46 protein-coding genes and 1 pseudogene are annotated in these 57,671 nt (G+C 69.7%); 24 read left to right on the top strand and 23 right to left on the bottom strand.

Annotated elements, in window-relative coordinates:
- Positions 1–40: 40 nt before the first annotated feature.
- The 3 genes from ACGFW5_RS20210 to ACGFW5_RS20220 all read right to left on the bottom strand — a co-directional run bounded on the left by ACGFW5_RS20210 (position 41) and on the right by ACGFW5_RS20220 (position 3,304).
- Positions 41–1,321 (bottom strand): cytochrome P450, encoded by a 1,281-nt coding sequence (locus ACGFW5_RS20210; RefSeq protein WP_393835630.1) that lies wholly within the window; start codon positions 1,319–1,321, stop codon positions 41–43.
- Positions 1,322–1,404: 83 nt separating this feature from the next.
- Positions 1,405–2,388: a DUF1702 family protein gene (locus tag ACGFW5_RS20215; RefSeq protein ID WP_393835631.1), complete on the bottom strand. Its 984-nt coding sequence runs from the start codon at positions 2,386–2,388 to the stop codon at positions 1,405–1,407.
- 103 nt (positions 2,389–2,491) lie between these two features.
- Entirely contained in the window at positions 2,492–3,304 is an 813-nt protein-coding gene (locus ACGFW5_RS20220) for a helix-turn-helix transcriptional regulator (protein ID WP_393835632.1), read from the bottom strand.
- A 552-nt stretch (positions 3,305–3,856) separates the two neighbouring features.
- On the opposite strand from ACGFW5_RS20220, the gene ACGFW5_RS20225 reads away from it, so the two are divergent.
- Positions 3,857–4,153 (top strand): CbrC family protein, encoded by a 297-nt coding sequence (locus ACGFW5_RS20225; protein ID WP_393835633.1) that lies wholly within the window; start codon positions 3,857–3,859, stop codon positions 4,151–4,153.
- A gap of 18 nt (positions 4,154–4,171) precedes the next feature.
- Here the strand turns inward: ACGFW5_RS20225 and ACGFW5_RS20230 are convergent, their stop codons facing one another.
- Complete coding sequence (locus tag ACGFW5_RS20230; protein WP_393835634.1) at positions 4,172–4,729, bottom strand: TetR/AcrR family transcriptional regulator; 558 nt, start codon at positions 4,727–4,729, stop codon at positions 4,172–4,174.
- A gap of 72 nt (positions 4,730–4,801) precedes the next feature.
- On the opposite strand from ACGFW5_RS20230, the gene ACGFW5_RS20235 reads away from it, so the two are divergent.
- Positions 4,802–5,959 carry an FAD-dependent monooxygenase gene (locus ACGFW5_RS20235; protein WP_393835635.1) on the top strand — a complete coding sequence of 386 codons (1,158 nt, stop codon included), beginning with the start codon at positions 4,802–4,804 and terminating at the stop codon, positions 5,957–5,959.
- Positions 5,960–6,147: 188 nt separating this feature from the next.
- On the opposite strand, the gene ACGFW5_RS20240 is transcribed toward ACGFW5_RS20235, so the two are convergent.
- Entirely contained in the window at positions 6,148–6,621 is a 474-nt protein-coding gene (locus tag ACGFW5_RS20240) for a VOC family protein (protein ID WP_393835636.1), read from the bottom strand.
- A gap of 170 nt (positions 6,622–6,791) precedes the next feature.
- Positions 6,792–7,406, bottom strand: coding sequence for a TetR/AcrR family transcriptional regulator (locus ACGFW5_RS20245; RefSeq protein ID WP_393835637.1), 615 nt, complete (start codon positions 7,404–7,406; stop codon positions 6,792–6,794).
- A 96-nt stretch (positions 7,407–7,502) separates the two neighbouring features.
- On the opposite strand from ACGFW5_RS20245, the gene ACGFW5_RS20250 reads away from it, so the two are divergent.
- Together ACGFW5_RS20250 and ACGFW5_RS20255 are read left to right on the top strand one after the other, a co-directional pair.
- Positions 7,503–8,843 (top strand): carotenoid oxygenase family protein, encoded by a 1,341-nt coding sequence (locus ACGFW5_RS20250; RefSeq protein WP_393835638.1) that lies wholly within the window; start codon positions 7,503–7,505, stop codon positions 8,841–8,843.
- 112 nt (positions 8,844–8,955) lie between these two features.
- The gene (locus ACGFW5_RS20255; protein ID WP_393835639.1) at positions 8,956–10,584 is read left to right on the top strand and encodes an MFS transporter; all 1,629 of its coding nucleotides are present in this window, start codon (positions 8,956–8,958) and stop codon (positions 10,582–10,584) included.
- 85 nt (positions 10,585–10,669) lie between these two features.
- Here the strand turns inward: ACGFW5_RS20255 and ACGFW5_RS20260 are convergent, their stop codons facing one another.
- Positions 10,670–11,632 (bottom strand): hypothetical protein, encoded by a 963-nt coding sequence (locus tag ACGFW5_RS20260; protein WP_393835640.1) that lies wholly within the window; start codon positions 11,630–11,632, stop codon positions 10,670–10,672.
- Between the two features lie 269 nt (positions 11,633–11,901).
- Between ACGFW5_RS20260 and ACGFW5_RS20265 the strand changes: the two genes are divergently transcribed.
- The 6 genes from ACGFW5_RS20265 (at position 11,902) to ACGFW5_RS20290 (ending at position 23,807) form a co-directional block, all read left to right on the top strand.
- Entirely contained in the window at positions 11,902–13,761 is a 1,860-nt protein-coding gene (locus ACGFW5_RS20265; RefSeq protein WP_393835641.1) for an NAD(P)/FAD-dependent oxidoreductase, read from the top strand.
- A 151-nt stretch (positions 13,762–13,912) separates the two neighbouring features.
- A complete protein-coding gene (locus ACGFW5_RS20270) occupies positions 13,913–15,895 on the top strand; it encodes an ASPIC/UnbV domain-containing protein (RefSeq protein WP_393835642.1) in 1,983 nt (660 codons plus the stop codon).
- A complete protein-coding gene (locus ACGFW5_RS20275; RefSeq protein ID WP_393835643.1) occupies positions 15,892–16,914 on the top strand; it encodes an enediyne biosynthesis protein in 1,023 nt (340 codons plus the stop codon). Before ACGFW5_RS20270 ends, ACGFW5_RS20275 begins: the two co-directional genes overlap by 4 nt.
- Positions 16,911–22,745 carry an SDR family NAD(P)-dependent oxidoreductase gene (locus ACGFW5_RS20280; protein ID WP_393835644.1) on the top strand — a complete coding sequence of 1,945 codons (5,835 nt, stop codon included), beginning with the start codon at positions 16,911–16,913 and terminating at the stop codon, positions 22,743–22,745. Before ACGFW5_RS20275 ends, ACGFW5_RS20280 begins: the two co-directional genes overlap by 4 nt.
- On the top strand, positions 22,742–23,224 hold the full coding sequence (locus tag ACGFW5_RS20285) for an acyl-CoA thioesterase (protein ID WP_393835645.1): 483 nt from the start codon (positions 22,742–22,744) through the stop codon (positions 23,222–23,224). The genes ACGFW5_RS20280 and ACGFW5_RS20285 overlap by 4 nt, the downstream gene beginning before the upstream one ends.
- Before the next feature lie 106 nt (positions 23,225–23,330).
- Positions 23,331–23,807, top strand: coding sequence for a flavin reductase family protein (locus ACGFW5_RS20290; protein WP_393835708.1), 477 nt, complete (start codon positions 23,331–23,333; stop codon positions 23,805–23,807).
- 80 nt (positions 23,808–23,887) lie between these two features.
- Here the strand turns inward: ACGFW5_RS20290 and ACGFW5_RS20295 are convergent, their stop codons facing one another.
- The 3 genes from ACGFW5_RS20295 to ACGFW5_RS20305 form a co-directional block, all read right to left on the bottom strand.
- Positions 23,888–24,880, bottom strand: a complete 993-nt coding sequence (locus ACGFW5_RS20295) for a zinc-binding dehydrogenase (RefSeq protein WP_393835646.1) — start codon at positions 24,878–24,880, stop codon at positions 23,888–23,890.
- 254 nt (positions 24,881–25,134) lie between these two features.
- Complete coding sequence (locus ACGFW5_RS20300) at positions 25,135–26,493, bottom strand: cation:proton antiporter (protein ID WP_393835647.1); 1,359 nt, start codon at positions 26,491–26,493, stop codon at positions 25,135–25,137.
- 390 nt (positions 26,494–26,883) lie between these two features.
- Complete coding sequence (locus ACGFW5_RS20305; protein ID WP_393835648.1) at positions 26,884–27,096, bottom strand: hypothetical protein; 213 nt, start codon at positions 27,094–27,096, stop codon at positions 26,884–26,886.
- Positions 27,097–27,373: 277 nt separating this feature from the next.
- Here ACGFW5_RS20305 and ACGFW5_RS20310 point away from each other — a divergent pair, with 277 nt between their 5' ends.
- The 3 genes from ACGFW5_RS20310 to ACGFW5_RS20320 all read left to right on the top strand — a co-directional run bounded on the left by ACGFW5_RS20310 (position 27,374) and on the right by ACGFW5_RS20320 (position 31,288).
- Complete coding sequence (locus ACGFW5_RS20310) at positions 27,374–28,096, top strand: SDR family NAD(P)-dependent oxidoreductase (protein ID WP_393835649.1); 723 nt, start codon at positions 27,374–27,376, stop codon at positions 28,094–28,096.
- A 527-nt stretch (positions 28,097–28,623) separates the two neighbouring features.
- Positions 28,624–30,291, top strand: a complete 1,668-nt coding sequence (locus ACGFW5_RS20315) for a PQQ-binding-like beta-propeller repeat protein (protein ID WP_393835650.1) — start codon at positions 28,624–28,626, stop codon at positions 30,289–30,291.
- Positions 30,292–30,658: 367 nt separating this feature from the next.
- Positions 30,659–31,288 carry a TetR/AcrR family transcriptional regulator gene (locus ACGFW5_RS20320; RefSeq protein ID WP_393835651.1) on the top strand — a complete coding sequence of 210 codons (630 nt, stop codon included), beginning with the start codon at positions 30,659–30,661 and terminating at the stop codon, positions 31,286–31,288.
- An 85-nt stretch (positions 31,289–31,373) separates the two neighbouring features.
- Here the strand turns inward: ACGFW5_RS20320 and ACGFW5_RS20325 are convergent, their stop codons facing one another.
- Positions 31,374–31,742, bottom strand: a complete 369-nt coding sequence (locus tag ACGFW5_RS20325) for a hypothetical protein (protein ID WP_393835709.1) — start codon at positions 31,740–31,742, stop codon at positions 31,374–31,376.
- Between the two features lie 114 nt (positions 31,743–31,856).
- Complete coding sequence (locus ACGFW5_RS20330; RefSeq protein WP_393835652.1) at positions 31,857–33,527, bottom strand: PucR family transcriptional regulator; 1,671 nt, start codon at positions 33,525–33,527, stop codon at positions 31,857–31,859.
- A 304-nt stretch (positions 33,528–33,831) separates the two neighbouring features.
- On the opposite strand from ACGFW5_RS20330, the pseudogene ACGFW5_RS20335 reads away from it, so the two are divergent.
- Positions 33,832–33,991 (top strand): annotated as a pseudogene (locus ACGFW5_RS20335) (FAD binding domain-containing protein); the annotation flags it as partial.
- A 344-nt stretch (positions 33,992–34,335) separates the two neighbouring features.
- Positions 34,336–36,720: a xanthine dehydrogenase family protein molybdopterin-binding subunit gene (locus ACGFW5_RS20340; RefSeq protein WP_393835653.1), complete on the top strand. Its 2,385-nt coding sequence runs from the start codon at positions 34,336–34,338 to the stop codon at positions 36,718–36,720.
- Between the two features lie 201 nt (positions 36,721–36,921).
- Here ACGFW5_RS20340 and ACGFW5_RS20345 read toward each other — a convergent pair whose 3' ends face one another.
- On the bottom strand, positions 36,922–37,446 hold the full coding sequence (locus tag ACGFW5_RS20345) for an ATP-binding protein (RefSeq protein ID WP_393835654.1): 525 nt from the start codon (positions 37,444–37,446) through the stop codon (positions 36,922–36,924).
- Positions 37,447–37,679: 233 nt separating this feature from the next.
- On the bottom strand, positions 37,680–38,645 hold the full coding sequence (locus ACGFW5_RS20350; RefSeq protein WP_393835655.1) for an Lrp/AsnC family transcriptional regulator: 966 nt from the start codon (positions 38,643–38,645) through the stop codon (positions 37,680–37,682).
- Positions 38,646–38,760: 115 nt separating this feature from the next.
- Between ACGFW5_RS20350 and ACGFW5_RS20355 the strand changes: the two genes are divergently transcribed.
- On the top strand, positions 38,761–40,191 hold the full coding sequence (locus ACGFW5_RS20355; protein WP_393835656.1) for an FAD-dependent monooxygenase: 1,431 nt from the start codon (positions 38,761–38,763) through the stop codon (positions 40,189–40,191).
- Between the two features lie 54 nt (positions 40,192–40,245).
- Here the strand turns inward: ACGFW5_RS20355 and ACGFW5_RS20360 are convergent, their stop codons facing one another.
- The gene (locus ACGFW5_RS20360; RefSeq protein WP_393835657.1) at positions 40,246–40,386 is read right to left on the bottom strand and encodes a hypothetical protein; all 141 of its coding nucleotides are present in this window, start codon (positions 40,384–40,386) and stop codon (positions 40,246–40,248) included.
- A gap of 302 nt (positions 40,387–40,688) precedes the next feature.
- Here ACGFW5_RS20360 and ACGFW5_RS20365 point away from each other — a divergent pair, with 302 nt between their 5' ends.
- From ACGFW5_RS20365 to ACGFW5_RS20380, 4 genes are all read left to right on the top strand, one after another.
- The gene (locus ACGFW5_RS20365) at positions 40,689–41,456 is read left to right on the top strand and encodes an endonuclease/exonuclease/phosphatase family protein (RefSeq protein ID WP_393835658.1); all 768 of its coding nucleotides are present in this window, start codon (positions 40,689–40,691) and stop codon (positions 41,454–41,456) included.
- Positions 41,457–41,586: 130 nt separating this feature from the next.
- Positions 41,587–42,615 carry an SDR family NAD(P)-dependent oxidoreductase gene (locus tag ACGFW5_RS20370; RefSeq protein WP_393835659.1) on the top strand — a complete coding sequence of 343 codons (1,029 nt, stop codon included), beginning with the start codon at positions 41,587–41,589 and terminating at the stop codon, positions 42,613–42,615.
- 189 nt (positions 42,616–42,804) lie between these two features.
- The gene (locus tag ACGFW5_RS20375; protein ID WP_393835660.1) at positions 42,805–43,845 is read left to right on the top strand and encodes a terpene cyclase; all 1,041 of its coding nucleotides are present in this window, start codon (positions 42,805–42,807) and stop codon (positions 43,843–43,845) included.
- Positions 43,846–43,956: 111 nt separating this feature from the next.
- Positions 43,957–44,355, top strand: coding sequence for a hypothetical protein (locus ACGFW5_RS20380; RefSeq protein ID WP_393835661.1), 399 nt, complete (start codon positions 43,957–43,959; stop codon positions 44,353–44,355).
- A 449-nt stretch (positions 44,356–44,804) separates the two neighbouring features.
- Here ACGFW5_RS20380 and ACGFW5_RS20385 read toward each other — a convergent pair whose 3' ends face one another.
- Together ACGFW5_RS20385 and ACGFW5_RS20390 are read right to left on the bottom strand one after the other, a co-directional pair.
- Complete coding sequence (locus ACGFW5_RS20385) at positions 44,805–45,638, bottom strand: PIG-L family deacetylase (protein ID WP_393835662.1); 834 nt, start codon at positions 45,636–45,638, stop codon at positions 44,805–44,807.
- Positions 45,639–45,970: 332 nt separating this feature from the next.
- Positions 45,971–46,192, bottom strand: coding sequence for a hypothetical protein (locus ACGFW5_RS20390; protein WP_393835663.1), 222 nt, complete (start codon positions 46,190–46,192; stop codon positions 45,971–45,973).
- A 149-nt stretch (positions 46,193–46,341) separates the two neighbouring features.
- Here ACGFW5_RS20390 and ACGFW5_RS20395 point away from each other — a divergent pair, with 149 nt between their 5' ends.
- Both ACGFW5_RS20395 and glgX read left to right on the top strand, forming a co-directional pair.
- Positions 46,342–46,809, top strand: coding sequence for a PPOX class F420-dependent oxidoreductase (locus tag ACGFW5_RS20395; protein WP_393835664.1), 468 nt, complete (start codon positions 46,342–46,344; stop codon positions 46,807–46,809).
- Positions 46,810–46,940: 131 nt separating this feature from the next.
- Positions 46,941–49,058: a glycogen debranching protein GlgX gene (gene glgX / locus ACGFW5_RS20400; RefSeq protein WP_393835665.1), complete on the top strand. Its 2,118-nt coding sequence runs from the start codon at positions 46,941–46,943 to the stop codon at positions 49,056–49,058.
- Between the two features lie 87 nt (positions 49,059–49,145).
- On the opposite strand, the gene ACGFW5_RS20405 is transcribed toward glgX, so the two are convergent.
- The 5 genes from ACGFW5_RS20405 to ACGFW5_RS20425 all read right to left on the bottom strand — a co-directional run bounded on the left by ACGFW5_RS20405 (position 49,146) and on the right by ACGFW5_RS20425 (position 54,712).
- The gene (locus ACGFW5_RS20405; RefSeq protein ID WP_393835666.1) at positions 49,146–49,871 is read right to left on the bottom strand and encodes a hypothetical protein; all 726 of its coding nucleotides are present in this window, start codon (positions 49,869–49,871) and stop codon (positions 49,146–49,148) included.
- 195 nt (positions 49,872–50,066) lie between these two features.
- Entirely contained in the window at positions 50,067–50,555 is a 489-nt protein-coding gene (locus ACGFW5_RS20410) for a hypothetical protein (RefSeq protein WP_393835667.1), read from the bottom strand.
- A 178-nt stretch (positions 50,556–50,733) separates the two neighbouring features.
- Complete coding sequence (locus ACGFW5_RS20415) at positions 50,734–51,291, bottom strand: hypothetical protein (protein ID WP_393835668.1); 558 nt, start codon at positions 51,289–51,291, stop codon at positions 50,734–50,736.
- Positions 51,292–51,703: 412 nt separating this feature from the next.
- Positions 51,704–54,265, bottom strand: a complete 2,562-nt coding sequence (locus tag ACGFW5_RS20420) for a DUF4157 domain-containing protein (RefSeq protein WP_393835669.1) — start codon at positions 54,263–54,265, stop codon at positions 51,704–51,706.
- Positions 54,266–54,442: 177 nt separating this feature from the next.
- The gene (locus ACGFW5_RS20425) at positions 54,443–54,712 is read right to left on the bottom strand and encodes a hypothetical protein (RefSeq protein ID WP_393835670.1); all 270 of its coding nucleotides are present in this window, start codon (positions 54,710–54,712) and stop codon (positions 54,443–54,445) included.
- A gap of 122 nt (positions 54,713–54,834) precedes the next feature.
- Between ACGFW5_RS20425 and ACGFW5_RS20430 the strand changes: the two genes are divergently transcribed.
- Positions 54,835–55,518: a hypothetical protein gene (locus ACGFW5_RS20430; RefSeq protein ID WP_393835671.1), complete on the top strand. Its 684-nt coding sequence runs from the start codon at positions 54,835–54,837 to the stop codon at positions 55,516–55,518.
- A 167-nt stretch (positions 55,519–55,685) separates the two neighbouring features.
- Here ACGFW5_RS20430 and ACGFW5_RS20435 read toward each other — a convergent pair whose 3' ends face one another.
- On the bottom strand, positions 55,686–56,816 hold the full coding sequence (locus ACGFW5_RS20435) for an NADH:flavin oxidoreductase (RefSeq protein ID WP_393835710.1): 1,131 nt from the start codon (positions 56,814–56,816) through the stop codon (positions 55,686–55,688).
- A 271-nt stretch (positions 56,817–57,087) separates the two neighbouring features.
- On the opposite strand from ACGFW5_RS20435, the gene ACGFW5_RS20440 reads away from it, so the two are divergent.
- Complete coding sequence (locus tag ACGFW5_RS20440) at positions 57,088–57,591, top strand: MarR family winged helix-turn-helix transcriptional regulator (RefSeq protein ID WP_393835711.1); 504 nt, start codon at positions 57,088–57,090, stop codon at positions 57,589–57,591.
- The last annotated feature ends 80 nt before the right edge of the window (positions 57,592–57,671 follow it).

A 57,671-nucleotide genomic window follows, 5' to 3' on the forward strand; every position in this document is an offset into this window, starting at 1 on the left:
GGGGGAGCACCCCGGCCGGTTTCGTGTGCGCGCGAGGACGTCAGGTCATCTGACGTACCGTCATCGGCAGGCCGCCGCGGATGCGCAGCGTCAGCATCGCCTCGCCGGTCACCTCGTACCCGGGCACCTTCGTCAGCCGCAGCTCGCGTGCGACCGTGGCGAGAACGACGGTGGCCTCCATCATGCCGAGGCTGTTGCCGACGCAGAACCGGGGCCCCGCACCGAACGGGATGTACGCGTAACGGTTTCTTCCCGCCGCCGCGCCAGGGGCGAACCGCTCCGGATCGAAGCGCTCGGGCGCCGTCCAGAACGCCGGGTGCCGGTGCAGCAGATAGGGGCAGAGCAGCACGTCGGCGCCGCCGGCGACGGGAAATCCGCCGATCTCGTCCTGCGCGCGGGCGATGCGCGGCAGCAGCCAGACCGGGGGATAGAGGCGGATGACCTCGTTCAGAACCTGTGTCGTGTACGTGAGTTCATGCAGGCTCTCGATGGTCAGCGGACCGCGCCCGAACACCTTCACGGCCTCGTCGTGCAGCCGTCGCCACACCTCGGGGTGCGCGTCGAGCAGATGGAAGGCCCAGCTCAAGGTGCTGGCGGTGGTCTCGTGGCCGGCGAGCAGCAAGGTCACCAGCTCGTCGCGCATGCGGACCCGTCCCGCGCGCTGGTCGCCTCCGTGGCGGACCGACTCGATGAGCCGCGAGACGATGTCGTCGCCGGCCGGACCGGCGGCGCGATCGGCGGCCAGTTGGTCGACGATGCGCTGAAGGTCCCGCCGGGCCCGCCGAAAGCGTGTTTGCAGGGGCAGCGGAAGCCACAGCGGAACCGCACCGAGGGTGATGGCGTCGAACATCGCCTGGTCCTGGACGGCTTCGAAGGAGTCACCGAGCGATGCGAACGTACCGAGGTCGGCGTCGACCAGTGTGCGCCCGAGGACGCCCAGCGTGAACGCGGTCATCTCGGCGCGCATGTCCACCGGGCCCTTGCCCGCCAACGAGCGCAGGCGGGCGGCCAGTTGCTCGGCCTCGTCACAGACGGCGCCGAGCTGCCGGGCGATCCGTTTCGGCTGGAAGACCGGCTGGATCACCTTGCGTTGTCTGCGCCACACCTCGCCGTCGCTGGTGAGCAGGCCGTCTCCGAGGGCGCGCCGGGCGTGGATCATGCCGAGGCCCTTGGTGTAGTTCTCGGCGTTGTCCGCCAGGATGTGTCTGGCGTGGTCGGGGTGGTTGAAGAAGTGGAGCGTCTTGGGACCGAGCGGCAGCCGGACGGCGTCGCCGTATGCGGCCGCGGCCCAGACCATGACGTCGAGACGGCTTCGCACCATCCTGGCGAGGACGGGAAGGGTGAAGACACGCGACGGGCCCGGCATCCGGCGGCGTTGCCGGCCGGCCGGAGAACGCGTGGTGGTCACGGAATGGCCCGTCGGAGTTCGTCGAGCCCCGAGGAGATGCGTTGCCGCCAGAGCTCGTAGGGGGGAACGCCGGAGCCGTCCAGGGGCTCGGTGCGGCTCTTGTCGGCGAGGTCGGCGGCCTGAGCGGGAGTGATGCCGCAGAGCAACTGGGTTGCCAGCGTGGTGTGTTCCGTCACGAGCCCGGTCTGGAACCGGGCCGTCGCGGCAAAGACCGCGCCTTGTGCGACCTGCGGCAGGTGGTTTCCGGCGCGCCGCATAAACGTCCCCAGTTCCTGCTGGTCGGCGGCGCCCGCGTACGTGGTGGCCAGACCGGCGCCGCTGTACAGATCGGCGCGCCGGGACGTGTCGAACGCCTCGATGAGATCGGCGGCCCGCTCCGGGTCGGCTCCGGCGACGAACCAGATCGCTCGCCCGATGCCCTGGTCGATCACCCGGCTCGCGTACGACGCGGGTCCGTCGGCCGGCCAGGGGAAGTTCGGCTCCTGGTACTGCCGGTGTACGTACTGCTCGGTGTGGAAGTAGGCCTGGTGGAACCCGTAGCCGTCCAGGACGAGCCAGCGCAGCAGCGGATCGGCAGCGGCGGCGGAGGCCTTCGCCCACCGCATGCGCGGCAGCCGGGCCATGGCCCAGCCCATCCCGACGTAGACCATGTAGATGTGGTCCTTGGCCCTGCCTTCGAGGAACCGGCTCACGTGGCGGCCGCCGAACGGAAGGCCGTCGCGTATCGCGAAGCCCATGCCGGCGCCCTCGTAGGCGAAACCGCGGAACTGCCACGGCACCGACTCAAGACGTTCTTCGGCGTCCTGCGGCACACGGGCTTCGGCCGCGTAGGCGTACCCGGCGAGGAAGGTCTCGCCCACCGTCTCCAACAGCTCCCGCGCGGCAGCGCTCTTCACATGGAAACCGCGCACGGAAAGGTTCGCCTGTGACGTGCTCGGCGTCAGAACGCGGCGCCTGAGTGCTCGCCAACCACTGGTCATGCCTGTCTCCTCTCGGCGGACCTCCTGCTGTTCGAAGATCCGAGGCGGGGCGTGCCTGCCTGCCGGCCGACACGCCTGCTCTCGATGCTGACGCATCGTCAGGTCAAAGCGAGGCGAGCTGCGGGGTCCGTAGCGGAGCTCGCGTCGGCTCGGGAAGGAGCCGGTTGTCCAGTTCCGGCAGGGCCAGCAAGATCGGCAGATCGGTCCGGTCCACGGTGCGCATGGGGATGCGGAGCTCAACGTCGTGGTCGGCGCGCATCACGACGGGCTTGCCTGCGCCCAGTAAGAGGGGATGGCGCGCCCAGGGCCGCGGATCCACGTCGGCCCAACGGACCGCGACCGCGGCGGCGCGTACGTACCATTCGCCGACAGGTACCGCGCTCAGCCGGTACTCCAGGACACGGCAGGCTTCGGCGGTGCACTCCAGGATGTCGCAGGAGACCGGCATCCCTTCGACGATGGGGCTGCCGAACGCGCCGACGTAGACGCGCAGCGGCGTGCTGCTCGGTGGCAGGACCACCGTGCCGTGCACCGTGCCGGTGCCGCGACCGGTGCCTCGGTCGAAGCGCGGCAGCGGCGGCAGACCGCTCTGGGACAGCGACCGGAACCGGGTCGGCGAGGCGCCGACGCTCCGGGTGAACCGGGTCGTGAACGTTCCCAGACTGTTGTAGCCCACCTGATAGGCGATGTCGGTGACGCTCAGCGACGTCTCCAGCAGCAGGTTCTTCGCGCTGTACAGGCGGATCGCGGTCAGGAAACGACCGGGCGATGTGCCAGTGACGTTGCGGAAGACCCGCGAGAAGTAGAACTTGCTCAGTACTGCGGTGTCCGCAATCTCGTCTAAGGACAATGGCTCACTGTAGTGATCCCACATCGTCGTTATGGCGCGCTCCACCGCGAGCTTCGATACCTCCACAGGACCCCCGTCGTCAGATGCGGCCAGCCCATGATCGGCTGCCGATTCGCTTCACCAGCCGCTGAGATGCGGTTCGATGATGCGCATGCTCCCATCTCCCGCACTTCTTTGAAGTTGCCTGTATCGGATTTGCATCTGTCAGTTTCCATGGGGTGCGTGGGAACAAACGGGCCAGGGTGTCCGGTGTGCCTGCTGATCGCCCGCCGGTCCGGGCCGAGTCGGCGCCTTGGCCGACTGATCTCGGCGTCTCTCCGAAATACGGGATCGCATCGGCGACGCGGCGGGCTTCACGCGGGCTTCCGTCGGCCCGCGTCAATGAATCACGAAGGGTGAGTACGCGGCCGCCAACCAATTCGACCACCGTAAAGGGCAAAGCGATGTGTAAATTCCGAATCTGTGCGTCGGCTGTTCCTGCGGCGGTCTCCTGGCGGCCTGCGGTGATCACTTACTCGCGCACGCGTGCGGGCGCGAGGGGGTCAACGAAACAATTCGATCACGCTGAAAACGCAGTCGGCCGCGCAACAGAATCGGTGATTCCGCTCCCGTGCTCGTATGGCTCGACCAGTCACGGATGGTGACGATCTGGGGTCCCCCGAGGCGTCCCGGCGCGGGAATTCGTCTTCAGCGGTGCGGGCCGGTGGCTCATGTCGGCCGTTGCGGAACTGCCGAACTCGCGGTTCACCCCGAGCCGTTGGGGATGCTCCGTCAGGAGGCGGTGGCTGGGGCCAGTCGGCGGCCCAGGTCCAGCACGTCCTCAACTCCCTGGCTGCGGAGAGCGAGTCGAGCGCGTATCTCTTCCGGTGCCGGCGCTGCGCTGCCCATCTCGCGTATACGGATTTCGCGAACTGAGCCCCTGGGCAGCCGGTTCTAGCGCAGTGCGGCGATGACCAAGCCGTCAAGGGCATCGCGCCGCACCTCGGTGCCGTGTACCAGGGCGTCGAAGATCAGCCCGTCGATGCAGGTCAGCAGCGTGTCCGTCCGGCTCTCGACGTCCTTGACGCCCTGCACGGCGAGAAACTGCCGGACGGCCTCGCGGCCCGCGTTCTCGCGGGGCACCAGGATCGCGCGCAACTCCGGGTCGCGCACGCTCTCCACGGTGCAGGAGAGTCGGGCCAGCGAACGCCGGCGACCCGCGCCGGTAAGTCGCTGACGGGCGAGCAACACCATGCCGTCCACCAGCTCCTCGGCCGTGCGCAGCGCCGGGAACGCCTCGGCCGTCGCCTGGAGTTCGGCCTGATCGAGCTCGACCAGGCGGTTCACGAGTCCACTCAGCAGTGCGGCACGGGTGCGGAAGTAGGCCGAGGTGGTCCCTGGGGGCAAGGCGGACTTCCGGTCGACCGCGCGGTGGGTCAGACCGCGCATTCCGTCGTCGACAAGGACGTCGAGAGCGGAGTCCGCCAGGAGGGTGCGTCGGTCCGTAGCCATGGCCCCTTTCTACACCCGTAGAGGTTCGGGATAGGCTGGCTTCTACAGCTGTAGAAAGAGGGGGGCTTCGGCATGGGGAACACGGCAGTGGTGGTCGGAGGGGGCATCGGCGGGCTCGCCGCCGCGATCGGTCTGCGCCGCATCGGATGGGACGTGACGGTCCTCGAACGCGCGTCCGCGCTCGCGGACATGGGGGCCGGTATCTCGCTGGCGGCCAACGGGCTGCGGGCGCTGGACGAACTCGGTGTCGGCGGGGCGGTTCGTGCCGCGTCGCGAGGCCAGTACAGCGGCGGCACCCGGACGCCCTGGGGCGCCTGGCTGGCCCGGATGGACGGCTCGGCTCTGGAAAAGGCGGTGGGTGCCCCGATCATGGGCATCCGCCGTTCCACCCTGCACCGACTGCTGCGCGAGGCGCTGCCTGCCGGATCACTGCTCATGGGCTCCGAGGCGGCCACGGTCGAAGAGGCCGGCGCGGGGACGGTTCACGTCGGCTACGGTGCCTCGGCCCTGGAGGCCGACCTGGTCGTGGCGGCCGACGGCATCGGCAGCACGATCCGCGGCCACCTCTTCCCGGACCACCCTGGCCCGGTCCACAGCGGCTCGACCGTGCTGCGCGCGATCACAGAGCATGCGGTCGATCTGCGTACCGACTTCGAGTTGACCTGGGGACGGGGCGCGGAGTTCGGGCACATTGCCTTCCTGGACGGAAAGGCCGAGTGGCACGCCGTCCTCGGTCTGCCCGTGGGAACGCGGTTCGCCGACCCACTGACCGAACTCCGTCGGCGGTTCCACACCTGGCACGACCCGATCCCCGCGCTGCTCGACGCGACTCGGCCGGAGGCCGTGCTGCAGCACGATGTGAACGAGCTCCGTACCCCGCTCCCCTCGTACGCTGCCGGTCGGATCGTCCTGCTCGGCGACGCGGCCCACGCGATGACGCCCAACCTCGGGCAAGGCGCCTGCCAGGCATTGGAGGACGCGGTTACTCTGGCCGCCGCCCTCGGCGCCGAGTCCACCGTCGAGGCCGCCCTGGCCCGCTACGACGCCGAGCGCCGACCGCGCAGCCAAGCCGTCGCGCGGGCTGCGCGGCAGGCCGGAAGAATGGGACAGCAGCTGTCCCACCCGCTGGCCGTCGCCCTGCGCGACACGGCGATGCGACTGACACCGTCCCGGGTCGCCACCCGCATGATCCTGCGCCACCATGCGTGGTCCCCGCCGTCGCTGCACTGATCCGGTTCGCGCCCGCCTGCCACCGCAGGACACCCGCTGAGCCAAGTCGAGTCCCGGGGCCGCCTGATGGGGCCCGTCGGGCAAGGCGTCGTACCCGCGAAGTCGTCCGGCCGCCAGATGCGGGGGCGACGGCCGAGCCCACCTGCCCCCGCTCTCGCAGAGTGGCGCGCCGCAGAGCTCGCGCGCTGTCACCTCGGCGGGCCGGACGCACTCGCGGATGCCTCGTCGATGGCGGCCATCGGCTTCCCGTCCGGATGCCACGCGTTCAGGAATCCCACCTGCCTGCCGATGTCGACGAGTTCGATCCGGGCGCCGATGCTGTCCACCTGGTGGTAGGCGAACGGCCGGCCATAGGGGCAGCCGGAGAAGTCGACGGGCAGGCCCTGTTCTTCCAGGCGCCGAGAACCGCGCCGCACATCGGTGGTCCAGAAGCCGATGTGATCGAACCTGGCTCCCGCGGACGCGTCCCATGGGCTGCCTGATGGTCCCTCGATGAGCTCGATGAAAGGCGGCCCGCCCGCGGTGAAGGCGATGCGGTAGTCCCACCCGCCCAGCCGGTCGGACGCAGGATCACTCCACTCGACTCCGGCCGCACGCCAAAGGTCCCGCATCGCCTGCTCGATGTCCGGGACCACGAAGCACACATGGTAGAAGGCAGTCATGTCCCCATGATCGAGCACGTCGTCCCCGAGGCCCAGAGCTTTACGGAGAACCGGAGCACGTGACTCTTCCGCTCCCTCCCGCGCTCCGGGCCGATCGGGCGGCGGATGGGCCACGCTCGCCGGTCGCGCCAACTCACCTCGATGCGCCGCGAGTTCCACCGCGGTGCCCGCTACTTCTGGCGCGACAGGGCGGTGTCCATCGCCGTCGCCGCTCTGCCGCCGTCGTCGCCCGCGCCCACCAACATGCCGCACACCAACGTCCGGAAGCAGGTGTCGGCGTCGTACGGCTCGATGAGATAGCCGCCCAGCTCCAACGTGACGAGGCCGTGGACGCCGATCCACATCTGATGGGCCACGCGCGCCGGATCGTCCGTGCGGAACCGTCCCGCCCGCATGCAGCGGATGACGGCGCCCACCAACGTCTCCAACGTGTAGCGGCCGTGCTGCCGTTCGTCGTCGGAGAGCGCGAAACCGCCGAGGCTCGCCCCGCCGAACATCACCGAGTACAGGTACTGATGCTCCATCGCGTTGGCCCGGTACGCGCATCCGAGCGCCGCGACGTCGGCAACAGGGTCATCGGTCTCAGCGACCTGGGTCATCCGGTCGTTCAGGCGCCGGAAACCCTCCTGGACCACTGCTTTGACCAGGTCGTCCATACCACCGAAATGCGTGTACACCGAGGTGGTGGACGTGCCCACGGCGGCGGCGAGCCGGCGGGTGGACAGGGCGCTCGGGCCCTCCTCCTGGAGGATGCGTGCCGCGGTCAGGATGAGATTCGCGCTCACTTCAGGGTCGGCTTTTCGAGGGCTCACCCTTGACATGGTCGCACAGGAACCCGAACATAACAATGTTACGTAACGCTGGTATGTGACGGAGGCGGGATGGGCGGCGCACCGAATACGCAGGCCGGGAACTACCGACCGGTCTCCCGCGAAGTCACCGTGCACCAGCCGGAGGTGGTGGGACAGCTGCCGCCCGAGCTGAACGGCACCTTCACCCGCATCGGGCCCAACCCGCTGGGCCCTCCCGACCCGCGCCGCCACGCGTTCGAGGGCGCGCCCATGGTGCACGCCATCCGCCTTCAGGACGGGCGCGCGCAGTGGTACCGCAACAGGTGGCTGCGGACGGACCGGGTCTGCGCCCAGCTGGGAGAACTGCCCACGCCCGGACCCCGGCACGGCCTGTCCGACGACGCCGGGGGCAACCTCGTCCAGCATGCGGGCCGCATCCTCGCGCTCGGCGACGGCGGAGTGCTGCCGGTCCAGATCGGCACCGACCTGGCCACCGCGGCCCGCGTCGACTTCGACGGCACCCTCGTCTCCGGATTCTCCGCCCACCCGGAGACAGACCCGCTCACCGGGGAGATGTTCGCGGTCGCCCACTACCACGAGCCGCCGTACGTCCTGTACTTGGCCATCGGCGCGGACGGCAGGGTGCGCCGATCGCTGCCGATCGCGGTGAAGAGCCCCCCGATGATGCACGCCTTCTCGCTGACCGAACGCTACGCGGTCTTCTACGACCTGCCGGTCGCCTACGACCCGGCAGCGGCGGCCGGCGGCTCGCGCATCCCGTACAGGTGGCGATCGGATCACGGGTCGAGGATCGGCGTGCTGCCGCGCGAGGCCACGACACCCGACGTGCTCTGGATGGATGTGGATCCCTGCTACGTCTTCCATCCGCTCAACGCCTACGAAAGCGCGAACCGGATCGTCATCCATCTCGTCCGCCACCCGCGGGTCTTCGACCGCGAGCCACTGCGGCCGGGCGAGACGGCCCCCACCCTGTGGCGGTGGACGATCGACCCGCGCGCCGGCACCGTCGTCGAGAAGCAACTGGAGGACTACGCGGAGGAGTTCCCGAGGATCGACGACCGCTACAAGCAGGCGTACAACCGGTACGGCTTCGCGGTCGCCATGTCTGCCTGCGGAAGCGGAGGCCACCTCGCAGGCCCGAGCCTCCTCCGCCACGACCTGGCCCTGGGCCGCACCGACATCCACGAGTTCGGCCCCGGACGCGAGAGCGGCGAGGCGGTCTTCGTGCCGCGCGGCCACGACGCCGCAGAGGCGGACGGCTGGCTCCTGAGCCTCGTCTACGACGCGGCCGACGACCGCAGCGAGCTGGTGGTTCTGGACACCGCCGACTTCACAGGGGAGCCGGCCGCCGTCGTGCGGCTCCCGGTGCGCGTGCCGCACGGCCTGCACGCGACGTGGATCGCGGGCTGACCGTCACCGCACCCTCGACAGCAGTACACGATCGGGTCAATTTGGAAGAAGGCGCGCGCCGCCCCGGTCCCTAGTCTCGTCTGGAGTGTCCGACCGGACGAGAGGAATGCCCGTGGGGTTGAAGGTAATCGGCCGTGCCCGGGGGGAGTTCGAGCATCCGGCAGCGTTCTGGTTCGGCGTGCTCGCGTCGACCGCGGGCGTCGCGCTGCACCTGCCGATGTACTTCGGCGCGCGCGACATGCACTACTCCATGTCCGGGATGCAGCCGGACGCCGCCATGATCACAGGGATGGCGCTCATCCTGGTCGGAGTGGCCTCGGCGTTCTACGGTGTGCTGCCCGCGCGCGGAAGCGAGATCAAGAAGTCCGCGCGGCGCATCCGCGTCACCGCCATCGACGACGCCCCCATCAAGGGCCAGCACATCGCCCTGCTCGTCGTCCTCGCCATCGCCATCACGATCGACGTCATGAAGCCCGCGACGCTGTCCTTCGTCGCGCCCGGCGTCGCCCAGGAGTACGGCCTCAAATCCCCGGCCAACCCGCACGGGCACATCCCCGTCTCCTGGCTCCCGCTCGTCGGCATCAGCGGAACCGTCGTCGGCTCGTGGATCTGGGGCTGGCTCGGTGACCGCATCGGGCGGCGCTCCTCGATCCTGCTCGCCGGAATCCTCTTCATCACCACCTCCATCTGCGGCGCGATGCCCGGATTCCTCTGGAACCTGCTCATGTGCTTCCTGATGGGGCTCGGCGTCGGCGGCATGCTGCCGATCGCGTTCGCGCTGATGGCCGAGACCATCCCCGCCCGGCACCGCGGCTGGCTGATGGTCCTCATCGGCGGCGACATCGCCGGAGCGTACGTGGCCACGAGCTGGCTTGCCGGGTGGCTGACCCCGACCTACAGCTGGCGCATCCTCTGGCTCATCGGCCTGCCCACCGGGCTGCTCTTCATCGCGCTGAACCACTGGATCCCGGAATCGCCCCGCTATCTGATCGCCCGAGGCCGGGAAGAGGAAGCCGGCGCGATCATGGCCCGGTACGGCGCCGAGGTACGGGAGATCGACCCCGGCACCCAGGACACCGAAGCGCCGGCCCGCGGCAGCGGCCGCCAACTCCTGCGGCGCCCGTTCGCCGGCCCCACCCTCGCGATCACGGTCCTCGCCCTCGGCACGGGCCTGGTCACCTACGGCTTCCAGCTCTGGGTGCCGACCAACTTGCAGCACCTCGGGTTCTCGGCGGTGAAGTCGGACTACGTCGTGCGCAACGCGGCGCTGCTCGGGCTCCCCTTCACCGTTCTGGTGGCCGTGGCGTACGGATGGTGGGGGAGCCGCAGAACCATCGTCACGCTCTCGGTGGCGTCGGCGCTCGCGCTGGGCGGCTTCGCGGTGGCCGGCGACTCACTCGTCCACCACCACCTCGTGCTCTCGCTGCTGCTCGTCGTGCCGCTGTCCGCCGTCAGTTCGGTGGCGGCGGTCGTCTCCGCGTACGCCGCCGAGATCTACCCCACGATGCTGCGCTCGCAGGGTTCGGGCCTCGCGGCCGGCATGACCAAACTGGGCGGGGTGCTGATCATCGCGATCGTCGTCGCCGCCACGACCATTCCCTCGATCGCGGTGACCGCGGTCATCGGCGCCGTGCCGCTGCTCCTGGCGGCCGTCCTGTTCGTATGGATCGGCCCCGAGACCAGGCGACGCAAACTGGAGGAGATCAGCGGCGAGTTGATGGCCACCGCGGACGCCGCCTGAGGCCTCTCGTACGGTACGTGGCCAACGCGACGGCCCGGCGCCACCAGGCGCCGGGCCGTCGCGCGTGCCCCATGCGTACGGATCCTCAGTGCCAGGGTGCGGTCGGGAACCACATGTAGCCCAGCAGGTGCAGCAACCGCACATCCCAGTACACGACCGCGAACACACCGGCGATCAGGAAACCCGAAGCCGTCAGGGCACTGACCCTGGCCGGTTCCGCCGCGAGCCAGCGCCCGGAACGCCCCCGCAGGACGAGCGAGATCACCACGACGATCAGCGACATCACGACGATGTTCCCCAGCGACTGAAGGGCGAACGCGGCCGCCCCGTACAGCGGGTTGTGGTGCTGTGCGGCGCTGCGGAACATCTGGCCGAACAGCGGGTAGGGCCGCCCGATCAGGAAGGCGCCGATAAGCATGCCCATGAGGATCAGCGGCGCGTTGCGGAAGCGCCGGGAGACCGCGGCGAGTGGGTCCGGCACGATGCCCGCGGCCGCGAGCCCGAGCACGATCATGACGAGACCGATGACGCCGAAGTCGATCATCGCCTGGAGGATCCGGGGCGAGAGACCGGGGGAGTGGGCGGTGGAGAACTGCGGCATGTGCGTGCCGAAGATTCCGACCAGCGCGCCGTAGAGGGCCGAGAGCGGCAGCATGCCGACCGCGAGCCAGCCGATCGGCCGCGCGATGCGGACCAGTGACTCCCGCCGCGACAACGCGGATTCACCGACCAGGGGACCCACCGCGCCCAGCACCATCACGTTGCACGCGGTGAAGGACCCGGCCAGACCCGAGACGAAGGCGAAGAGCACGCCCGAGGCGACGCCGGCGATGGGGGTCGCGAGTGCGTCGTGCCCCAGCATGGCGTCCGCGGTATTGAAACCGATCTGGTCATCGGCCAGTTGCGGCGACCAGGCATACGCCAGCAGGAATCCGAGCACGCACCCGACAGCGACCACAAGGGTCCGGCGCCGTGGAAATAGCCCGCTGACGAACAGGGATGTCCCGGGCCGGGAAACCGCCGGTTTCTCGGCGACGGCGTTGGTCATGGATATCCTCCTGGGAGGGTGATGCGGCCGCACGGCACGGTCGTCAGCCGTGAGTCTCGGCCCCCTTCACCCATTCCGCTTCTTCGATCCTGCCCTCCATCGACTTTACGTAGATCGGCATCTTCAGGATTGCGCTTCTCGATGCGGGCGACCATGGTGAGGCAAGAGGAGAGAAGCCCCGACGCAGGTCCGGCAGTCATCCTGGAGGCGGCGAGCAGGCGCTGTCACGGATACTCATCCACGGACGACCGCGATTATGGGGAACTTCCATGAGCACTCAGCGATATGAAGTGGCAATTCTCGGATCGGGAATCGGCGGCTCGATGCTCGCGTGCATCCTCGCCCGGCACGGAGTTTCGACACTCCTCCTCGAAGGAGCGAGTCACCCCCGGTTCACCATCGGCGAATCACTGATTCCCGAGACCGGCCTGCGCATGCGAATCGTCGCCGACAAATACGGCGTCCCCGAGATCGGATGGATCGGCACGTTCCACAAGTTGCGCAGGCATGTGAGCAGCAATTGCGGAGTGAAGCGCTCGTTCGGTTTCATGTACCACCGGGCCGGCGAGGAGAACCGGCCCGAGGAGATCAATCAGTTCGGGACGCTGACACCGCCCGTCGGCCCCGACTCGCATCTGTTCCGCCAGGACACCGATGCCTACCTCGCCGCGCTCTCGGTCAGGTACGGAGCGACGTTCCACTCCCAGACGCGCATCGACGACATCGACTTCGGGGAGGACGAGGTCACGCTCCGGGCGACCTCCGGCGAGACGTACCGCGCCAAGCTCCTCATCGACGCCTCGGGCATGCGGTCGATGGTCTCCGACCAGCTCGGCATGCGCGACGAGGTGCCGCGCTTCCGCACCGACACCCGCGCCATCTTCACCCACATGATGGGCGTCAAGTCCACTGACCTGCTGCTCGACCCCAAGGACCGGCGCGAGCTGATCTCACCGCTCGGCCAGTCCACCATGCACCATGTCTTCGACGGCGGCTGGATGTGGGTCATCCCCTTCAGCAACCACCGTGACGCGACGAATCCGCTGACCAGCGTGGGCCTGATGCTCGACCGGCGCAAACACCCGGTGCCGCACGGCACGCCCGAGGAGGAGTTCCGCCGGATCGTCTCCAACTACCCGACGATGGCCCGGCACTTCGCCGACGCGCGCCCCGCACGCCCATGGGTCCGGTCGGGCCGCATCCAGTACTCCTCGCCCCATCTGATCGCACCCCGGCTCATCCAGCTCCCCCACGCGGCCGCCTTCATCGACCCCCTCTACTCCAGCGGCATGTCGGTGCTCATCGCGGCGGTCGACATGATCGCCGAATCGCTGCTCAAGGCCGTCGCGGAGAACGACTACGCGACCGAACGGTTCAAGCCCATGGAGGACGTGGTCAACCGCGGCTTCGACCACTACGACACGGTCGTGTCCGGGTCCTTCGACTCGTTCGCCCACTACGACACCTGGAACGCCTGGAACCGCAACTGGGTGATGGGCAGCCTCCTGGGCACGTTCGGCCCGCTGTCCCTGCTGATGCGCTACCACAAGACGAAGGACCGCTCCCACCTGGAGAAGACGACCGAGCCGAGCCGCATGGGAGTGCTCGGCAGCCACCTGCCGGGCGTCGTGGAGATGGCCCAGGCCTCACGCGCCTGCATGGACGCCGCGCTCGCCGGCGACATCACCTACGAAGAGGCGAGCCGGCGCATCTTCGAGCGGTTCCGGGCGATCGACTTCCTGCCGTCCTACATGGGCTTCGGCGACCCCGGGAAGACCGCGACGGCGACGTTCACCCTGCTCCCCGGCGCCCGCCACGTCCTGTGGTACCGGATGCACGGCGACCCGCTGTACCGGGACAACTGCGTCTTCCCGCTCACGACGTACGCACGCGACGGTGCGGCCTTCGTGCTCGACGAGACCCGAGACGCCTGGCGGCGCAGCTACTCCGCCCTGCGCGACGTCCTCTTCGCGCGCAACAGCGACTGGCGGCACACCGCGCCGGCGCTCGCCGCGCACCCCGAGCTCGTGACGCCGTCCACGGCGCCGGGGCCCCTCGCGCAACAACCGCCCGCACGCGACGACATCGGAGTCTCCAGGACCGAGGCCTCGCCGACCGCGACGGGCTGAGCGGCAGCGCCCGGACGTGCCGCCGCGTGCGGCCCGGCCCGCCCGGGCCCACCCCGCGCCATCCGCCGCAAGGGGGCCCGGGCCACGCGTCCCTGAGCCCGTCCGAAGACGCCCCGCACCTTCATGACCGTTGTTTCGAGAGGAGATCGCCATGAGGCTGAGGAAGCGTCTTCGTCGGCTGGTGCCGGGCGTACTGGCCATCGCCGTCGCCACCACGCTGTTCTTCGGCGCGGACAGCGCGGTCAGCGTGTCCGGCGGTACGCAGACCGCCGCGAAGTACAAGTTCCACGAACTGCCCATCGCGCTGCCACCGGGTTACGACAACCAGCACATGAACACGATCCGCCAGGTCAACCCGGCCTACCAGAAGGTCCGTTCCTGGATCTCGGCGGTCGGCGCGGGCGTCGCCATCAACGACATCACCGGCCACGGGCGCGCCGACGGCATGTGCATCGTCGACACCCGGACCAACAAGGTGATCGTCACGCACACGCCCACCGCGCCGGCGGCCGACCGGTTCACGCCGTTCACCCTGGAGGCCGCGCCGCTGCCGTACGACGACACGATGGCGCCGACCGGCTGCGCGGCGGGCGACTTCACGGGCGACGGCCGCATGGGCTTCCTCGTGACGTACTGGGGACGGACGCCGATCCTGTTCCTGCCGAAGGCGAGCGCCACGACGCCCTCGCCGAACGCGTACGTACCGCAGGAACTCGTGCCCTCGCAGTCACCCGACGGCACCTACCACGGCCCGCGCTGGAACACCGACGCCGTGTACATCGCGGACCTCGACGGCAGCGGGCACCCCTCGGTCATCGTCGGCAACTACTTCCCCGACTCGGACGTGCTGGACCCGCACGGCCTGAAGAACGTGGCGATGACCAACAGCCTCTCCTCCGGCAACAACGCCGGCGGCGACCACGTACTGCGCTGGCACGACGCCGCGTCCGGCGACCACCCGAGCGCACGGTACGTCGAGGAGAAGGACGCGATCCCCTTCCAGATCTCGACCGGCTGGACGCTCGCGCTGTCCGGGGCGGATCTCACCGGGGACGGACTGCCCGAGGCCTACATCGCCAACGACTTCGGCCACGGCCACCTCCTGTACAACCGGTCGACGCCGGGCCACATCAAGTTCACCGAGGCCAAGGGCGTGCGCACCGGGACGACTCCCAAGTCGTTCGTGCTCGGCAACGGTTCCTTCAAGGGCATGGGCGTCGACTTCGCCGACCTGAACAGCAACGGCAGCTTCGACTTCTTCGTCAGCAACATCAACGTCGCCTGGGGCCTCCAGGAGAGCAATCTGCTCTTCGTCAACCACGCCGCGGACCAGGCGGACATGAAGCAGAAGCTCAGCAAGGGCATCGCCCCCTTCGAGCAGGAGGCCCAGCAGTACGGCCTGGCATGGACCGGCTGGTGCTGGGACGTCAAGGCCGGCGACTTCCTCAACCAGGGCCAACAGGACGTCATCCAGACCGACGGCTTCGTCAAGGGCACCAACAACCGCTGGAACTGGCTCCAGGAGGCGGCCACCGAGAACGACGACCTCCTGAGCAACCCGGCGATGTGGCCCAACTTCCAGCCGGGCGACGACGTCTCCGGCCACGAAGCCCTCGCCTTCTACGCCAAGAACTCCGACGGCACCTACGTCAACGTCAGCTCCAAGCTGGGTCTCGCGGAGCCGACCCCCACCCGAGCCGTGGCCACCGGCGACACCACCGGGACCGGCACCCTGGACTTCGCCGTGGCACGGCAGTGGGGACCGCCCGCGTTCTACGCCAACCAGGCCCCCGACCGAGGCAACTCGCTCGAACTCAAGCTGTACCGCCCCTCCACCGACCCGGGCGGCACCGGCAAGGGGCTGGAAGGCACCGGCGCGCCCGCGTACGGCGCCACCGTCCAGATCACCACACCGCAGGGCACGCAGATCTCCCAACTCGACGGCGGCGGCGGCCATGTCGGCTTCCGCAGCTTCGACGTCCACTTCGGGATCGGTTCCTACAGCGGCCCCGTGTCCGCCCACGTCCAGTGGCGTGACGCCGACGGAGGCCTCCACCAGCAGACGCTGAAGCTCAACCCCGGCGTCCACACCCTCATGCTCACCGGTACCGCCCAGGAGGTTCCGAGCCGATGACCGCCGTCGCGCACCCCCCGCAGGCCGACACCGCTCCACCGACGGCCGCCGTCAAAGCGCCCAAGCCGAAGCCCGATCCGCGCTACCTCGCGCTGCGCAACTTCGCGATGTCGATCACCGCCTTCAACGTGTTCGGCTACACCCTGCTCGGCTTCGAACAGCCCTACCTGTGGCCGGTCTTCGCCGTGCTCGCGGGCTACACGACCGAGATCACATTCGAGCTGATCAGCGCATGGGCGTACCAGCGGCGGCCCCGGTTCCTCGACGGGGGAGCTCGCGGCCTGTACGAGTTCCTGCTGCCCTCGCACATCACGGCGCTCGCCGTCAACATGCTGCTCTACGCCAACAACCAGATCCTGCCGGTCATGTTCGGCGTGTTCGTCGGCGTCGCCGGCAAGCACGCGTTCCAGGCGCCCATCAACGGGCGGATGCGGCACTTCATGAACCCGTCCAACTTCGGCATCACGATGACCCTCGTCTGCTTCGGCTGGGTCAGCATCGCGCCGCCGTACGAGTTCACCGAGAACGCGAACACGTTCTTCCGGATCATGATCGCGATCATCATCGCCACGGCCGGCACCGTCCTCAACACCATGCTCACCCGCAAGGTCCCGCTGATCGTCGGCTGGATGGGCGGCTTCGCCATCCAGGCCTTCGTACGGCACGGCATCTGGGACGTCGCGCTGTTCTCCGCGCTGGGCTCGATGACCGGGGTCGCGTTCGTGCTCTTCACCAACTACATGATCACCGACCCCGGTACGACGCCCATGAAGGGGCGCGCCCAGTTCATGTTCGGCGGCTCCGTCGCGTTCGTCTACGGGGCCCTGATGCAGCTCAACGTCACCTACACCCTCTTCATCGCCCTCGTGGTCGTCTGCGGTGCCCGCGGGATCGGCTGGTGGGGCGTGTCCCTCATCCGGCGCCGACGGGCCCGGCGGGTACCCGACACCGCGACGACGAGCCAGGACATACCGGCCCAGACGCTGGAGACCACGGACGCGGGGGCGATACGGGCATGACCGATCACCGGATCGCAGTCGTCGGCATCGCCTGCCGCTACCCCGACGCGGACTCGGCCGAGCACCTGTGGCAGAACGTCCTCGCCGGCCGGCGCGCGTTTCGCAGGCTGCCGGACGAGCGCATGAACCTCGACGACTACTACTCACCCGACCGGGCGGCCCCCGACCGCTTCTACTCGCGCAAGGCCGCCGTCCTGGAGGGGTTCGACTTCGACCGCGTCCACTACCGGGTCGCCGGCAGCACCTTCCGGTCCACCGACATGACCCACTGGCTGGCCCTGGACACCGCCGCGCGGGCCCTGCGGGACGCGGGCTTCCCCGACGGCGACGGACTGCCCCGGTCGGCCACAGGCGTGGTCATCGGCAACACCCTGACCGGTGAATTCAGCCGCGCCAACCTGATGCGGCTGCGCTGGCCCTACGTGCGCCGCACGGTCGGCGCCGCCCTGCGCGAACAGGGCTGGGACGACGCCGCGCTCGGCACGTTCCTGGCCGGCCTCGAAACGCGCTACAAGAGCGCCTTCCCGCCGATCGACGAGGACACCCTGGCCGGCGGCCTCGCCAACACCATCGCGGGACGCGTCTGCAACCACTTCGACCTCCACGGCGGCGGCTTCACGGTCGACGGCGCCTGCTCCTCCTCGCTGCTCTCGGTGGCGACCGCCGCCAACGCCCTGGCGAGCGGCCAGCTGGAGGTGGCCGTCGCGGGCGGGGTGGACCTGAGCATCGACCCCTTCGAAGTCATCGGCTTCGCCAAGACCGGCGCGCTCGCCACGGGTGAGATGCGCGTGTACGACCGCGGCTCCAACGGATTCTGGCCCGGCGAAGGCTGCGGCATGCTCGTGCTCATGCGCGACGAGGACGCGATCGCGCGGGGCCTGCGCCGGTACGCCGTGCTCGCCGGCTGGGGCTACTCCTCCGACGGCCGGGGCGGCATCACCCGACCCGAGGCCGCAGGACACCAGCTCGCGCTGCGGCGCGCCTACGAGCTGGCCGGATACGGCATCGAGACCGTCGCCTACATCGAGGGCCACGGCACCGGCACCGCCGTCGGCGACGCCACCGAACTGCGGGCGTTCAGCGAAGCACGCCGCGCCGCCGACCCCACGGCGCCCCCGGCGGCCATCAGCACCATCAAGGGCAACATCGGGCACACCAAGGCGGCCGCGGGCGTCGCCGGACTCATCAAGGCGATCCTCGCCGTGCACCACGAGGTCATCCCGCCGGCCACCAGCCACCTCGACCCCCACCCCGAACTCACGGGCGACCGGCCCGCGTTGCGCGTCCCGCTCGCACCCGAGCCGTGGCCGGCCGGCCGGCCCATCCGCTCCGGAGTCTCGTCCATGGGCTTCGGCGGCATCAACGCGCACGTGGTGGTGGAGCACGCCGACAGCGCGCCGGACGCCGGATGCGGGCCGGAGGTCCAGGCACTGGCCCGGTCGCGCCAGGACGCCGAGCTGCTTCTGGTCGACGCCGACGACTTCGCCTCGCTGCGCGGACGGATCGCCCAGCTGGCCGAACTGTGCGGCAAGCTCTCCTTCGCCGAACTCGGCGACCTCGCCGCCACCCTCCAGCACGAGCTGAGCGATCGCCCCTTCCGCGCCGCGATCGTGGCGGGCGAACCCGAGGAGGCGGGGCGGCGCTTCGACACCCTGCTCACGATGCTCGACAACGGCGCGCGGTCCGTACTCGACACCGAACACGGTGTCTTCGCGGGCACCTCCGCGCGGCCGCCGCGCATCGGCTTCCTCTTTCCCGGACAGGGCGCGGGCCGACGCGGAGACGGCGGAGCGCTGCGGCGGCGGTTCGCCGACGTCGACGAGCTCTACCGCACGCCCGCGATGCCGTTCGGCGGCGACCCGGTCGCCACCGAGAACGCCCAGCCGAGGATCGTCACCTCGTCCGTAGCGGGCCTGCGCACGCTGGCCATGCTCGGCATCACGGCCGTCACGGCCGCAGGCCACAGCCTGGGCGAACTGACCGCGCTGCACTGGGCGGGCGCGATGGACGAGGCGGCGCTGTTGCGCACCGCCACGGCCCGCGGCCGCATCATGGCGCAGGCGAGTGCCGGCGGCGGCACCATGGCGAGCATCGTCGCCCCGCCGGAGACCGTCGGCCCGTTCCTGACCGGCGAGCCCGTGGTGATCGCCGGTTACAACAGCCCCCGGCAGACGGTCGTCAGCGGACCGGCCGACGCCGTCAAGCGAGTGTGTGAACGGGCCGTCGCCCAGGGCCTGTCGGCCACCGGCATTCCGGTGTCGCACGCGTTCCACTCCGAAGCCGTCGCCCCCGCGGCCACCGCGTTCCGTGACCACCTGCGCGGCGAGCGCTTCGCGGACCTGACCCGGGCGATGGTCTCCACGGTCACCGGAGCCGCCCTGCCGCCCGGCACCGACGTACCCGACCTGCTGACCCGTCAGGTGCTCGAACCGGTGCGCTTCACCGAAGCGGTCCACACCATGGCCCAGGAGGTCGACCTCTTCATCGAGGTGGGGCCCGGCCGGATCCTGCGCAACCTTGCGGCGGAGATCGCGCCCGCGGTGCCCGCGGTGTCCCTCGAAGCAGACAGCATGTCGCTGTCCGGACTGCTGCACGCGGTCGGCATAGCCTTCGCGCTCGGCGCTCCCGTGCGCCACGATCTGCTCTTTCACGACCGCTTCACGCGGCCGTTCCCCTTCGACAGGACGCTGCGTTTCCTGACCAGCCCCTGTGAATCGGCACCGCTGGGCGGGCTGCCGGCCCTCGCCCCGGCCCAGGCCGAGCAGGCTTCCCCCGCGCAGACGCCCCAGGTGCTCGCGCACGGTGAGGACGTGGACACCCTGGACGTGCTGCGGCGCCTGGCCGCCGAGCGGGCCGAACTGCCCCTCGACGCGGTGAGCGCGCAGAGCAATCCCATCGACGAACTCCACCTCAGTTCGATCACCGTCGGACAGATCGTCACCCAGGCATCCAAGGAACTGGGCCTTGCCGCGCCGCTCGCCACGTCGGCGTTCGCCACCTCGACCCTGGCCCAACTGGCCGAAATGCTGGACGAGTTGGGCGACACCGCGCGCTCCGGCGAACAGGACGCCGTGCCCGACATCGCGGGCGCGGGCCCGTGGGTGCGGGCGTTCTCCGTCGCACTCGTACCTGTCGAGGCCGGCCGCCCGGCCGCTCCGCCCGCAGACGGCGACTGGCAACTGTTCGCCACCGACCGGCACCCGCTCGCACCCGCGCTGCACGCCGCGCTGCGGCGCGCCAGGCTCGGCTCCGGGGTGCTGCTGTGCCTGCCGCACGACTGCGCCGAGAGCCACACCGCGCTGATGCTCGCCGCCGCGCGCGCCGCCCTTGCACCGGGCGCGCCGGGACGCTTCGTCATCGTCGGTGACCGGCGAGGCGCGGCGGGGCTCGCCAAAACGCTCCATCTGGAGGCCCCCGGCGTCACCACGACCCTCATCACAGTGCCCCTGGCCGAGCCGGCACCGGCCGGGTTCCTCACCGAGATCGTGCCGCGCATCGTCGCCGACGTCGCCGCGACCTCGGGCTTCAGCGAGACCCTGTACGACGCGACAGGCGCCCGCCACATCCCGCTGCTGCGCCCGCTGCCGACGCGAGCGGCATCCGACGGGCCCCTCGCCCTCGACGTGCAGGACGTGCTGCTCGTGACCGGCGGCGGCAAGGGCATCACCGCCGAGTGCGCGCTCGACCTGGCGCGTGCCACCGGCGCGGCCGTCGCGCTCATGGGCCGCTCCGATCCGAACACCGACCCCGAGCTCGCGGCGAACCTGGCGCGCATGGCCGGCGCGGGCGTGAGCCACCGGTATGTGCGCGCCGACATCACGTCCGCGGACGAGGTCAAGGCCGCGGTCCAGGAAGTCCGTCAGACACTGGGGCCGGTGACGGCGGTCCTGCACGGCGCCGGACGCAATGTGCCGCACGCCCTCGCCGACCTCGACGAGTCGTCCTTCCGACGCACCCTCGCACCGAAGATCACGGGCCTGGAGACCGTGCTCGCCGCCACGGACCCGGCCACGCTGCGGTTCCTGGTCACCTTCGGCAGCATCATCGGCCGGGCCGGCCTGCGCGGTGAAGCGGACTACGCCACGGCCAACGACTGGCTCACCGACCTCACGTACCGGATCCAGGAGGAGTATCCCGACTGCCGCTGCCTCGCGCTGGAGTGGTCGGTCTGGTCGGGCACCGGCATGGGGGAGCGCCTTGGCGTGCTGGAGTCGCTGATGCGCGAAGGCATCCGGCCCATCCCGCCGCAGGAGGGCGTCGCCGTCCTCAGGCGCCTGCTCGCCGACCCGCACACCCCGACCTCGGTCGTGGTGATGGGCCGCGCCGAGAACCTGCCCACCCTCGCGCTCGAACCGCGCGAGCTGCCGCTGCTGCGCTTCGTCGACCGGCCCCGCGTGCACTATCCCCGTGTCGAACTCGTCGTCGACGCGGACCTCGGCGCCGCCGACGACCTCTACCTCGCGGACCATCTGCTCGACGGGGATCTGCTCTTTCCGGCCGTGTTCGGCATGGAGGCCATGACGCAGGCGGCCATCGCGCTCACCGGCCGTTCGGGCCCCCCGGTGCTTGAGGACGTCGAGTTCCTGCGCCCCGTCGTCGTCCCCGTCGAGGGGAGGACCACGATCCGGGTCGCCGCCCTCGCCACCGACGAGGACACCGTCCAGGTGGTGCTACGCAGCGACGAGACCGCCTTCCAGGCGGACCACTTCCGTGCCACCCTCCGCTTCGGCGTGCCGTTGCCGCTGGACACGGCGTCCAGAACACCCACCACGTCGTACGTCCCGCTCGCGCCGAACGAGGATCTTTACGGCCCGGTGCTCTTCCAGGGCGGCCGCTTCCAACGCCTGCTGGGCTACCGCGATCTGGCCGCGCGGCACTGCGTGGCCGATGTCTCCACCACGGCCCGCGAACCGTGGTTCGGCGGGTTCCTGCCGTCCGGCCTCGTCCTCGCCGACCCCGGCACGCGCGATGCGCTCATGCACGCCATCCAGTGCTGTGTGCCCGACGCGACCCTGCTGCCCGCCGCCATAGAGCGGCTGCACCTCGCCGATCCGGCCCGCATGCGCACGCTGGACCGGGTCACTCTCCACGCCACCGAGCGCTCCCACGACGGCGACACCTATGTGTACGACCTCGACGTCCGCGACCCGGCGGGCGCGCTCGTCGAACGCTGGGAAGGGCTGCGGCTCCAGGCGGTCCGCAAGCAGGACGGCTCAGGGCCGTGGACACCGACACTGCTCGGCCCCTACCTGGAGCGCCGCTGCCCGACGGTGCTGCCGACCGCGCTGCACGTGGCCGTCTGGCCGGACGGGGCGGACGCCGTCAACGACGTGGCGGGCCGGCGCGGTCGGACGGCCCGGGCGCTCACCCTGGCACTCGGCCGCGAACCGTCCCTGAGCTACCGGCCGGACGGCAAACCGGAGGCCGACGGCCGGGTCCATGTCTCGTCCTCGCACGGCGCCGGCGTGACCTTCGCGGTGGCGGCGCGATCGGCGGTGGGCTGCGACGTCGAGGAAGCCGTGCGGCGTCCGGCGCAGGAGTGGAACGACCTGCTCGGCACGGAGGGCTTCGCGCTGGCCGAGCTGATCGCCGGCGAGCGCGACGAAGACCTGTCGATCGCCGCGACACGCGTCTGGGGCGCGCAGGAATGCCTGCGCAAGACCGGCCACGCCCGCGCCCAGCTGGTCGAGACAGCCGAGCCGACGACGGACCGGTGGGTCGTCCTGCGCTCGGGCGACCTCCGGATCGCGACGTTCCCCACGACGCTGCGCGGACGCACCGCACCGGTGGTCTTCACGATGCTGACCGACACGAAGGAGACCGGGGAATGACCCAGCGACCGTACTACGAACACCGGCACCTGGTCGGATTCGAGGAGACCAACCTCGTCGGCAATGTCTACTACGTCAACTACCTTCGCTGGCAAGGGCGTTGTCGTGAAATGTTCCTGCTGGAACACGCCCCCGACGTCATCGACGAGATCCGCGACGACCTCAAGCTGTTCACGCTCAAGTGTGAGTGCGAGTTCCTGGCGGAGATCACCGCGTTCGACGAACTGTCCATCCGCATGCGCCTGGTGGACCTGACGCAGACCCAGATCGAGTTCGCCTTCGACTATGTGCGGGTGCGCGGTGAGGGCGAGGACCTGGTCGCGAGGGGACGACAGCGGGTCGCGTGCATGCGCGGCCCCAACGCCGACACCCGCCCGGCCAAGGTGCCCGCCACGCTCCGCAAGGCCCTGGAGCCCTACAGCGCGCCCGCGCCGCCGACGCAGTCCCGCGTACTCGCCCACATCGTGAACGGTGATTGACGCCATGGCCCACACCGAGCAGACATCCCCCACGGGACTCGCGGCACCGGGCCCGCACGCGGCGAGCGGCAGGGCGCACCGGAACACCGACCTCGACCACAAGGGCATGCGCCGGGTGCTGGGGCGGTTCACCACCGGCGTCACCGTCGTGACGACCGGCGGCCAGACGCCGCACGGCATGACCGCCAACGCGTTCACCTCGGTGTCGCTGAGCCCTCCGCTCGTACTCATCTGCGTCCTGCGAGAGGCGGCCATGCACGAGGCGGTCCTCGACCGGAAGTCCTTCGCGGTGTCGGTGCTCTCGGAGCGCCAGGAGGAGCTGGCCGGCTACTTCGCCGACCGCCGCCGCCCCCGGGGGATCCAGCAGTTCGCGCCCGTCGCCTGGTCGCCCGGCCCCTTCACCGGGTCCCCGCTGATAGCGGACGCGCTCGCCTGGCTGGAGTGTTCCCTGACGGCCACCTATGACGGCGGAGACCACTCCATTTTCCTCGGCGAAGTGCTCGACATGGGGCTCCGGGACGAGCACGACGCCCTGCTGTTCTACAACGGCTCCTTCCACGGGCTGCGTAGCAAGGAGACATGAGACGCGAGGTCCCGCACCTTCGCTGGGGTCGCGCGCCGCAGGTCCACCGGCTGCCGGCGCAACGGCGTGGCACGGGCCGCTCAGGGCAGCAGGGCCACCTTGCCGACCGTGGCGCGTTCCTCCAGCTCCGCCAGGGCCTTCGGCCCGTCGGCGAGGTCATGGACCGTGGGCCGGCCGGGAGTGAGCACACCAGCGGCCATGAGCGAGAACAGCTCCGCCATCACCTCGCCGAAGATCTGCGGCGCGGACTGGATCAGCACGCCGATGTTGAAGCCGATCACATGGACCTGATGGCGGTACACCAGGTCCCAGTTGCTCATCCGTGCCTCACCGGCGGGCAGGCCGGTCACCACGACCCGGCCGACGACGCGCTTCGCGGCGGCCAGGCTGGCGTTGAAGGTGGCGCCGCCGACCGACTCCACGACCAGATCCACACCGGCCGCGCCGGTCAACGCCAGTACCTCGGCGGCGAGGTCGGGGCCGCGCGAATCCAGGACGTGATCGGCACCCAGGGCGCGCACCGTCTCGTGCTTGCCCGGCGAGGCGGTTGCGATCACGGTGGCGCCGTAGTGCTTGGCCATCTTGACCGCGGCCTGGCCGGTTGCTCCGGCGGCGGCATGGATCAGGACGGTCTCGCCGCTGGAGAGACCGCCCAGCGGCTTCAGCGCGGCCAGCGCGGTGGGCCAGTTCACCACCATGCCAAGCGCCTGCTCGTCGGCCCAGCCCGGCGGCACCGGCACCGCGGCGACCGCGGGCAGTGCCATGTACTCCGCGAAAGCGCCGTATCCGACGCCGATGACGTGCCCGCCGAGCTGTACGCCGCTCACCGCGTCGCCCAGGGCGACGATTTCGCCGACGGCCTCGAAGCCTGCCAGGTACGGCGGTTGGGGGCCGTTGTGGAAGGTGCCGTGGGACTGCGAGACGTCGGCGTAGTTGACGCCGGCCGCGGTGACGCGGATCAGGACCTCACCCGGCCCGGGCGCCGGTACCGGTGCGTCGGTGATCAGGCGCAGGTCCTGCGGGCCGCTGAGCGACGTCTGTTGCAAGGCACGCATGGTGGGGGGAACGTTCATCGCGATCGGCTTCCTTGTCCAGGGTGTCCAGGGAGTCCTGAGAGGAAGCGGACATTACTACGCATCCGCGCCAAGTCTCCGCACATCCTCCGGGAGATCACCCGTTCATGTGAGTCTCGGAAGACGGCTGTTCGCGAAGCGGTCGACAAGGGAACTCGCGTCGATCAGAAGTGCGCTCCCGCGCTCGGACGGCATCGGACGGCATCGGACAGCAGGGACACAGCAGGGGCACGGGTCCGGCAACCGGGCGCAGTTCAGGCGACCTTGGAGTCGGAGCCCGAGTCGGAGTTGGAGTCGGCGCTCGAACGCGGGCCGCGGAACACCGCCCACGCCCGCTGCCGTTCCGTCTCCTCCTCGGTCAGCCGTATGCGTGGCATCGCGTAGCGCAGGATGGGCGGTGCCATCAGCGACGTCGTGATCGCCACCAGGATCACGACGGTGTACGTGGTCGTGTCGAGAACACCGATACGGAGTCCGACCGCGGCCACAACGATCTGGATCACTCCCCGCGCGTTCATGCCTCCGGCCAGGGCCAGCGCCTCCCACTTGGTCAACCTGCTCGACAGTGCGCCCAGATACGCGCCGGCGAACTTGCCGACCACCGCGATCAGGACCGCGGTGACCGCGGCGAGCAGCGGGACCGTACGGGAGAGGACGGTCAGGTCCACCCGCAGTCCCGCGGTGGCGAAGAACAGCGGGGCGAGCACCGACACCACCACCGCTCGCAGGGGCGCGAGGCGGGCGAGGTCGGCCGTGTCATTGACCGAGCCGATGACGAGACCGCCGAGGAAGGCGCCGAACGCCGCCTCGAAGCCCATCGCCTGAGTCGCGGCTGCGCCCAGCACAATGATCAAGACCGCTGTGGCGATCGTGGGCCCGCTCTCCGACGACCGCCGGCACCGGCCGAGGGCGCGCCGCACGAGTGGGCGGACGACGGTCACGGTCACCAGCACGGCGACGGCGAGCAGTCCCACCGAGGACGCCACCGTGCCCGTGCGCACGCCGACGGTGGCCATCGCGGAGACGACCGACAGCAGCAGCCAACCGATCACGTCGTCGACCACGCCCGCGGCGATGGTCAGCTGCCCGATGTTGCGGTGCAGCAGATCCATGTCCGAGAGCGTCTTCGCGATGACCGGCAGGGCACTCACACACATCGCCACACCGACGAAGAGCGCGAACGCCGTCCGGTCCGTCGAGCCGCCGAGCAGCGAGCGCGGAGCCACCGCCCCCGCGGCGATGCCGATGGCCAGCGGAATCACCAGCCCGGCGAGACCGACGCGCACCGCGACGCTTCCCTTGCGCCGCACGAGTCCGAGATCGACCTCCATGCCGGTGATGCCGACGAGCAGCACCACGCCGATCTGAGCGATCGCGTCCAGAAGGTTGAACTGCGCGGCGGTGCGGGGAAACAGCCACGCGGACACATGCGGCACGAGGTGGCCGAGCACCGTGGGTCCGAAGAGCACCCCCGCGCACAGTTCCCCGACGACAGCCGGCATTCCGAGGCGGTTGGCCAGCCGCCCGAGCATCAGCGCGGCCGAGAGCAGCAGGCCGACCTGCATGAGGAAGACGAGCAGCGCGTGTGCGCCGATCGAGGGCGGTGGGGCCACGGCGGTCTCCCTACGCGGCTGACGTCGGACGAGTGGTCGACCCTGCTGCCGGGGCCGCGACGGAGTACCGCGCGACCCCGCCCCAGCGTGCAGTGCGGCGTGCGGCTCCGCTTCTCATGGAGTGCCCAGCTTGATCAGAGAGCTGTGGCACCGTTGGGTAAGCGGAGGGCAGCAGGGGTTGTGCCGACGCCCAACAGCCGTGCGGGCAGAGGCCGGTGGGCATCCCGGAGCGGGTCCGGCCCGTGCACCGCACATGCTCAGCGGAGGAACGCAACAGCCGCACCCATCTGCCGGAGGAACGGGACGAAGCCCAACAGGGCGGCATACCACAGGAGTTGTGCACTGGTCGTTGGCGTGCTGCCTCCGGCCGAAAGGCATCCTTCTGGCGGTTCACGGCATGTATATCAGTTCGATCTCGCCGCGCGGGCGAGAAATCGCCGAGCGGACGGCCGCCAGGTGGCGAACGGCGCCGAACAGCCAAGTTCCGCTGTCGGAACGGCCATTGACCTCCGCAGACGGCTGCACCGCGGTGACGCCGCTGAACGTGCCGCGGAGCACCGTTTCGGCCGGTCCGCCGCGCATCACGCAGCAGACGCGCGCCACCCAGGGTCACTGCGCGGGGCGACTGACGGGCCCGACCAGGGCGTCCGTCCCGCGCGTCCCTCAGGCCGCTCCCACATTATTTGTCGATTGACACAATTTGCCTTGACCCGCGCCAGAACGGCGTGGGACGATTTATTCGTCGATCGACAAACAAAACTGGCCCGGTCATACAGAACTCGCTTGCACGGCCACGTCGGCGAGCGGATGAAGGCCACGAGGCCCTCAGGCCAGGCTGCCCACCACCGCACGCCAAAGCACCTGACAGGAGAGAAGAACCATGAGCCTCGAAGGCAAGACCGTGTTGGTGACAGGGGCCAATCGCGGCATCGGAAAGGCGCTGGTGGCCGAGGCCCTTGCGCGGGGTGCGGCGCGGGTCTACGCAGGCACCCGCCAGCCCCTGACCCACGCCGACGCCCGGGTGACGCCCCTGACGCTGGACATCACCGACGCCGCACAGATCGAGGCGGCCGCCGGTCAGGTCGACTCGCTCGATGTCCTCATCAACAACGCCGGCATCATGATGCCGGACATCCCGTTCGACCCCGCCGTCCTCGAACGTCACATGGCGGTCAACTTCCACGGCACCAACGCCGTGACCCAGGCCTTCCAGGCCGCCCTGGTCCGCTCCGGCGGTGCCATCATCACGATCAACTCGGCGGCCGCGCTCTCGCCCCTGCCCCCCTTCGCGTCCTACTCGATCTCGAAGTCGGCCCTGTTCTCCCTGACCAGGACGCTGCGCGCCTTCATGGCCGGGCAGGGCGTCAGGGTCCACGCAGTCCTCGCCGGCCCCATCGACACCGACATGACGCGCCAGCTCCCCATCCCCAAGTCGTCCCCCGAATCGGCCGCCCAGGCCATCTTCGACGCGGTGGACAAGGGGGAGGAGGACATCTTCCCCGACGCCACGATGGCGCCCATGACCGACATGTGGCGCAATGGCCCGGACAAGATCCTTGAGCGCCAGTTCGCCGAACTCGCACAGGGTGCGCCCCCGGCGTGAGCCGGGCGGCACCCGCTGGAGCGAGCGGAGTGTCGTGACACCCGGACCGCCCCGTTCCCGGGGCGGTCCGCTCATTCCGGGCGAGACGGAGGGACGCGTACCGGCGTCCCCTGTACGCGGAGCTACGCGGATTTACGCGGAGGCCCCGCGTACCGGCGTCCCCCTTCTACGCGGCGTCCCTTTACGCGGGAGGCCTCAGTCGGCCTGGCTGTGCGGGGCGCGCGACGGGGGCCAGAGCCTCTACGCCGATGCGCCCGCCGTTCGACTGCGCCCCAGCCCGGGCCCCAGGCCTCGGGCTCCCGGCCACTATCGCTCTGAGAAACGGGCGTGAGCCGCCGGCCCGGCGAGCCTTCCATGGTCATCCACCGAAGCAACGGTCGCCGCATTCCGGGGCGTCCGGGACACCAACCGGTCAACTGCCGCACTCCGGCGCCGTCGGGGCCTTTGGCGTGCGCTGAAGGCGGCCCGGCTCAAGGGCAGTTGCCCGCCGACACCACAACAGTCAACTCAGCAAAACGGGGTGGAACATGAAAGACAGAACCGTACCGGCGAGGAACGGGACCGATACACGACCACGGTGGTGGCGCCGGCGCACCGGGATCTTCCTCGCGGTACTCGCCCTCGCGGCAGTGACGGTGTCCGGTCTTCCGCAGACGTCGGCGGACGCGGCGTCAGCGGCGCGAGCGACCCAGGACTGGCCGATGTTCGGCCAGAATCCCGACAACACGGCGAGCGCCCCAGCTGCTCCGAGCCACCAGATCACGACGGCGAACGCAAGCACCCTTGCGAAGAAGTGGACGTTCACGACCGGCAGCGACGTGTCGGCGCGTGCCGCCGTGGCCCGCGGCGTCGCGTACTTCCCCGACTGGTCCGGGCACGTGTACGCGGTCAACGCCAACAATGGCCGGCTCAAGTGGTCCCGGGACATCCTGAAGGACTACCTGCCGGGCGTCTTCTCCCCAGCGCCCGCCACGGTGATCTCCCGCACCACACCGTACGTCGACCTGACCACCAACACGATGTACATAGGCACCCAGCAGGGCGCCTGGCTCCTGGCCGTCAACATCAACACCGGCGCCCTGCGCTGGAAGGCGCAACTCGACACCCACCCCTTCGCTATCGACACCGCGTCACCCATCGTCTACCGCGGTGTGCTCTACGTCGGTGTCTCCTCGAACGAAGAGGGTGCGGCCGACGACCCCACATACCCCTGCTGCAACTTCCGCGGCAGCGTGGTCGCGCTGAACGCGAGCACGGGAGCAGTGAAGTGGAAGACCCCCGTGGTGCCGGAGGGGTACTCCGGTGGCGCCATCTGGAGCAGCACCATCGTCCCCGACCCGGCCAGGGGTGTCGTATACACCACCACCGGCAACAACTACAGCACGCCGACCGCGCCCGCCTACACGTCCTGCATCAACAACGGCGGCACTCAGGAATCGTGCCTGTCCCCGGACGACCACTTCGACTCGGTGGTCGCGTTGCGCATGACCGACGGGGGGGTCGCGTGGGCACAACGCCTGTCCAGCGGTGACGACTGGAACCTGGCGTGCCTGTCCGGCACTCCCGGGCCCAACTGCCCCCAACCGACCGGCTCCGACTACGACTTCGGCAGCGGCGTCAACCTCCTCACCATCCAGACGGCAACCGGCCCCAAGACCATCCTCGGCGCCGGCCAGAAGAGCGGCGTGTACGCCGCCTTCGACCCGGACCGCAAGGGCGCCATGCTGTGGGCCACCCAAGTGGGTCCCGGCGGGCCGCTCGGCGGGGTGCAGTGGGGCTCCGCCACGGACGGCAAGCGGATCTACGTAGCCATATCCGACTACCAGGGCGAGACGTACACCCTCCAGCCGTCCGGTCAAACGACCAACCACGGCTCGTGGGGCGCGCTGGACCCGGCGACAGGGAAGATCCTCTGGCAGACCGCGGACCCGGGCGCCGCATCGGACCAGGGGCCGCTCGCCGTGACCAACGGCGTCGTGTTCGCCCCTTCGACGGCCGGTACCGGCAACAACATGTTCGGGCTGAACGCCGAAACCGGCGCAGTCATCTGGAGCTTCGCCTCCGGTGGGTCCGTGCTCGCGGGGGCCACGATCGCCGACGGCACCGTCTACTGGGGCTCGGGTTACCGCAAGCTCCCCGGAATGACCGGCAACAACAAGTTCTACGCGTTCCAGACGTGTCCAGGCCGGCCCTGACGGCGGCCATCACGACGCCAGCCTTCCCGAGGCCGCCGCGCGGCCGCCGACAACCACCAGGAGAGGACAACCACCAGGAGAGGACAACCACCAAGAAAGGACGTCCATCAGGAAAGGACGTCCAGACCATCGTCGCCCTCGGCCCGGTGACTCGGCACTCGGCTGACACCGATGCCCACAGGCCGGGCGGATCCCGAGGTCAGTGACGGGCGGCTCCAGGTCGGTCGGCGCACCCGCGCCGGCACCTGGGGCCGCTTCCTTCCGATGAAACGCTGGTTTATATATCGAACGACCAACTATGCGCTCACCACCGGCGCAGGTCAGGGTAAACTTGATCGAACGCTCAACAGGAGGACAGGGCACTTTGATGGCCACTCGACGAGGCAGGCCGCGCAAATTCGACCCGGACACCGCCCTGCGCCAGGCTCTGGTCCTCTTCTGGGAGCGGGGCTACGAGGGCACGTCGCTCAACGATCTGGCCTCGGCCATGGGTATCGCCTCGGCCAGCATCTACGCCTGTTTCGGAAGCAAGGAGAACCTGTTCCGTCAGGTGATGGGGCTCTACGGCGCGACCTCGGGCGAGTCGCCCCGGCGCGCGCTGCGCGAACAGCCGACCGCACGGTCCGCGGTCGAGGCCATGCTGCGCGCCACCGCCAACGAGATCACCCGCCCCGACACACCGACCGGCTGCATGCTCATCCTGACCGCACTCACCGGCCCGGTGGAGAACCAGGGCGTCCGGGAGTTCCTGGCCGAGCTGCGACGCGACATGCACGCCACTATCAAGGACCGGCTGGCCCAAGGCATCACCGACGGCGATCTCACCGCGCCCCCTGCCCGCCTCGACGGCATCGCGCGCTACTACACCACCGTGGTGGAGGGCCTGTCCGTCCAGGCCCGCGACGGCGCCACCCGTGCCGAGCTCGAAGAGGTCATCTTCTGCGCGACGGCCACGTGGGACACGCTGGTCGCCCCGCCGCTGCCCACCAGCGGATGACTCCGCGCAGCAGGGACGCGGCGTCGCGACCGCCGAGCCTGCCTGTGCACGGGAGCAACCCACGTGCTGACAGCGCGGTTTCGCCTCAGTGTGAGGTGTCGGCCGGTCGCCAGGGCACCACCACAACCTGTTCGTGGTCCTCATAGATGACCCTCCCCGGGTCCGACGACTCGACGCGTTCGCATGTCACCCCGTGGGCGGCGAGGAGTTCGAGGTATCCGGTCACCCGGTCGATGAGGTGCACGGCGGTGGACTTGAACCAGGCGGTCGCGCCGGGGTTGAGGCCGGGGTCGTACACGGTGGGGTCGACGTCGGTCGGGTTGGTGAAGTTGGCGTCGTACCAGTCGTTGCCCGACCGCCAGACGTCGTACTGCTCCTCAGTGAGCTTTCCCGCCCGCGCCAGCGCGTTGGCCAGGCCGAACACGCCGGGGACGCGGCCGGCCGGGCCCGGCATCACCCCCTGGAACCTCACGAACAGCGGCTCGGACACGACACGTTCCTCCCTCTGCGACGGTGCGACGATGTGACGGTGCGGCGCCTGGACGACGCGGCGCGCATGCGCTCCGGCTCAGCAAGCCTTCAGCGCCGCGAGGAAGTCCAGTCTGGTCTCCAGCCGGGCCAGGTCCCTGCCCGTCAGCTGCTCGATCCGGGCGATGCGCTGGCGCAACGAGTTGACATGCAGGTGGAGTCGGGCGGCGCACATGGTCCAGGACGCGTCGCAGTCGAGGAACGCCTCCAGCGTGGGCAGCAGGCCGGTCTGGTGGCGGCTGTCGTGATCGCGTAGGGGGTTGAGCAGCCGGGCGGCGAAGGCGTGCCGCGTCCGGGCCGGAATGAGGGGCAGCAGCGCCAGGATGTGCGAGGTGAGGTCGACGGGGCCGCGCACCTGCACGCGGCCCGGGCTGCCGGCGGCGACACGCATCGCGGTGCGGGCCTCGTCGAGTGCCCGCGGCGCACTCTCCGGCGCGTCCACGGGGGAGCTGACGCCGACCGAGACGCTGTCCGTCGGGCCGAGCCAGCGGGCGAGTACGCCGGTGAGCCTCTGCCGCAGGGCGTCGCAGTCCAGGACCTGTTCGGGGAGCCCGTCCGCCGGCTCGGGGACCAGTACGAACAGGACGGCCTGCCCGTCGTCGACGGTGGCCGCGATGTGTTCCGGCGGTACGGGCCCCGGGCCCTCCGCGTGGACCAGGGCTTCCTCCAGGAGTTGTTGCAGAGCCGGGGCCGGGATGGGCCGGGCCCCGTGCCACCGCCCCTGGGCGACGACGAACTGGCACCGCAGCCAGTCTTCGGTCTCGGTGAGGACGCCGTACGCGGTCCTGCGCAGCCGGGCCGGTATCTCGTCGAACGGGACGCGGCTGCGCAGCAGGTCGAGGATCCAGCGCGCCAGGTCGTTGCGCACGGCCTTGCCGCGGTCGTGCTCGGATCGCGCGTCCGAGGCCAACTCGGCTGTCCGGTCAAGGAGTTCGAGGTCCGCCGCGGGCCAGGACGATGTGTCGGCCTCCACCACGAGCAGCCAGTCCCCGAGCTCGGCGGCGGGGTCCGCCGCGGCGGTGAGGGGCGAAGGTCCGGAGGCTTCGCGTACCGGCACGAGCGCGTAGTGCCGGCTCCCGAGCGCGACCTGATGGGGCGCGGCCTCACCGGCGCGGCGCGCGGCGAGATACCTCGCGGCCAGCGCCACCGCAGTCTTGGCATGCAGCGCCGGGCGGGCTCCGCCGATCTGGCGCCCGGTCGCCGACAGGACACGGATGTCAAGACCGAGGCTGTGTTGCAGGAGCTCCAACACGGGGTCGGAGCCCGGCTGTTCATCGGTGAGGAGCCGGCGATGCCGTTCGACCATCGCGGCGAGGCCGTCCCCGTCGCGGCGGTGCAGACGGCGCAGAACGTGTTCGGTGATCGCCGAGAACGACGTTTCCGGTCGCACGGCGACGAGGGGGAGGCCGTAGCGCCGACAGGCGTGTACGAGGTCGTCCGGGATGTGCCCGTGTTCCACCTCGCCCGCGGCGAGCGCCGTGACGCCCGCCCGGTCGAGGATGCGTACGAACGGCTCGGCGTCTCCGTCCTCCTGCCACCAGGCGAGCCCGGTGAGGACGAGTTCGCCGCCGGTGAGGAAGCGGCCGGGGTCGGCCCGGTCGATGGTCGGCACCGCGCGGACGGCGCGATCGAGCGCGTGGTCGTCGGCGTCGCCACCCACGAGCAGGCGCAGGTCCAGCTCGTCGACAGCGAGGAGTTCACGGAGCAGCACGATCGCCACCCTCTCACGCCGTCGGGCCGTTGAGTAGAGGAAATCGTCGCAGCTCAGGGGCTTGGCGCGGTGCGAAGGCACGGTCGTCCACAGGGGGCGGCCAGGCGGGTTCTGAGCGATCGGTGACTGCCTCGGCCCCTTGATCGCGCTGTGTACTTCAGCGCATACGGCCGACAGCGACTTCGAGCCCCTGACTCGAAACGAACGCCCCGGACGAACCATTCGCCGTGGGCTCACCGCGGACCGGCTGTGGGCGCACCGCGGCCACCACGGCCGACCCGCCACGAAGAAAGGACCGCCCCCCATGGATTTCCTTCGCCCCGCCAGCTGGGATGACGCGCTCGCCGCCAAGGCCGGGTACCCCGCAGTCGTGCCCCCTTGCGGGTGGTACCGACGTCATGGTCGCGATCAGCTTCGATCACCGCCGCCCCCAACCCCTCCTGGACCTGGGCCGCATCGCCGAGCCCGATCGACGACGTCCGCGGCACCGCGGACCACCGCGGACACACTCCGCGCGTCATGGCCCGCCGCGGGCTCGGCCGGGCGGGAGTCCTGCCGCGGGGGCGAGGGTCGCGGCCCGGAAGGAGCCGCGTGACCATGCGCGTCGATCTCACGGTCGATGGCGGCCCCACCGACCACCACGACCAGCGTGCCGCGCACGGGGGGCGCGACACGCACCACGGCATGGGGACCTCTGCCGCTGCACGGGACACGAGAAGAGCCTGGGCGCCGTCCGGTGGGCCGCGGCCCACACGGAACGTACGGAACGTCCAGCACGTAGGGAACATCGGGAAGAGGCGATCTGATCATGGCAGGCACCACCACGGGCATCCCCGCCGACGTCACTCAGAACCACACCAAGGGCGGCATCGGCGAGTCGACCCTGCGCCCGGACGCCACCCTCAAGGTGACGGGAGAGTTCGCGTACTCCTCGGACATGTGGCACGAGGACATGCTGTGGGGTCAGACCCTGCGCAGCACCGTCGCGCATGCCGAGATCGTGTCGATCGACACCTCCGAGGCCCGGGCCATGGACGGCGTATACGCCGTCCTGACCCATGAGGACCTGCCGGCCGCGAAGAACTACGGCATGGAGTTCCAGGACACCCCAGTCCTCGCGTACGGCAAGGTCCGCCACCATGGTGAGCCGGTCGCCCTCGTGGCCGCCGACCACCCCGAGACCGCGCGCCGAGCAGCCGCGAAGATCAGGATCGAGTACCGGGAACTGCCGCTCATCACCGATGAGGCCTCGGCGACCGCGCCCGACGCGATCCTGGTCCATGAGAACCGCGACGACCACCACGCCGCTCACGTCCCGCACCCCAACATCGTGCACCGCCAGCCGATCGTCCGCGGCGACGCGGACGAGGCCGCCAAGCGCGCCGACGTGATCGTCAAGGGCGAGTACACCTTCGGCATGCAGGACCAGGCCTTCCTCGGCCCCGAGTCCGGCCTCGCCGTACCCTGCGAGGACGGCGGCGTCGACCTGTACGTCGCGACCCAGTGGCTGCACTCCGACCTCCAGCAGATCGCCCCCTGCCTCGGCCTGCCCGAGGAGAAGGTGCGTATGACGATGGCCGGTGTCGGCGGCGCGTTCGGCGGCCGCGAGGACATCTCGATGCAGATCCTCGCCAGTGTGCTCGCGCTGCGCACGGGCAAGCCGGTCAAGATGGTCTACAACCGGTACGAGTCCTTCTTCGGGCACGTCCACCGCCACCCGGCGAAGCTCCACTACGAGCACGGCGCCACCAGGGACGGCAAGCTCACACACATGAAGTGCAAGATCGTGCTGGACGGCGGAGCCTACGCGTCGTCCACCGCCTCGGTCGTGGGCAACGCGTCGTCCCTCTCCGCCGGTCCGTATGTCATCGACGACGTCGACATCGAGGCGATCGGCCTCTACACCAACAACCCGCCCTGCGGCGCGATGCGCGGCTTCGGCGCGGTCCAGGCCTGCTTCGCCTACGAGGCTCAGATGGACAAGCTCGCCGCCCAACTGGACATGGATCCCGTGGAGTTCCGCCGCCTCAACGCCATGGAGCAGGGCACGATCATGCCCACCGGCCAGCCGGTCGACTCGCCGGCCCCGGTCGCCGAACTGCTGCGCATGGTCAAGGCGCGCCCGCTGCCGCCGGAGCGCCAGTGGGAGACCGCCTACGGCGACGCCGATGTCCGCGCGCTGCCGGGCGGCCTCTCCAACACGACGCACGGCGAGGGCGTCGTACGCGGTGTCGGCTACGCGGTGGGCATCAAGAACGTCGGCTTCTCCGAGGGCTTCGACGACTACTCGACGGCCAAGGTGCGCCTTGAGGTCATCAACGGCGAGGCCGTCGCGATGGTCCACACGGCCATGGCGGAGGTCGGCCAGGGCGGCGTCACCATCCACGCCCAGATCGCCCGTACCGAACTCGGTGTCCAGCAGGTCACCATCCACCCCGCCAACACCCAGGTGGGATCGGCCGGTTCGACCTCCGCGGGCCGTCAGACCTACATGACGGGCGGCTCCATCAAGAACTCCTGCGGGCTCGTCCGCGAGAAGGTCATGGAGCTGGGACGGCGCAAGTTCGGCTCGGACCATCCGGCGTGGGCCACCGCGGAACTCCGTCTGAAGGGCGGCAAGGTCGTCACCGAGGACGGCGAAGCCCTCTGCGCGATCGCGGACGTCCTCGACGACGAGGTCGTGGAAGTCGAGGCGGAGTGGCGCCACCGCCCCACGGAGCCCTTCGACCTGAAGACCGGGCAGGGCAACGGCCACGTCCAGTACGCCTTCGCGGCGCACCGCGCGGTGGTGGAGGTCGACACCGAGCTCGGCCTGGTCAAGGTCGTGGAACTGGCCTGTGCCCAGGACGTCGGCAAGGCGCTGAACCCGCTCTCCGTCGTGGGCCAGATCCAGGGCGGCACCGTGCAGGGCCTGGGCGTCGCGATCATGGAGGAGATCGTCGTGGACCCCAGGACCGCGAAGGTGCGCAACCCCTCCTTCACGGACTACCTCCTCCCCACCATCCTCGACACCCCGACCATTCCCGTCGACTACCTCGAACTGGCCGACCCGAACGCGCCGTACGGCGTCCGCGGCATCGGCGAGGCACCGACCCTGTCGTCAACTCCGGCCGTCCTCGCGGCGATTCGCAACGCGACGGGCCTTGAGCTCACGAAGACACCGATCCGCCCGGAGCACCTGACCGGTCTCTGACCGACACGCTCCGCAGTCCGCGCCCCGGCGACGCGCGGTGTACCGGCACTGCGCCGCCACGCCTGGACCGGCGCGGCACCACCACACCACGCTGCCGCCGCACGGACCGAAGGCGAGACATGGGCGGCCCGTAATGTGCCCGGTAGTACGGTCACCGCCGGCGGTCCGTCGGGCCTGGGCGGGCGTCGACGCCTCGTTCTCTCACCTCTTCACGGCCGCTGCGATCCGCTGCGCGGCCTGAGCCGGTGTGAGGTGCGTGGTGTCGACGACCTCGGCCTCGGCGTGCAGCCACGTGCGGGCCGCTTCTGCGTAGGGTTCGAGGTATTGGAGACGGAAAGGGGAGTTGGGGCCAACGACGGTGTCGCCGGCGATGCGCCCGCGGAGCGTGTCCTGGTCGGCATGGAGGACGAAGTGCCGTACGTCGATGGTGTGCTGGGCAAGGCCCGCGCTGATCTCGCGCCAATACTGCTCCACCAGGACTGTCATCGGTATCACCAGGGTGCCGCCGGTGTAGTCGAGGACGTGACGGGCGGTCTCGACCACGAGGGGCCGCCAGGGTGGCCAGTGCTGAAAGTTGGTCGTCGTGGGCAGCCCTGGCGTGATGTCCATGAGTGTCTCGCCGACTTTCTCGGCATCGAATACCCGCGAGTCCGGGATCAACTGCTGCACGAGCGCACTGGTCGTCGTCTTGCCCGCGCCGTGTGTGCCGTTGAGCCATACGATCATGGGCTTGAGCCTAGCGTCGTGCCGGTCGCGGACGCCACCTGACGTCGTGTGGTGGCCGGCGTCATCCGCTTGATGGCTGCCCATGCCCGTGAGTACCCGACGCCGTCCTGTCCTGACCCGTGTGTTCCGGTCGGCGCCCACGAGCGCTGCCCCGCGGCATGATGTCTTCCGTCAGGCAGGAAGCATCTGCGCTCAAGTCGCTTTCGGGCACGTGATGTTGACGCTTTCGGACTCTAGGCCCGGGCCCCTGCCTGCTTGACCGTCCTGATCACGGGTGCCGTCTCGATGTGGGTGACGGCAGGGAGCGCGGCGACCCGGGTGGTCAAGTACCGGTACAGCTCCCGCTGGTTCGCGCACACCACGCTCGCGTACAGGTTGGTCGGGCCGGTCGTGGCGGCGGCGAACGCGATCTCCGGATGCCCGGCCAGCGCCCGACCGGCCTCCTCCAGGTGCGCGGGGGCGACCGAAAGCCAGAGCAGGGTCCGGGCGCGCACACCGAACATGCGCCAGTCGACGTCGATGTCGAGGTAGAGCAGGCCGTGTCCACGCAGCTCCGTCATCCGGCGCCGTACCGTCGTCGGCGACCAGCCCGTCGCCGACGCCAACTGCTCGAATCCGGCCCGGCCGTCGCCGGCGAGCACGGCGAGGAGCTTGCGGTCACCGTCGTCGAGCCGCACCGGTCCGTGTCGTTGCGGTACCGGCGGCGGGCGCAGCCGCGCGATCGCGTCCTCGTCCAGCGACCCGAGCTTGCCGACCAGATTGTCCGGGCCGCCGTAGAAGGCGTGCAGCACGGAGTGCGCGCTCACGCCCTCCACCCGCGGGGTGCGGGGGAGTTTGGCCAGCAGCAGCGCCTCGCTGTCCGCCTCGTTCTCGGTGCGGACCACGCAGGTGATCTCGGTGCCGCCGGAGCTGAGGCTCACCCAGGATGTGTCGGGCCGCCTGGCGAGAGCCTCGGCGACCGGAAGCGATGTGGTGGGCGCACAGCGCACCCGCAGCAGCCACAGGACGGCACCCAGCACGGTGGGGTCGACCCCGCCGAGCACCCGGACCGCCCCGGTCGACCGCAACCGGGCGTACCGACGGGCGATGGTGCGATCCGACACGCCCAGAACTTCGGCGATGCCGCTGAACGGCGCACGACCGTCGACCTGAAGGGCATGCACGAGCCGCCGGTCCAGCTCGTCGTAGTCGGATTCCACCGAGCTGAAGCTAGCCGGTGCCGGATATCAGCACAAGAGGGCCGGTCCCTGGCGCGGCAGGCCCGACCGGCAGAGCGTTGCTCGTGTCCTGATCGACCCAGCAGAAGGAGTATCCATGGACACCGACGTACTCATCGTCGGCGCCGGCCCCACCGGAATGACGTTGGCCAACGAGCTGCTGACGGCGGGGGTGTCAACGGTACTGGCCGACAAACTGTCGCAGCGCAGCGAGCTGTCGAAGGCAGGCGGCGTACAGTCCCGCACACTGGAGGCGCTGGACCAACGAGGGCTCCTCGAACCGCTGTTGGCCACCGGAGACCACCCCACCACCACGGGCCACTTCGCCGGCATCCCGCTCCCCTTCGACTCCAACCGGCACCGTCTGCCATGGCGGTCCGTGCCCCAAGTGGTGATCGAGGGCTTCTTCGAGCAACACCTCGCCGCCCGGGGCCTCCACGCCCGCCGGAACCACCAGTTGGTCGCTCTCGCCCAGGACGACGACGGCGTCACCGCGGACTTCGCCGACGGCACCACGCTCCGTTCCCGATACCTCGTCGCCGCCGACGGCGCGCACAGCACCGTACGGTCGCTGCTGCGGGCCGCCTTCCCCGGCCGGTCCGGTACCTCGACGATCACCGCGGCCGACGTGCGGCTGGGCGGTGACGATCCGTCCACATCACACACCTGGACGGAGGACGGGCACTGGGCGGCGCTCTTCCCGCTCGGTACCGATCAGCAGGGACGGCAGCTGCGCCGGCTGGCACTCGGCGGTCCGGACCAAGCGCTGCCGAGGGAGGTCCCGGTCACCGAGGACGAGGTCCGCCGAGGGCTGCGCGTTGTGTTCGGGCCGGGGGTGGAACTGCTCGAACTACGCCACGCAGGCCGCATCACTGACGTGTCGCGGCAGGTCGAGCAGTACCGGCACGGCCGCGTGTTCCTGGCGGGTGACGCCGCCCACGTCCACCTTCCGCTCGGCGCGCAGGGCATGAACACCGGGATCCAGGACGCGCTCAACCTCGGCTGGAAACTGGGCGCCGCCGTGCACGGCTGGGCGCCGGAGGACCTGCTCGACACGTACCACGTGGAGCGGCATCCCGCCGGGGCGGCCGTACTGCGCAACGTACGGGCCCAGAGCCTGCTGATGGACTGGGCCGGTACGCGCGATCCGCATGTGCTCGCTGCCCGGGAGATCTTCACGGAGATGGCCCAGCTTCCGGACGTGCAGCACTATCTCAGCGACATGATGTCCGGCATGGCTCTGCGTTATCCGATGCACGGCACCGAGACCCATCCGCTCGTCGGCCGGCCCGCACCGGACCTGGGCCCGGCCCGCGTCCACGAACTGCTGCGGCACGGGCACGGCATCCTGCTGGACCCGGCCGACACGTTCGCCGACGTCGTCGGCCCCTGGAAGGACCGGGTGGACCGGGCGGGCCGGGGCGCCCCCACCGAGCCGATGCTCATCCGGCCGGACGGCTACGTGTGCTGGGCGGGCACCGCCGACCCGGGGCCCGCGCTCGCCCGCTGGTTCGGCGAACCCCACTGAGCCGACGTTCGGGCACCGCCCGTCGGTATCTGCCATCCAGAACGGGAGCGCTGCTCAGCGATCACGCCGCCGGACCAGCTGCACGACAACGAAGATCGCGGCCAGGATGAATACGCCTACGAACAGCGCCACCCCCCAGCTCGGCACGTTCGTAGGATGGGAATTGACTGCCGCCAGCGTGAGTCCGCTCTCCACGGGTGTTCTCCCTTCACGTCGCAAGCCGGGTCACTTTGATACTCGGTACCCACACCGACGCCGCTTACCTCATGGGAGTCGGACAGCATCGGCCGGATCGGTGGCGTGACCCATGCCCGTGCACGCGATGGACGGCTCATGACCATGCAGGCGGGGGCGTACGGGGTCGGCCACCCTTAAACCTCGACGAGTCGTCGCCGCCGGGCCCGGGGCGGGGGCTAGGATGACCGGCGCGAGCCATCAGCCTCAAAACCCGCTGGTGGAGGGGTAGTTGCCGGACACCGCGGAACGCGAGGGAATGCGTGCAGGACCTGCCCGAGTCTGTAACGGAACCTGACGGTTGCGCCGTCGTGCGCGTGCTCAGTTACAACATCCGCTCCATGCGTGACGACGAAGCGGCTCTGGCCCGGGTGATCCGCGCCTGCCGGCCCGACGTCGTGTGCGTTCAGGAAGCCCCGCGCTTCTTCCGCTGGCGCAAGGCCGCCGCCCGCCTCGCGCACGCCTCCGGGCTCGTGTACGTAGCGGGTGGCGCCACCGCCTCCGGCCCCATGATCCTGTCCTCGCTCCGTGCCCACGTGGAACGCACAGAGGACATCCTGCTGCCCCGCACCCCCGGCCTGCACCAGCGCGGCTTCTCGACGGCCGTGCTGCGGTTCGGGGGTGCCCGGCTCGGTGTCCTCAGCTGCCACCTGAGCGTCAACGACCGGGAACGCTACGGGCAGGGCCGGTTGCTCCTCGACAGGCTGTCCGCCCTGGGTGTTCCGTACGCGATGGTCGGAGGTGACTTCAACGACCGGCCCGACGGCCGGACCTTCGGCCTGCTTGCGAGCGCCTTGCAGGACGGCTGGGCGACCAAGCCGTGGGGGAGGGAGCACACGACCCGGCTGGGTGACCCGTTGCAGCGGATCGACGCCATTTTCGCCACGCGGGGAGTGGAGGTGCTGGGGTGCGGGGTGCCCATGGGCCTGCATGGCGTCGTCGAACACGACCTTCGTACAGCCACGGACCACCTCCCGGTGCTCGCCGCGTTGCGCGTACCGGTCAACTCCCCTGCGGGCAACGGCGCGTAGCGGAGCGTGTGCGTGCGCGTGGAGCGTTCGCCGTTGCGTCGGGTGGTCTCCCGCGCTCCCTGGTCGAATCCGCCCGGCCGGGGCAAGGTGTGCGGGAATCGCACGGCTTTTGAGAGGGCGGGTGGGCAGGGTGGAGGACGCGGACGACGTGGACCGGATCCGCTTCGACGGTCGCGTGGCGGTGGTGACGGGCGGGGCCCGCGGCTTGGGCCGGGAGTACGCCCTGCTCCTCGCGGCGCGGGGCGCACGCGTGAGCGTCAACGACGTGGGGACGGGGATCGACGGGCGGGGGGCGTCGCCGTCGCCCGCGCACGAGGTCGCCGAGGAGATACGGCGACGCGGCGGGGAGGCCATGGCGGACGTCCATGACATCGCGACCGTGAGCGGCGCTCGGGCACTGACCAGCACCACAATGGAGCGTTGGGGACGGTTGGACATCCTCGTCAACAACGCCGGGATCTCGATCCTTCGTCCACTGGGAGAGCTTTCGGACGAGGAGTGCGGACGTGTGCTGAACACCCATGTGGGCGGGACACTGAACATGCTCCGGGCGGTGTGGCCCCACATGGTCGAGTCGCAGTACGGGCGCATCGTCAACACGTGTTCCGACGCCCTGTTCGGTGACACCGGGCTCAGCGTGTACGCCGCAGGCAAGGGCGCCGTGCTCGGTCTGACCACGTCGTTGGCGGCCGAGGGCGCCGCACACGGCATCAAGGTCAACGCTGTCGTCCCGGTCGCCGCCACCCGTATGTCCCTCGAAGCGCTGACCGACGACGAACCCACGGCTGACCTGCTCACCCGCCTCTTCCCCGCCCGTCACGCGGCCTCCGTAGTGGTCTTCCTGGCTCACGAATCCGTGCCCTGTACCGGAGAACTCCTGCACGCGGCCGGCCGTCGCACCGCTCGTATCTTCCTGGGCGCGACCGACGGGGTGGTGTGGCAGGACGACCCCACACCGGAATCGATCCGGGACCGGCTCGCCGCCATCCGCAGCACCGAGGCGTTCCGCACGCCGGAGAGCGTCAGTGTGTCGATGGCCTACTCCTTCGCACGGCTGGGTGTGGGCGGCTCCGAGTCTCTTGCGCTCGACTCCCTTGCGCTCGACCTCAAGTCGCCGTCCGCCGGGAACGGGACGCGCTCCGCTCCTGCCGATGGCTGAGGACACATGCCATGCAGACCCCGGCAGGCTCCGGCAGGGCAACGACGACAGGGCAGTGACAGGAAAACGGCACGTATGTAGACCACCACCGGGCGATGACCCGAGGCCGGCAGCGTCTCAGCTTTCGGCCTCGTAGGGGGCCACGGCCCCGGACCGCACCGCTCTCCGCCGCGCACACCGGGAGGACCCATGCCCCAGGACATCGACTTCGACCTCCCCGCCCCCGCGCGGATCAGTCCCGATCTCGACCGGGCCCGGCGGCACAACTCGGCGTGGGTCCGCCGCCTCGGCCTCGTCACGGACGACCGTTCGGCGGCCTGGTACGACTCCTGGGACATGCCGCGTCTGGCCGCACTCGGTCTTCCTCATGCGGTCGGCCCCGCTCTTGAGCTGTGTGCGGACGCGATGGCCTTCTTCTTCGTCTTCGACGACCAATTCGACGGCCCGCTCGGCCGGGACCCCGCCCGGGTCTCCCGCGTATGCCAGCAGTTGATCGACATCGTTCACGGTGCCGCCCCGCCCGCCGACGCCGACCCGTGCACGGCGGCGTTCGCCGACATCCGGGTCCGCGAGACCTGTGGCGCCCGTCCTGCCTGGATCGCGCGGACCGCACACGAGTGGGAGTACTACTTCGCCGCACAGGCCCATGAAGCGATAGGACGCCTCCGCGGCACCCCATCCGACCTGGAGACCTACCTCCAGGTCCGTCGAGGCATCGCGGGCACCGACCTCCCGCTCTCCCTCGGTGAGCGCGCCGCGGACATCGCCGTCCCCGCGGCTGCCTTCCACTCGCCCCAGTTGCGCATCATGCGACAGGCCGCCATTGATGTGACGCTGATGTGCAACGACGTGTACTCCGTGGAGAAGGAGGAATCCCGCGGGGACATGGACAACCTGGTCCTCGTCCTGGAATCCACCCGGCTCCTCAGCCGTGACGCGGCCGTCCTGGCCGTGCGCCAACAGGTGGGCAGGCTCGTCGGGCGCTTCCGGGAGCTCGAAGGACACGTGCCTGCGCTCTGCGCCCACCTCGGGCTCGGCCCCGCAGAACGGTCCGCCGTGCACACGTACACCGAGATCATGTCCCTGTGGATGAGTGGCTACCACGCCTGGCAGACGGAGACGCTGCGCTACCGGACGGCCCCCGAGATCGTCCCGGCGTCCGGCCCCGGCTACCTCGACCAGGTCCTGCGCACCCAGCCCGCCAACGCGCCTGGCCGGCATGCGCCTTGACCCGCGAGCCTGGTGACGGCGGTGCCCAGAGCCGTGCGGGGAACCCGAACCCCGGCAGTTTCAACCGTACTTCGGCCGTTTCGAACGAGGAACTGCGGCTAAACGGACCTCATGTCGGAAACAGCGAAGAAGAACGAGACCACGAAGAGCACAGCGGCCAAGAGCACGGCCCGCTCCGCGAGTGAGGGGGCCCGCTCCGCCACGACTAAGGCCTCATCGACCGCGACGCAGGCCAAGTCGGCTGCGTCCGAGGCCAAGGACACCACGGGCAGCGCGGTGGTGGCGCTGCGCTCAAGGGCCAAGGCCGGCGGCGAGATGCTGTCCACCATGCCCGGCAAGTCGCTCCAGGCCGCGTCGACCGCATGGACCGTGGTGCAGAAGCGCAAGCAGATAGCGGCCGGCGTCGGAGGAGGCGTGGTGGCGGCCCTCGCGGGTGCCTACAGCCTCGGCCGGGCGGCCGCCCGACGCGGGCAGGGACCTATCACTCGCGCCACAGGCGGCCGCTTCTGATCAGGCGCGGTGACGGCGCGGTGACGGCGCGATGAGGCGCACCCGTCGTGTGACGTCGGCCTTTCAGCCCCATCGGCCCATCGGCCCAAGGTGGCGCCCGTACCCCGGCCCCGGCCGGTTGGACGGGCGCCACCGCCAACTTCTCTGCGCCGGCCAGGACTTGGGGCACTCCGTCGCGAGGCCGCTCGCCGCCGACGCCCTGCTGGCGCGGTGGGGCATCGCCGGGCACGACCGTGGACCGTCCCACCGCGCGGACGAGCACTCGTGGCCAGGCCGCCCGCGGCACTGTTGGCAGGCTGATCACCGCCGGGACAGCGTTCCGAGGGACGTGACTCGCCGCGTACGTGCCGAGCTGTCGGAGTCGTCGTAAGGCAGTACATGCGATCTGGAGAGGCAGTACACGCGACCTGGAGCCGGCAGCGGGGGAGCGCCCCAGGCCGGCGGGCGGTTCAGCGCAGGCCGGCGAACAGGTCGTTCTCCGGCACGGCCTCGCCGGTGGTGTCCTTCACGCGTACGAAGGTCTCGACGCCCATCAGTTCCGTGAACCGCTCCTGGCCCATCCGCAGGAAGAAAATGTTCTCGCCCTGGCTCGCGTGTGCGGCCAGCGCGTCGAACTTCTGAGCACCGAAGGCCGAGGTGTCCACCCAGGTGGTGATCTCCTCGTCCGGGAGCCCGATCTTCGCCATCTCGGCGGCCTCGGCCGGGTCCGGCTCCGGCGCGTCCGGATGGAACTCGCGCATGATCTCGCCGAACCGCTGCATCATCGAGCGAGGAGCGGTCGTCCAGTACACCTTCGGGGTTCCCGACGTCATCTCCAGCGCCGCCATCGTGATGCGGTTCGCCTGGATGTGGTCCGGGTGGCCATAGAAGCCGTTCTCGTCATAGGTGACGACCACATCGGGTTCGTAGCGCCGCATGAGTTCAGCGAGCCGGGCAGCGCCCTCCTCGACCGGCGTCTGCCAGAACGATCCGGGCGCGTCATTGGTGGCCCAGCCCATCATGCCGGAGTCCGCGTAGTCCAGCATCTCCAGGTGACTGATCTTCAGGACCGCGCAGCTCGACTTGAGTTCGTCACGCCGCATCGCCGCGACGGCGGCCGGGTCGTGCCCGGGGTCGCCCGGCTTGAGCCCTCCGGGACCGTCCCCGCAACCACCGTCCGTACACGTCACCAGGACCGTACGGATGCCCTCGGCCGCGTACCGTGCGAGGATCCCGCCCGTTCCGGTGGCTTCGTCGTCGGGGTGGGCGTGTACCGCCATGAGGGTCAAGGGCCGATCATTCACGAGACATTTCTCCTGTGCGACGGGGCTGCCATCTGGATCCGGCTGGGCGGACGAGGCCGAAGCGGCCCGGTCTTCCCGACCCATTTCTACCTGAAGCGCCAGAGCCATGCCGAGGCAACGCCCCCCGACAGATCATCAACCTCCCAGCTCCTGTCGCGGAAGCTGCCGTAACTCGCGTGCCAGCAAAGGCAGTTGACCGTCACCAGGGCCATCCGGTTGGTCACGCGCGCCGCTGACAGGATGACTGCGGGCCGGGCAGCGGCTCGTGCCCCGGGTCGGCCCGCGCGCGCTCTCTGCCTCTCGGTATGGGGCGGTCAGGCGGGCCGGACCGGTCAGGAGGGGCCGTGCGACGAGGACTGTTCGTGACGGTCGCAGGGCTCGGCGCACTGCTCGCCGAAAAGCAGGGTGGTGCACGGCCCGCCGTCACCGGTGTAGGCGTGGTGGCGGATCGGATCGAGGGGGATGCTGACCTGTCCGCCCATCGGTGGCGGCGTCGGTTGGGCGAGCTGTGTCTCAAGCCGGGTGAGCCGGGTCACCAGGTCATCGCTGGTCACGGGGGTCCTCCATCTGTAGCGGGCGGGCGCGTTGCTCCTACCCGTCAGTGCGACGATCGCACCCGCCGGCGTCGCGAGCGCGAGATCGGGGGCCGTCGGAGTCTCGCGCGACAGGGTGCGAGTGCGCGGAAAGTCATAGGCTGCGATACATGAGCCCGAGAATCGCTTCCAACACCCCTGTCGATCTAAAGCAGTTGCTGGACTTCGTTCGTTCGCGGCACCGCGCGATCCTGGTGACCCGGCGCGCCGACGGCAGCCCGCAGGGCTCGCCGCTGACCTGCGGTGTCGACGACGAGGGCCGCCTGGTCATGTCCACCTACCCCGAGCGCGCCAAGACCCGCAACGCCCGCAGGGACCGGCGCGTCAGCGTGATCGTGCTCTCGGACGAGTGGGACGGGCCATGGGTCCAGGTGGACGGCGAGGCCGAGGTCATGGACGCGCCGGAATCGGTGGAGCCGCTGGTGGAGTACTTCCGCGGCATCAGCGGCGAGCATCCGGACTGGGCGGAGTACCGCGCGGCGATGGTGAAGCAGGGCAAGTCCCTGATCCGCGTCACGCCGGTCCGCTGGGGCCCGGTGGCGACCGGCGGGTTCCCGGCGATGCCGACACAGGAGTAACGCTTTGGGCGCAGGCGGGGTGCGCGGCCATCGGTCTGCGGGCGGCACGCGACCGTCGAACGGGCACACGGCAGCGGGGGCCCCGTCGCGTCGGGGGAGTGTCGTCGGGGCTCTCGTGCTTTGATGCGGGCATGGAGACGTGGCCTGGTCGTCCTTATCCGCTCGGTGCCGTTCACGACGGCGCCGGAACCAACTTCGCGCTCTTCTCCGAGGTGGCCGAACGGGTGGAACTCTGCCTGTTCGACGACGCGGGCGACGAGCGACGGGTGCCGCTCAGCGACGCCGACGGCTCGGTGTGGCACGCGTATCTGCCGGGGGTGGGCCCCGGGCAACGGTACGGGTACCGGGTGCACGGACCGTACCGGCCCTCCGAGGGGCTGCGCTGCGACCCGGCCAAGCTGCTGCTCGACCCGTACGCCACCGCCGTGGACGGACAACTCGACGGTGACCCCTCCCTGCTGACCGCCGACCCGGAGGACCCCGAGACGTCCAACGGCCTGGACAGTGCCGGCCACGCGATGTTCGGTGTCGTGACGGACCGGGACTTCGACTGGGAGGGGGACCGGCGTCCGGGTCACCCGTATCACGAGTCGGTGGTCTACGAGGCCCACGTCCGCGGCCTGACGATGCGTCACCCGAGTGTCCCGAAGGAGCTGCGCGGCACCTACGCGGGCCTCGCGCATCCCGAGGTGATCGACCATCTCAGGGAACTGGGCGTCACCGCACTGGAGTTGATGCCGGTGCACCAGTTCACGCAGGACGGCTTCCTCGTCGACCGCGGCCTGTCCAACTACTGGGGCTACAACACCATCGGGTTCTTCGCCCCCCACAACGGGTTCGCGGCGGGCGGCACCCGGGGGCAGCAGGTCGTCGAGTTCAAGAACATGGTGAAGGCCCTGCACGCCGCCGGGATCGAGGTCATCCTGGACGTGGTGTTCAACCACACGGCGGAGGGCAACGACCAAGGCCCCACGCTGTCGTTCCGGGGCATCGACAACGCGGCCTACTACCGTCTCGTCGACGACGACCCGGCGCACTACTTCGACACCACCGGCACCGGCAACTCCCTGCTGATGCGGCACCCCAACGTCCTCCAGCTCATCATGGACTCGCTGCGGTACTGGGTGACCGAGATGCGGGTCGACGGATTCCGCTTCGACCTCGCCGCCACCCTGGCGCGTCAGTTCCACGAGGTGGACCGTCTCTCCGCCTTCTTCGACCTCGTCCAGCAGGATCCGGTGATCAGCCAGGTCAAACTGATCGCGGAACCCTGGGACATCGGGGACGGCGGCTACCAGGTGGGGAACTTCCCCGCCCTGTGGTCGGAGTGGAACGGCCACTACCGGGACACCGTACGCAGCTTCTGGCGGGGTGACGACGACACCCTGGCCGACTTCGCATCCCGGCTCACGGGCTCCTCCGACCTCTACCAGCACGACCGGCGACGGCCACGCGCGAGCGTCAACTTCGTGGTGGCGCACGACGGTTTCACACTGCGCGATCTCGTCTCCTACGACACCAAGCACAACGAGGCCAACGGCGAGGACAGCCGGGACGGCGCCGACGACAACCGGTCGTGGAACTGCGGAACCGAGGGCGAGACCGACGACCGGGGCATCCGGGAGCTGCGGTCGCGCCAGCAGCGCAATCTGCTCGCGACGCTCCTGCTCTCCCAGGGCGTGCCGATGCTCGCCCACGGCGACGAGCTGGGACGTACCCAGCGCGGCAACAACAACGCCTACTGCCAGGACAACGAAGTCTCCTGGGTGGACTGGGAGTTGGACGAAGAACGGCGTGGGTTGCTCGACTTCACGCGGCGCGTGGTCGCGCTGCGCCACGCACACCCCGGGCTGCGTCGTCGGCACTTCCCCGTCGGCCCGACCCCCGACACCCCGCCGGAGCGCGCCGAGGTGGTGTGGCTGCGACCCGACGCGTGTCAGATGGACGACGAGGACTGGAAGCGCGGCGACGCGCACGCCCTCGCGGTGTATTTGTGCGCCGACGGGCCGATGGAACGCGACGCGCGGGGCAGGCCGCTCACCGACGACACGTTCCTGTTGTTGTTCAACAGCCACCGGGAGCCCGTCGACTTCCGTCTGCCACCGGCGGCGTTCGGCGAGGAGTGGGAGCTGGTCCTGGACACCGCCGATCCCTCGATGGAGGCGGAGGGGGCGACGGTCGGGGCCGAAGCCGAGTTCCCGATGGAGGCGCACAGTCTGCGGGTGCTGCGGCGGGACCGGAGGGAGTGACATGGCTGCGGGGGAGGGGCCACGCGTGCCGCAGGCACGGTGTCCTCTCCCCCGTCGGGCGGCCGGGAGGCGGCGTGATGGCGCGGGCTACTTCTGTGCGGCGAGTTGCTTGAGGTCGACGGTCTGGTCAGCCGGTGGCTGCGGGGGGTCGACGGGCTTGTTGTAGTCGGTGAAGACGGTGGTCTCGGCCTTGGTGCCGGTGGTGGTGACCTTGAGAACGTAGGGCTTGCCGTCGGCGGCGACGAACATCGACTGCGTCGCGCCGTCCTTCTGCTTCTTCAGCTCCACGGCCTTCTTGCCGTCAATGGTGGTGGTGTCGCCGCGGGACATTCCCTGACGTTCGGACTTGTCTTCGTCCATGGACGCCAGCAGGCCCTGCTTGTCGCACAGGCCGGTCAGCTGGTCATCGTCGGCCGGCACCCGCACCCACTTGTCGGCGACCTTCGGCACCATCTTCTCGCTCTGGGGCTGCTGCTTGAGGCTGGCCTGCCAGTAGGCGCTGTTCCCCTTGACGTAGAGGGTGGCGTCCTTGTGCCGGATGTCGGAGACGGCCTGGGCGTTGGTGACGGTCCCCTGACAGTTCTTCTGGCTGTCGACGGCGAGGTCGATGCCCACCTTCTGCCCGCCGGACTGAACGACGGTCCCCTTCATGTGCATCGATTCGGCCTGCCGAGTCGCCTCGACCGCCTTCGCGGCGATCTGGTCGGCGCTCTGCCCCTTGAACGCCTCGTCGCCGCCTCCACCGCATGCCGCGGTGCCCGCCAGACATAACCCGAGTGCCGCCACCGCTACCGACGTTCGTGTACCGCGCATGCGTGGACACCCCTTCCGTCGCGGCCCCCGTCGAGGGTGCCGTCTTGGACGCGGGGCCCCAGCGGCCCCGCCGTGCACCGCCGGGTACCCCAAGAACATGCGGGCGCACGGGGTAGCAGTCGTTCCGGATAGCCGCCGCTGTGCATGAGGCGGTCGGTTCGGGACTCGGCGGTGCGAGCGGCAGAGCGTGGCGGGTCAGGTGCTGAGCAGTCGGTTGAAGAACGAGCGGTACTGCTGAAGCGCGACGCGCAGATCCTCGGTCGGCACCTCCTCGCCGCGATGCCACTGGGCTTCGAGGTCGCGCTTGTGGGCCGAGAACGTCGTGGCGAGGGCCTGCATGGTCTCGGCCACCAGCTGGTCGGCCGCGTTGACGGAGTCCTTGGGGTCGTCGACGAACTGGCTCTGGATCCGCTGCCACCGGGCGCGGAACTCCTCCTGCTCCGCACCGAGCAACGGCTCGTTCTCCTCGGCCGTTCCCGACCCACTCTGTCCATCGGTCGATGCCTGCTCGGCATCGTCGCGTCGGTCGTCCGGGTCGGCGGTGGCCTCTCCGGGGTACGCCGGCGGGGCGTCGGGGAAGCCCGGCTCCTCGCCTTCACTCTGCTCCTGCCCCCTGGCGCCGGCCAGGTCCTCAGTGGACAGGCCGTCGCCGTCATCCGGTCGGGGTGTCTCCTCGTTGCGCATCTCTACACATCCATCCGTACTTCTGTCCGTCACTTCTGTGGGTCACGCGGTCGGGCACTTCTGTTGGTCACGGGGTGGGGCACTCCTGTGCACTTCTGTCGGTCACGCGGTCGGGCCGCGCGTCACCGACGGTGTCCGCCGGGCTGCTTCCGGCGCCCGTCCGTTGTCGGCCGTGGGCTCACGCCCCGCTCGTGCCCGGCCGGTCTCCGTTGTGAAGCAGCTCCTCGAACAGCGCGCGATAGTGCACCATCGCGCCGCGCAGCTCCTCGGTGGTGGCTTGATGGCGGCCGCTTCGTTCGTCGACGTCATGGGCGGCGCGATAGTGCTCCAGGGTGTTCCCGTGCTCGACCGAGAGGTCCTTGAGCTGCTGTTCGTAGCCTTCGGTCGGATAGCCGCGCTCGCTCATGAGGGTCGTCACAAGCCGGTCCGCGTCGTGTACGGCCTCGTCGGGCCGGTCGACGAACTGCTCCTGCACCCGGGCCCAGTCCTGGGCGTACCGGTCGCGCACGGCGGCGGGAAGCGGCCTGATGTCCAGGGCGTCGTGACGCTCTTGGCGCTCGCGCAGCTCATGCTCGCCGGCCCGACGGCTGTCCTGCGCCTCCACAGTGCGGTCGTACTCCGGGCCGAACCGCTCCTGCAGCTTGCGGCGGCGCATCATGACCACGCGCGCTGCCACAGCGCAGGCGATGAGCACCACCACGACGGCGACAATGATGATGATGACGGTGAGGGACATCGAGTCCTCCGCTCGTTGGCCGGGTCGATGGCCGGCTCGGCGCACCGCAGCCCTCCGCGACCGGCCTTGCCGGGGCCGACGGCCGCGCCCCTACGCACGGGGTGGGCACACACCAAGCCGACGGTTGTCGAAAAGCGGACCTTTGTTCTCCATCAGTAGCGCCGTCGTCCGCCGACAGCGTGCCCGGCAGGAAAGGGGGCCGCCCCCACCCTCAGCCATCACACCGTCGAGGCTCATCCCGACGTTCACGAGGGCGGGCTCGGCCAGGGGAGTCGTCATCGCATACGACCCCGACAGCTTGTACGGCAGTCACCTCCGACCGACGCGGACGTTCTGCCTCCGGTTCCCATCGTGCTCCTTGTCGCTCCTGGCGACAAGGAGCACGCGTGAGATCGGACGCTGCGGACGGCTGTCACGATCTTTCCGCTGACTTCCTGGCCGTTTTGAGAGCGTCGGACTCGGTGAGTTTGGAAGCCGTGAATGATTTCGGGTAGGCGCCTCGGACGATAGCAAGGTGGTTCTTCACCAGTGCGGCGAGTTGTGCTTCGTTGGCGTCTCTGGGGACGTCCATGAGCTTCATCAGGAGAACTTGCAGCGTCCGCGCATCGCTGTCGGTACCGGCCTCGTGAGCAAGCAGCTCGCGCCGGGTGCCGCCCTCGTGTTTCCCTCCGACGTCTGTGGCTTCCAGAGTGGCGCCGGGAATGAAATTGGTGTACGTGAGGAGGGCGTTGATCGTCTTTTGCAGAATGAGGGGTTGCCGGGCTGTTGCTATCTGGTCGCCCTGACGGGCGCCGACCGAGACGGCGTTCAGCTCGGCTGCGAGTTCACCGAGTGCTCGTTGGGCGTCTGCCAGCAGTACCAGCTGATGACTTCCTTGCTCGTCATTGCGCATGAACGCCGGTCCCATCGTTTCCTTCATGTGCTTGGCTTGCGGGATGGCGTTCGCGAGGATGAAGTGTGCTGCCGCCTCGACGGAGCGATCGACGATTCCCTGCCGAATATGATCCAGGTGGGCGATCCAAGCGGTGGTGTGCGCTCCCATGGTCCCGGCAAAGGGCGAGGGGCTGCGGCCTCCGGAATGAAATGCGGTGATTATTCCGTTGTTGATCTCGATCTGAGAGGTGAGGTATTGCTTTTCGGAATCCTGCTCCTCGGCGGCGGATGTCTGTGTGGCGGACACCGGAGCTGCGACGGGGGCAAGGAGCGTTGAACCGGTCTGTTCACCGGTCGAGATGGCTGCCTGGCCCATGATCCTGGTCAGGTCGCTCATGGTCGAGCTCACCTGGGCCTTGCTTCTGCTGGCCCTGGCAGAACTCTCTGCTGGAGGCTGCGGAGGCGATACGGATTCTCCGTTGAATCGCAGGGCATTGGCATGCCGCTGCCAGTTGTCGCATTCGACTACGTAGGGGACGGGAGGTCGCTTGTCGTGGTGCGCGCCCCTTGCATAATATTGTTCGATGATCTTCGTGCTGGCCTGCAGTCGCTCGACATAGAATTCGACATTCATGCGCCGACGCTTCTCTATCTCCTCGCGCATTTCTGCAAGAAAGACAGTTCCTGCCTGCTCGGTCGACCCAAATAGATGCTCGATTATGTGGGGGTAAGCCATTTCCAGGGACTGGATGTGCTGCTTTATGATGGTTGCGGATCTTTCCTCCTGCGACAGGGCCGGGTTCATTCCTGGTGACAGCCTGGACAGAGTTTCTTCGCTGTGCTCGGTGGCGACGATGGCGACCCCCTCTCTGTCCATCAGCTTCCAGACGGCGCTCCGTGCGACAGATGCATCGACCGGGGAGGCGAGTCCCGCTGAAACTGCCGCATAGTAAGTTGAAAGGGTCTGGCTCGCTCCGGCCTCCGCCTTCCCCTTTCCTGCCGCTCCTTGCGTTACCTGTGTGACGTCCATGGTGGTGAAGGGGATGAGCTCGCGGAAGTGCAGGAATTCGCTCACCATCTTCTGGACCAGGAGAAATTGCTGGGCTGGTTGCGCGGTGGCCATGGTTGCGAAGGTCGCCTTGAGGGCGTCCGCCGCTTCGCGGTAGTTCTCGCGCTTGGCCGCCGGGAGATGTTCGGACCTTTCCGCTCCGGGCAAGGTGGCAGCGCTATGGGCGAGTTCCTGGAGGTTGAGCGCCGCGTTCTGCGGAGTGTGGCCGAGGACGGCTCGCTTGACTGCTTCTTGCTGGACGATGTACGCCGTGGTGTGGTCGCCCATGGTGCCGGTATAGGGGGACTTGGGGCGTCCCGCGAAGTGGATCTCGGAAATGGTCTGGCCGTTTTCCGAGCCGACCTGCGGGACGACTGCCCGCTGGATCGACGCCCCGAAGCCGGCCCGACCGGGCCGCGAGCGTTCGGGGACCGCGTCAGATGTGGGCGCGGGCGTGGACATGGCCCGGTCGGCATTGGCCTCCGCCGCGCGTTCGAAACGGTCGGCAGGGTCGGAGACCTTCAGCCCGCTGCCGTTGTCGGACCCTGCCACCGCCCCCTGTCGCTGCTGGATGACATGCGTGAGTTCGTGGGCGAGGGTGTGCCGATCAGCGCCGCCGTCGCCGACCACGACGTGGCTGCCGGATGTGTACGCGCGGGCACCGACCTCTGCCGCAGAGGACTTGGCGGCAGCGTCGTTGTGGATACGGACATCGGAGAAATCCGCGCCGAGACGGGCCTCCATGTCCGTTCTCGTAGCGCTGTCGAGGGGCTGTCCGCCGGTACGAAGCACGTCCTGGACCGCAGAGCGCTGTACTGCCGCCTGCTCCACCGGCACGTTCTGCCGGTGACCGCAACCGCTGCCATGCTGATGCTGCTCGGGCTGGGCCCAGCGATGGCCGGACTGCCGGAGCATCTGGACGACGGCGGCATTGCCCGCCGTGCTGTGCAGGGCAAGCAGTCCCGCAGGCACTCCTCCGGCTTCGCTTTGGCTCCGGGTAGGAGTACGGCGTGCCTCGTGATCGGCGGCCTGGGCGTGGTCGTTGGCGTGCATCCGTGCCTTCCAAAGGGGGTGGGGGTCGGATGCCGTACCTGCCGGGTCGGGCGCCACCCAGCTCGGTGGGCAACGGCCTCCCGATGGAGCGTTGCAGGCACCGCCAACACTTCCCTAAGAGCCGCCTAACGGGCCGATCTGCCCTGCGTTAGCAGGCGATCATCCGAGCCCCGACGCTCAGCACGACCATGGCTCGCCGTGCCGACACAACGACTGCCACGCCTGTGTGCGCTGGCCAACGCGATACCTGGGCGGGATGGAGCGCCGTTCATGGTTGCCGTCACACGAGCCGACCTCTTCGTAGGGTTCTTCGGGTTCTTCGGGTTCTTCGTGCCGGGCAAGGCCGTCGTCCGTCGCGTGGAAGTTCTCCGGCGCGGTGTGGCCGTCCATGGGGCCGAGCACGACGAAGGTGCCGAGTTCGTGGGAAGCGGTCCGCGGGCGCACCACGGCGGGCCGTGTGACGCGCAGGGCCGGGTCACGCCGGGCGATCTCCCAAGGACCTCAGAGTCGCGCCGGGTCGCTAGGCTCGGATGCCGTATCTGGAGGCACCGTCCCACGGGGGAAAACGCATGACGATCAACCGTCCGGGCCTGCCCGGCGACCTGCCTAAGGCCGAGCTGCTGTGGGCGCGCTGGGGCCTGCTCGCGGTCCTGGAGGCGTCGGTCGAGGGGGAGGAGACGCCCTTTGTGCACCGTACGGGCAACTGGATCGGCGGCGGGCTCCACCTCGACGACTGCGGCTGTACGTGCTGGACGCTGAAGCCGCTCGGGGAGGGGCGGTTCGTCCTGTACGGGGAGGACGAGTCGAGCGACGTCAAGTGGCACAAGCCGCCCATCGACATGCTGGCCGGCGCGCCGGACTGGCTTCCGGTGGACGAGCTCCGCGATCTGATCGAGGGATACGAACTGGGCTGCGTGTACTGGTACGAGAACGGCGCCTGGGCGCGCGCTCCGTACCCCGAGAGCCTGGGCGACGACGGCCTGGACTGCGGCATGAGCCGTTTCGCCGACCGGTCCGACGTGCTGAGCGCCCTCGATGTCGGCGAGGACGCGCCCGTCGATCCCGGCACGCTTCTGGACCGCGCCGAGCGCTACGAACTGACGCCGGACCTGCTGGAGCCCCTGGCCGCCGCCGGGACCGTGTACGGCCACGGGGAGCTCCCCGCCATGCTGCGAGCCCTGCACCGCGCGGGCCTCGCCGGGCAGGGCGTTGTCTTGGCTGACGGAGGGTCAGCTACCGCTGGGGCGCGCTGAGTCGGCCTGGCGGGCGGACGTCGAAGGCCGTCGTCCGCCCGCCCTGCGCCGCCCCCGCCGCAGGGCCCTCCCTGAAGGGCGTTGCTCACTTCCTGCGGCTCGGTCAACGCCCGTCCCGGTTACCGGAGTTGCCAGGGACGGGCGTATCGCGTTGCAAGGCCGCCGTGCTACCGGCTGAGCGTCTTGAGCGCGGCCGCGTCGTACGCCTTCAGCTCGTCGAAGCGGTCGCCGAGAACCTTCGCCGCCCACTGCGGGTCCTGGAGCAGTGCCCGGCCGACGGCGACGATGTCGAACTCGTCGCGCTCCATGCGGTCCAGGAGGTCGTCGATGTCGCCGACCCCCGCGCCCTCGCCGTTGAAGGCGCCGAGGAAGTCCCCGTCCAGGCCGACCGAGCCGACGGTGATGGCCGGTCGGCCCGTGAGCTTCTTCGTCCAGCCCGCCAGGTTCAGGTCCGAGCCGTCGAACTCCGGGACCCAGTAGCGCCGGGTGGAGGCATGGAACGCGTCGACGCCCGCCGCCGTCAGCGGGGCCAGGATCGCCTCCAGCTCCTCCGGGGTCTGCGCGAGCCGGGCCTCGTAGGCCTCCTGCTTCCACTGCGAGTATCGGAAGATCACCGGGAAGTCGGCAGGGACGCGCTCGCGGACCGCCGCCACGATCTCCGCGGCGAACTTCGTACGGGCCACCGCGTCGCCGCCGTAGACGTCGGTGCGACGGTTGGTCCGCTCCCACAGGAACTGGTCGAGCAAGTAGCCGTGGGCGCCGTGCAGTTCGATGCCGTCGAAGCCGATCCGCGCGGCGTTGGCGGCGGCGTCGGCGAACGCGCCGATCACATCGTCGAGGTCGGCGCGCGTCATCGCCTTGCCCATCCCCTCGGTGCCGTCGACGCGGATGCCCGAGGGGCCGACGGCGGGAGCCTCGGCGTACGGGGCCTCGCCCTGGTTGCGCACCATGCCTATGTGCCACAGCTGCGGCACGATCGTGCCGCCCGCCTCGTGCACGGCTGCTGCGACCTTCGACCACCCTGCCAGCTGGTCCTCACCGTGGAACCGCGGCACCCGGTCGCTCTGCCCGGCGGAATCGTGCCCGACGTAGGTGCCCTCGGTGACGATCAGACCAACACCCGCCGCGGCCCGGCTGGCGTAGTACGCCTGCACATCCTCGCCGGGCACGCCGCCGGGGGAGAACATCCGCGTCATCGGAGCCATCGCGATGCGGTTGGGAACGGTCAGACCGTTCAGCGTGATGGGCCGGGAAAGGATGTCGGCCGCGCGGGAGGCGGTGGACGGGGTGACGGACATGGGGTCCTCCGGATTGAGGCTGTGGCTCATCGGGGTGACAATGAGAAGTGCATAGTACACATCTTATGTATCATGCATATTGCGGCCGGGCCGGGCCGGAGTCGGTGCTCGGTGCTCGCGCGGAGCCGTCCGCGAGCCGACTCGGGCGGCCGGCCGCCGTCCCGAACCGTCCGTGGGCCGCCCTGTAGGGATCGCCGGTCCACGGGTCCGCAATAATGGAGCGCCGAAGGGAGCGGGAGGCGACGTGCTGGAGAAACTGGAGCGGGAGCTGATGCTCCTCTCGCGGCATCAGGTGCTGGCCCTGCGCGAACCCGACCCCGAGCGGCTGGAGCGGTCGGCGTACCTGCTGCTCAGCCGGATCGACACCCAAGGCCCCATGTCCATCGGGCAGTTGGCGGAGGCCTTTGGCCTCGACACCTCGACCGTGAACCGTCAGACGGCCGCGTTGCTGCGCTGCGGACTGGCCGAGCGGGTCGCGGACCCGGACGGGGGCATGGCCCGCAAGCTGCGCATCACCGCAGAGGGCGGACGCCGGCTCGGCGGGGACCGCGAGGCCAACCGGTCGTGCTTGGCCCGGGTGGTCGCCGGTTGGTCCCCCGAGGAGGTACGAGAGCTGGAGGACGTCCTGGTCCGGCTCAACCGCAGTGCGGAGGCCCTGGAAGGACGGCACTGGCCGCGCACGGAAGAGTACGAGACCGGCGCCGCGTGCCACCCGCCCGTCCCGCAGGGATCGGCATCTTTTTCCTCGCAGGGACCCGTGCCGCGAACCCCATGAAAATCTGCGCCGCGAGCCATTGAGTAACCTGCGCCGCGAGCCATAGAGGAACCTGCGCGGCGAGCCGTTGGGGAACCCGT

The organism is Streptomyces sp. NPDC048416, assembly GCF_043200435.1.
Lineage (GTDB): Bacteria > Actinomycetota > Actinomycetes > Streptomycetales > Streptomycetaceae > Streptomyces.

Coding starts and splice junctions, on each gene's coding strand:
- ACGFW5_RS20210 (WP_393835630.1), bottom strand. CDS start 1,321: ATGGTGCGAAGCCGTCTCGACGTCATGGTCTGGGCCGCGGCCGCATAC.
- ACGFW5_RS20215 (WP_393835631.1), bottom strand. CDS start 2,388: ATGACCAGTGGTTGGCGAGCACTCAGGCGCCGCGTTCTGACGCCGAGC.
- ACGFW5_RS20225 (WP_393835633.1), top strand. CDS start 3,857: ATGGCTCGACCAGTCACGGATGGTGACGATCTGGGGTCCCCCGAGGCG.
- ACGFW5_RS20230 (WP_393835634.1), bottom strand. CDS start 4,729: ATGGCTACGGACCGACGCACCCTCCTGGCGGACTCCGCTCTCGACGTC.
- ACGFW5_RS20235 (WP_393835635.1), top strand. CDS start 4,802: ATGGGGAACACGGCAGTGGTGGTCGGAGGGGGCATCGGCGGGCTCGCC.
- ACGFW5_RS20240 (WP_393835636.1), bottom strand. CDS start 6,621: ATGACTGCCTTCTACCATGTGTGCTTCGTGGTCCCGGACATCGAGCAG.
- ACGFW5_RS20250 (WP_393835638.1), top strand. CDS start 7,503: ATGGGCGGCGCACCGAATACGCAGGCCGGGAACTACCGACCGGTCTCC.
- ACGFW5_RS20260 (WP_393835640.1), bottom strand. CDS start 11,632: ATGACCAACGCCGTCGCCGAGAAACCGGCGGTTTCCCGGCCCGGGACA.
- ACGFW5_RS20265 (WP_393835641.1), top strand. CDS start 11,902: ATGAGCACTCAGCGATATGAAGTGGCAATTCTCGGATCGGGAATCGGC.
- ACGFW5_RS20270 (WP_393835642.1), top strand. CDS start 13,913: ATGAGGCTGAGGAAGCGTCTTCGTCGGCTGGTGCCGGGCGTACTGGCC.
- ACGFW5_RS20275 (WP_393835643.1), top strand. CDS start 15,892: ATGACCGCCGTCGCGCACCCCCCGCAGGCCGACACCGCTCCACCGACG.
- ACGFW5_RS20280 (WP_393835644.1), top strand. CDS start 16,911: ATGACCGATCACCGGATCGCAGTCGTCGGCATCGCCTGCCGCTACCCC.
- ACGFW5_RS20285 (WP_393835645.1), top strand. CDS start 22,742: ATGACCCAGCGACCGTACTACGAACACCGGCACCTGGTCGGATTCGAG.
- ACGFW5_RS20290 (WP_393835708.1), top strand. CDS start 23,331: ATGCGCCGGGTGCTGGGGCGGTTCACCACCGGCGTCACCGTCGTGACG.
- ACGFW5_RS20295 (WP_393835646.1), bottom strand. CDS start 24,880: ATGAACGTTCCCCCCACCATGCGTGCCTTGCAACAGACGTCGCTCAGC.
- ACGFW5_RS20310 (WP_393835649.1), top strand. CDS start 27,374: ATGAGCCTCGAAGGCAAGACCGTGTTGGTGACAGGGGCCAATCGCGGC.
- ACGFW5_RS20315 (WP_393835650.1), top strand. CDS start 28,624: ATGAAAGACAGAACCGTACCGGCGAGGAACGGGACCGATACACGACCA.
- ACGFW5_RS20320 (WP_393835651.1), top strand. CDS start 30,659: ATGGCCACTCGACGAGGCAGGCCGCGCAAATTCGACCCGGACACCGCC.
- ACGFW5_RS20325 (WP_393835709.1), bottom strand. CDS start 31,742: ATGCCGGGCCCGGCCGGCCGCGTCCCCGGCGTGTTCGGCCTGGCCAAC.
- ACGFW5_RS20340 (WP_393835653.1), top strand. CDS start 34,336: ATGGCAGGCACCACCACGGGCATCCCCGCCGACGTCACTCAGAACCAC.
- ACGFW5_RS20345 (WP_393835654.1), bottom strand. CDS start 37,446: ATGATCGTATGGCTCAACGGCACACACGGCGCGGGCAAGACGACGACC.
- ACGFW5_RS20355 (WP_393835656.1), top strand. CDS start 38,761: ATGGACACCGACGTACTCATCGTCGGCGCCGGCCCCACCGGAATGACG.
- ACGFW5_RS20375 (WP_393835660.1), top strand. CDS start 42,805: ATGCCCCAGGACATCGACTTCGACCTCCCCGCCCCCGCGCGGATCAGT.
- ACGFW5_RS20380 (WP_393835661.1), top strand. CDS start 43,957: ATGTCGGAAACAGCGAAGAAGAACGAGACCACGAAGAGCACAGCGGCC.
- ACGFW5_RS20395 (WP_393835664.1), top strand. CDS start 46,342: ATGAGCCCGAGAATCGCTTCCAACACCCCTGTCGATCTAAAGCAGTTG.
- glgX (WP_393835665.1), top strand. CDS start 46,941: ATGGAGACGTGGCCTGGTCGTCCTTATCCGCTCGGTGCCGTTCACGAC.
- ACGFW5_RS20405 (WP_393835666.1), bottom strand. CDS start 49,871: ATGCGCGGTACACGAACGTCGGTAGCGGTGGCGGCACTCGGGTTATGT.
- ACGFW5_RS20410 (WP_393835667.1), bottom strand. CDS start 50,555: ATGCGCAACGAGGAGACACCCCGACCGGATGACGGCGACGGCCTGTCC.
- ACGFW5_RS20415 (WP_393835668.1), bottom strand. CDS start 51,291: ATGTCCCTCACCGTCATCATCATCATTGTCGCCGTCGTGGTGGTGCTC.
- ACGFW5_RS20420 (WP_393835669.1), bottom strand. CDS start 54,265: ATGCACGCCAACGACCACGCCCAGGCCGCCGATCACGAGGCACGCCGT.
- ACGFW5_RS20430 (WP_393835671.1), top strand. CDS start 54,835: ATGACGATCAACCGTCCGGGCCTGCCCGGCGACCTGCCTAAGGCCGAG.
- ACGFW5_RS20435 (WP_393835710.1), bottom strand. CDS start 56,816: ATGTCCGTCACCCCGTCCACCGCCTCCCGCGCGGCCGACATCCTTTCC.
- ACGFW5_RS20440 (WP_393835711.1), top strand. CDS start 57,088: ATGCTCCTCTCGCGGCATCAGGTGCTGGCCCTGCGCGAACCCGACCCC.